This is a genomic window from Nevskia sp., assembly GCF_051860985.1.
Taxonomy (GTDB): domain Bacteria; phylum Pseudomonadota; class Gammaproteobacteria; order Nevskiales; family Nevskiaceae; genus Nevskia.
Map to the genome: position 1 here is coordinate 110,547 of NZ_JBIMKV010000005.1, position 54,957 is coordinate 165,503.

General features: G+C 68.6%; 52 protein-coding genes and 1 pseudogene (2 of these 53 running past the window's edge). 23 read left to right on the forward strand and 30 right to left on the reverse strand.

Translation table 11 applies throughout. The features are described from left to right. The 3 genes in view from gatB to ACTIGJ_RS06810 are tightly spaced (at most 8 nt apart) and all read left to right on the forward strand, a layout consistent with a single transcriptional unit that may run on beyond the window. On the forward strand, positions 1 to 841 hold the 3' portion of the coding sequence (gene gatB / locus ACTIGJ_RS06800) for an Asp-tRNA(Asn)/Glu-tRNA(Gln) amidotransferase subunit GatB (protein ID WP_439639534.1). 611 nt of this gene lie to the left of the window's left edge; the window shows 841 of its 1,452 coding nt (coding positions 612-1,452); the start codon falls outside the window, past its left edge; the stop codon is at positions 839 to 841. Positions 842 to 849: 8 nt separating this feature from the next. Beyond that, a complete protein-coding gene (locus tag ACTIGJ_RS06805) occupies positions 850 to 1,743 on the forward strand; it encodes an Hsp33 family molecular chaperone HslO (RefSeq protein ID WP_439639535.1) in 894 nt (297 codons plus the stop codon). Continuing rightward, complete coding sequence (locus ACTIGJ_RS06810; protein ID WP_439639536.1) at positions 1,743 to 2,204, forward strand: SET domain-containing protein-lysine N-methyltransferase; 462 nt, start codon at positions 1,743 to 1,745, stop codon at positions 2,202 to 2,204. Before ACTIGJ_RS06805 ends, ACTIGJ_RS06810 begins: the two co-directional genes overlap by 1 nt. Before the next feature lie 69 nt (positions 2,205 to 2,273). Here ACTIGJ_RS06810 and ACTIGJ_RS06815 read toward each other — a convergent pair. Together ACTIGJ_RS06815 and ACTIGJ_RS06820 are read right to left on the reverse strand one after the other, a co-directional pair. After that, positions 2,274 to 5,993, reverse strand: a pseudogene (locus tag ACTIGJ_RS06815) (Calx-beta domain-containing protein); the annotation flags it as partial. Positions 5,994 to 6,371: 378 nt separating this feature from the next. Then, positions 6,372 to 9,536: a S8 family serine peptidase gene (locus ACTIGJ_RS06820; RefSeq protein ID WP_439639537.1), complete on the reverse strand. Its 3,165-nt coding sequence runs from the start codon at positions 9,534 to 9,536 to the stop codon at positions 6,372 to 6,374. Between the two features lie 361 nt (positions 9,537 to 9,897). Between ACTIGJ_RS06820 and ACTIGJ_RS06825 the strand changes: the two genes are divergently transcribed. Further along, positions 9,898 to 12,711, forward strand: coding sequence for a protein kinase domain-containing protein (locus tag ACTIGJ_RS06825; protein WP_439639538.1), 2,814 nt, complete (start codon positions 9,898 to 9,900; stop codon positions 12,709 to 12,711). Here ACTIGJ_RS06825 and ACTIGJ_RS06830 read toward each other — a convergent pair. Continuing rightward, positions 12,691 to 13,266, reverse strand: coding sequence for a hypothetical protein (locus ACTIGJ_RS06830; protein WP_439639539.1), 576 nt, complete (start codon positions 13,264 to 13,266; stop codon positions 12,691 to 12,693). The genes ACTIGJ_RS06825 and ACTIGJ_RS06830 overlap by 21 nt on opposite strands. Positions 13,267 to 13,430: 164 nt before the next feature. On the opposite strand from ACTIGJ_RS06830, the gene ACTIGJ_RS06835 reads away from it, so the two are divergent. Further along, entirely contained in the window at positions 13,431 to 16,196 is a 2,766-nt protein-coding gene (locus ACTIGJ_RS06835; RefSeq protein ID WP_439639540.1) for a tetratricopeptide repeat protein, read from the forward strand. 66 nt (positions 16,197 to 16,262) lie between these two features. Here ACTIGJ_RS06835 and ACTIGJ_RS06840 read toward each other — a convergent pair whose 3' ends face one another. Then, positions 16,263 to 16,685 (reverse strand): hypothetical protein, encoded by a 423-nt coding sequence (locus ACTIGJ_RS06840; protein ID WP_439639541.1) that lies wholly within the window; start codon positions 16,683 to 16,685, stop codon positions 16,263 to 16,265. Further along, positions 16,682 to 17,122, reverse strand: a complete 441-nt coding sequence (locus ACTIGJ_RS06845; RefSeq protein ID WP_439639542.1) for a DUF4398 domain-containing protein — start codon at positions 17,120 to 17,122, stop codon at positions 16,682 to 16,684. Before ACTIGJ_RS06845 ends, ACTIGJ_RS06840 begins: the two co-directional genes overlap by 4 nt. A gap of 180 nt (positions 17,123 to 17,302) precedes the next feature. On the opposite strand from ACTIGJ_RS06845, the gene ACTIGJ_RS06850 reads away from it, so the two are divergent. Genes ACTIGJ_RS06850 through ACTIGJ_RS06870 form a run of 5 tightly spaced genes read left to right on the forward strand, consistent with a single transcriptional unit; the run spans position 17,303 to position 22,293 of the window. Then, complete coding sequence (locus ACTIGJ_RS06850; RefSeq protein WP_439639543.1) at positions 17,303 to 18,079, forward strand: DUF1295 domain-containing protein; 777 nt, start codon at positions 17,303 to 17,305, stop codon at positions 18,077 to 18,079. A 42-nt stretch (positions 18,080 to 18,121) separates the two neighbouring features. Then, the gene (locus tag ACTIGJ_RS06855) at positions 18,122 to 19,168 is read left to right on the forward strand and encodes an SAM-dependent methyltransferase (RefSeq protein WP_439639544.1); all 1,047 of its coding nucleotides are present in this window, start codon (positions 18,122 to 18,124) and stop codon (positions 19,166 to 19,168) included. Further along, a complete protein-coding gene (locus tag ACTIGJ_RS06860; RefSeq protein WP_439639545.1) occupies positions 19,165 to 20,238 on the forward strand; it encodes an MBL fold metallo-hydrolase in 1,074 nt (357 codons plus the stop codon). The genes ACTIGJ_RS06855 and ACTIGJ_RS06860 overlap by 4 nt, the downstream gene beginning before the upstream one ends. After that, the gene (locus tag ACTIGJ_RS06865) at positions 20,235 to 20,987 is read left to right on the forward strand and encodes a hypothetical protein (protein WP_439639546.1); all 753 of its coding nucleotides are present in this window, start codon (positions 20,235 to 20,237) and stop codon (positions 20,985 to 20,987) included. The genes ACTIGJ_RS06860 and ACTIGJ_RS06865 overlap by 4 nt, the downstream gene beginning before the upstream one ends. Beyond that, positions 20,920 to 22,293, forward strand: coding sequence for a thioredoxin family protein (locus ACTIGJ_RS06870; protein ID WP_439639547.1), 1,374 nt, complete (start codon positions 20,920 to 20,922; stop codon positions 22,291 to 22,293). The genes ACTIGJ_RS06865 and ACTIGJ_RS06870 overlap by 68 nt, the downstream gene beginning before the upstream one ends. A 57-nt stretch (positions 22,294 to 22,350) precedes the next feature. On the opposite strand, the gene rlmH is transcribed toward ACTIGJ_RS06870, so the two are convergent. From rlmH to ACTIGJ_RS06905, 7 genes are read right to left on the reverse strand one after another with little or no spacing between them, the layout of a single operon-like run. Next, positions 22,351 to 22,818 (reverse strand): 23S rRNA (pseudouridine(1915)-N(3))-methyltransferase RlmH, encoded by a 468-nt coding sequence (gene rlmH, locus ACTIGJ_RS06875; RefSeq protein ID WP_439639548.1) that lies wholly within the window; start codon positions 22,816 to 22,818, stop codon positions 22,351 to 22,353. Between the two features lie 22 nt (positions 22,819 to 22,840). Continuing rightward, positions 22,841 to 23,221 carry a ribosome silencing factor gene (rsfS, locus tag ACTIGJ_RS06880; RefSeq protein WP_439639549.1) on the reverse strand — a complete coding sequence of 127 codons (381 nt, stop codon included), beginning with the start codon at positions 23,219 to 23,221 and terminating at the stop codon, positions 22,841 to 22,843. Continuing rightward, positions 23,214 to 23,888 (reverse strand): nicotinate-nucleotide adenylyltransferase, encoded by a 675-nt coding sequence (gene nadD, locus ACTIGJ_RS06885; RefSeq protein WP_439639550.1) that lies wholly within the window; start codon positions 23,886 to 23,888, stop codon positions 23,214 to 23,216. Before nadD ends, rsfS begins: the two co-directional genes overlap by 8 nt. Before the next feature lie 46 nt (positions 23,889 to 23,934). After that, positions 23,935 to 25,236, reverse strand: coding sequence for a glutamate-5-semialdehyde dehydrogenase (locus ACTIGJ_RS06890; RefSeq protein WP_439639551.1), 1,302 nt, complete (start codon positions 25,234 to 25,236; stop codon positions 23,935 to 23,937). Further along, positions 25,233 to 26,270, reverse strand: coding sequence for a DNA polymerase III subunit delta (holA, locus tag ACTIGJ_RS06895; RefSeq protein WP_439639552.1), 1,038 nt, complete (start codon positions 26,268 to 26,270; stop codon positions 25,233 to 25,235). Before holA ends, ACTIGJ_RS06890 begins: the two co-directional genes overlap by 4 nt. A gap of 9 nt (positions 26,271 to 26,279) precedes the next feature. After that, positions 26,280 to 27,158: an alpha/beta fold hydrolase gene (locus tag ACTIGJ_RS06900; RefSeq protein ID WP_439639553.1), complete on the reverse strand. Its 879-nt coding sequence runs from the start codon at positions 27,156 to 27,158 to the stop codon at positions 26,280 to 26,282. Between the two features lie 55 nt (positions 27,159 to 27,213). Beyond that, positions 27,214 to 27,816 carry a 2-hydroxychromene-2-carboxylate isomerase gene (locus tag ACTIGJ_RS06905; RefSeq protein WP_439639554.1) on the reverse strand — a complete coding sequence of 201 codons (603 nt, stop codon included), beginning with the start codon at positions 27,814 to 27,816 and terminating at the stop codon, positions 27,214 to 27,216. A 149-nt stretch (positions 27,817 to 27,965) separates the two neighbouring features. On the opposite strand from ACTIGJ_RS06905, the gene ACTIGJ_RS06910 reads away from it, so the two are divergent. After that, positions 27,966 to 28,838, forward strand: coding sequence for a peptidase (locus tag ACTIGJ_RS06910; RefSeq protein WP_439639555.1), 873 nt, complete (start codon positions 27,966 to 27,968; stop codon positions 28,836 to 28,838). Positions 28,839 to 29,014: 176 nt separating this feature from the next. On the opposite strand, the gene ACTIGJ_RS06915 is transcribed toward ACTIGJ_RS06910, so the two are convergent. Together ACTIGJ_RS06915 and ACTIGJ_RS06920 are read right to left on the reverse strand one after the other, a co-directional pair. Continuing rightward, positions 29,015 to 29,950, reverse strand: coding sequence for an alpha-E domain-containing protein (locus tag ACTIGJ_RS06915; protein WP_439639556.1), 936 nt, complete (start codon positions 29,948 to 29,950; stop codon positions 29,015 to 29,017). Further along, a complete protein-coding gene (locus ACTIGJ_RS06920; RefSeq protein ID WP_439639557.1) occupies positions 29,950 to 31,464 on the reverse strand; it encodes a circularly permuted type 2 ATP-grasp protein in 1,515 nt (504 codons plus the stop codon). The genes ACTIGJ_RS06915 and ACTIGJ_RS06920 overlap by 1 nt, the downstream gene beginning before the upstream one ends. Positions 31,465 to 31,630: 166 nt before the next feature. Between ACTIGJ_RS06920 and minC the strand changes: the two genes are divergently transcribed. The 3 genes from minC to minE all read left to right on the forward strand — a co-directional run bounded on the left by minC (position 31,631) and on the right by minE (position 33,486). Then, a complete protein-coding gene (gene minC, locus ACTIGJ_RS06925) occupies positions 31,631 to 32,323 on the forward strand; it encodes a septum site-determining protein MinC (protein ID WP_439639558.1) in 693 nt (230 codons plus the stop codon). Positions 32,324 to 32,410: 87 nt separating this feature from the next. Next, positions 32,411 to 33,220 (forward strand): septum site-determining protein MinD, encoded by an 810-nt coding sequence (gene minD / locus ACTIGJ_RS06930; RefSeq protein WP_439639559.1) that lies wholly within the window; start codon positions 32,411 to 32,413, stop codon positions 33,218 to 33,220. Beyond that, a complete protein-coding gene (gene minE / locus ACTIGJ_RS06935) occupies positions 33,217 to 33,486 on the forward strand; it encodes a cell division topological specificity factor MinE (protein ID WP_439639671.1) in 270 nt (89 codons plus the stop codon). Before minD ends, minE begins: the two co-directional genes overlap by 4 nt. 13 nt (positions 33,487 to 33,499) lie before the next feature. On the opposite strand, the gene ptsP is transcribed toward minE, so the two are convergent. The 12 genes from ptsP to ACTIGJ_RS06995 form a co-directional block, all read right to left on the reverse strand. After that, positions 33,500 to 35,236, reverse strand: a complete 1,737-nt coding sequence (ptsP, locus tag ACTIGJ_RS06940; protein ID WP_439639560.1) for a phosphoenolpyruvate--protein phosphotransferase — start codon at positions 35,234 to 35,236, stop codon at positions 33,500 to 33,502. Further along, complete coding sequence (locus ACTIGJ_RS06945) at positions 35,233 to 35,547, reverse strand: HPr family phosphocarrier protein (RefSeq protein WP_439639561.1); 315 nt, start codon at positions 35,545 to 35,547, stop codon at positions 35,233 to 35,235. The genes ptsP and ACTIGJ_RS06945 overlap by 4 nt, the downstream gene beginning before the upstream one ends. Continuing rightward, on the reverse strand, positions 35,544 to 35,945 hold the full coding sequence (locus tag ACTIGJ_RS06950; RefSeq protein ID WP_439639562.1) for a PTS sugar transporter subunit IIA: 402 nt from the start codon (positions 35,943 to 35,945) through the stop codon (positions 35,544 to 35,546). Before ACTIGJ_RS06950 ends, ACTIGJ_RS06945 begins: the two co-directional genes overlap by 4 nt. Positions 35,946 to 35,955: 10 nt before the next feature. Continuing rightward, the gene (gene rapZ / locus ACTIGJ_RS06955) at positions 35,956 to 36,816 is read right to left on the reverse strand and encodes an RNase adapter RapZ (protein ID WP_439639563.1); all 861 of its coding nucleotides are present in this window, start codon (positions 36,814 to 36,816) and stop codon (positions 35,956 to 35,958) included. Between the two features lie 33 nt (positions 36,817 to 36,849). Then, entirely contained in the window at positions 36,850 to 37,296 is a 447-nt protein-coding gene (ptsN, locus tag ACTIGJ_RS06960) for a PTS IIA-like nitrogen regulatory protein PtsN (protein ID WP_439639564.1), read from the reverse strand. An 86-nt stretch (positions 37,297 to 37,382) separates the two neighbouring features. Beyond that, positions 37,383 to 37,706 (reverse strand): ribosome hibernation-promoting factor, HPF/YfiA family, encoded by a 324-nt coding sequence (gene hpf / locus ACTIGJ_RS06965; protein ID WP_439639565.1) that lies wholly within the window; start codon positions 37,704 to 37,706, stop codon positions 37,383 to 37,385. A gap of 142 nt (positions 37,707 to 37,848) precedes the next feature. Then, a complete protein-coding gene (locus tag ACTIGJ_RS06970; protein ID WP_439639566.1) occupies positions 37,849 to 39,330 on the reverse strand; it encodes an RNA polymerase factor sigma-54 in 1,482 nt (493 codons plus the stop codon). A gap of 141 nt (positions 39,331 to 39,471) precedes the next feature. Then, on the reverse strand, positions 39,472 to 40,227 hold the full coding sequence (lptB, locus tag ACTIGJ_RS06975; protein WP_439639567.1) for an LPS export ABC transporter ATP-binding protein: 756 nt from the start codon (positions 40,225 to 40,227) through the stop codon (positions 39,472 to 39,474). Then, complete coding sequence (gene lptA, locus ACTIGJ_RS06980; protein ID WP_439639568.1) at positions 40,224 to 40,829, reverse strand: lipopolysaccharide transport periplasmic protein LptA; 606 nt, start codon at positions 40,827 to 40,829, stop codon at positions 40,224 to 40,226. Before lptA ends, lptB begins: the two co-directional genes overlap by 4 nt. Next, the gene (gene lptC / locus ACTIGJ_RS06985; RefSeq protein ID WP_439639569.1) at positions 40,813 to 41,370 is read right to left on the reverse strand and encodes an LPS export ABC transporter periplasmic protein LptC; all 558 of its coding nucleotides are present in this window, start codon (positions 41,368 to 41,370) and stop codon (positions 40,813 to 40,815) included. Before lptC ends, lptA begins: the two co-directional genes overlap by 17 nt. After that, complete coding sequence (locus ACTIGJ_RS06990) at positions 41,367 to 41,873, reverse strand: KdsC family phosphatase (RefSeq protein ID WP_439639570.1); 507 nt, start codon at positions 41,871 to 41,873, stop codon at positions 41,367 to 41,369. The genes lptC and ACTIGJ_RS06990 overlap by 4 nt, the downstream gene beginning before the upstream one ends. Next, complete coding sequence (locus ACTIGJ_RS06995) at positions 41,873 to 42,871, reverse strand: KpsF/GutQ family sugar-phosphate isomerase (protein WP_439639571.1); 999 nt, start codon at positions 42,869 to 42,871, stop codon at positions 41,873 to 41,875. The genes ACTIGJ_RS06990 and ACTIGJ_RS06995 overlap by 1 nt, the downstream gene beginning before the upstream one ends. Positions 42,872 to 43,174: 303 nt before the next feature. Here ACTIGJ_RS06995 and ACTIGJ_RS07000 point away from each other — a divergent pair, with 303 nt between their 5' ends. The 3 genes from ACTIGJ_RS07000 (at position 43,175) to ACTIGJ_RS07010 (ending at position 46,072) form a co-directional block, all read left to right on the forward strand. After that, positions 43,175 to 43,651 (forward strand): c-type cytochrome, encoded by a 477-nt coding sequence (locus ACTIGJ_RS07000; RefSeq protein WP_439639572.1) that lies wholly within the window; start codon positions 43,175 to 43,177, stop codon positions 43,649 to 43,651. Between the two features lie 302 nt (positions 43,652 to 43,953). After that, the gene (locus ACTIGJ_RS07005) at positions 43,954 to 45,102 is read left to right on the forward strand and encodes an outer membrane beta-barrel protein (protein ID WP_439639573.1); all 1,149 of its coding nucleotides are present in this window, start codon (positions 43,954 to 43,956) and stop codon (positions 45,100 to 45,102) included. A gap of 244 nt (positions 45,103 to 45,346) precedes the next feature. Further along, entirely contained in the window at positions 45,347 to 46,072 is a 726-nt protein-coding gene (locus tag ACTIGJ_RS07010) for a TorF family putative porin (protein ID WP_439639574.1), read from the forward strand. Here ACTIGJ_RS07010 and ACTIGJ_RS07015 read toward each other — a convergent pair. The 3 genes from ACTIGJ_RS07015 to ACTIGJ_RS07025 form a co-directional block, all read right to left on the reverse strand. Next, positions 46,060 to 47,574 (reverse strand): YifB family Mg chelatase-like AAA ATPase, encoded by a 1,515-nt coding sequence (locus tag ACTIGJ_RS07015; RefSeq protein WP_439639575.1) that lies wholly within the window; start codon positions 47,572 to 47,574, stop codon positions 46,060 to 46,062. The genes ACTIGJ_RS07010 and ACTIGJ_RS07015 overlap by 13 nt on opposite strands. 321 nt (positions 47,575 to 47,895) lie before the next feature. Further along, entirely contained in the window at positions 47,896 to 48,153 is a 258-nt protein-coding gene (locus tag ACTIGJ_RS07020; RefSeq protein ID WP_439639576.1) for an accessory factor UbiK family protein, read from the reverse strand. Positions 48,154 to 48,173: 20 nt separating this feature from the next. Next, positions 48,174 to 49,433: a putative Na+/H+ antiporter gene (locus ACTIGJ_RS07025; RefSeq protein WP_439639577.1), complete on the reverse strand. Its 1,260-nt coding sequence runs from the start codon at positions 49,431 to 49,433 to the stop codon at positions 48,174 to 48,176. A 358-nt stretch (positions 49,434 to 49,791) separates the two neighbouring features. Between ACTIGJ_RS07025 and glnK the strand changes: the two genes are divergently transcribed. From glnK to ACTIGJ_RS07050, 5 genes are all read left to right on the forward strand, one after another. Then, entirely contained in the window at positions 49,792 to 50,130 is a 339-nt protein-coding gene (glnK, locus tag ACTIGJ_RS07030) for a P-II family nitrogen regulator (RefSeq protein WP_439639578.1), read from the forward strand. Positions 50,131 to 50,164: 34 nt separating this feature from the next. After that, positions 50,165 to 51,703 (forward strand): ammonium transporter, encoded by a 1,539-nt coding sequence (locus tag ACTIGJ_RS07035; RefSeq protein WP_439639579.1) that lies wholly within the window; start codon positions 50,165 to 50,167, stop codon positions 51,701 to 51,703. Positions 51,704 to 51,917: 214 nt separating this feature from the next. Next, the gene (locus ACTIGJ_RS07040) at positions 51,918 to 52,256 is read left to right on the forward strand and encodes a P-II family nitrogen regulator (RefSeq protein ID WP_439639580.1); all 339 of its coding nucleotides are present in this window, start codon (positions 51,918 to 51,920) and stop codon (positions 52,254 to 52,256) included. A 35-nt stretch (positions 52,257 to 52,291) separates the two neighbouring features. Next, a complete protein-coding gene (locus tag ACTIGJ_RS07045; RefSeq protein WP_439639581.1) occupies positions 52,292 to 52,708 on the forward strand; it encodes a DUF4124 domain-containing protein in 417 nt (138 codons plus the stop codon). A gap of 34 nt (positions 52,709 to 52,742) precedes the next feature. Beyond that, positions 52,743 to 53,189: a DUF4124 domain-containing protein gene (locus ACTIGJ_RS07050; RefSeq protein WP_439639582.1), complete on the forward strand. Its 447-nt coding sequence runs from the start codon at positions 52,743 to 52,745 to the stop codon at positions 53,187 to 53,189. A gap of 33 nt (positions 53,190 to 53,222) precedes the next feature. Here ACTIGJ_RS07050 and speE read toward each other — a convergent pair whose 3' ends face one another. After that, a complete protein-coding gene (gene speE / locus ACTIGJ_RS07055; protein WP_439639583.1) occupies positions 53,223 to 54,077 on the reverse strand; it encodes a polyamine aminopropyltransferase in 855 nt (284 codons plus the stop codon). A 64-nt stretch (positions 54,078 to 54,141) separates the two neighbouring features. On the opposite strand from speE, the gene speA reads away from it, so the two are divergent. Beyond that, positions 54,142 to 54,957, forward strand: partial view of a biosynthetic arginine decarboxylase gene (speA, locus tag ACTIGJ_RS07060; protein WP_439639584.1) — the 5' end (the start) only. 1,074 nt of this gene lie beyond the right edge of the window; only the first 816 of its 1,890 coding nucleotides appear in the window; its start codon is at positions 54,142 to 54,144; the stop codon falls past the right edge of the window.

Here is a 54,957-nt window from a genome sequence, read left to right on the forward strand (position 1 = left end):
GGTCCGCAAGGTCGGCGCGCCGAAGTTCGGCACCCGCACCGAGACCAAGAACGTCAACTCGTTCCGCTATGTCGAGAAGGCGATCGAGTACGAGATCGAGCGCCAGATCGAGGTGCTCGAGGCTGGCGGCACGATTCGCCAGGAAACCCGGCTGTTCAACCCGGACACCGGCGAGACGCGGGCGATGCGCTCCAAGGAGGACGCCAACGACTACCGCTACTTCCCGGACCCGGACCTGCTGCCGGTGGTCTGCACCGAGGAATACATCGCGGCGATCAAGGCCAGCCTGCCCGAACTGCCGGACGCCAAGCGCGCCCGCTTCGTCAAGGACTTCGGCCTGTCCGACTACGACGCCAAGACGCTGACCAGCTCGCGTGAGCTGGCCGCCTATTACGAGGCCGTGGTTGCCGCCAGCGGCGCGGAAGCCAAGCTGTGCGCCAACTGGGTGGCGACCGACCTGCTCGGCGCGCTGAACAAGCTGTCGAAGGAGATCACCGAATCGCCGATCAGCGCTGACGCGCTGGCCGGCATGCTCAAGCGCATCGCCGACAAGACCATCAGCGGCAAGCTCGCCAAGGATGTCTTCGAAGCGATGCTCAACGGCGAAGGCTCAGCCGACGACATCATCAAGGCCAAGGGGCTGGTCCAGATCACCGACGAGTCGGCGATCATCGCCGCGATCGACGACGTGATCGCCAAGAACCCGCAGCAGGTCGCCGACTACCGCTCGGGCAAGGACAAGCTGTTCGGCTTCTTCGTTGGCCAGGCGATGAAGGCGACCCAGGGCAAGGCCAATCCGGATGCGCTGAACCGCCTGCTCAAGGAACGCCTCGCCGGCTGACCCGCACCATGAACCAGCTGATTCCGTTCCAGTTCGCGAACCACATCGCGCACGGCGCGTTTGTCGTCATCGACGAAGGCGTAGCGGCGATGATGGATCACCGCGCCTATCCGCCGTCGGTGCGCGAGCTGATCGGCCAGGCGCTGGCGGCGATGCCGCTGCTGGCCACGCACACGCGCTTCGAAGGCCGCATCAACCTGCAGTTCCAGAGCGAGCAGGCGATCAAGCTGCTGGTCGCCCAGGTGCTGCAGGCCGAGGCCGCGCCGCTGACGGTGCGGGCAATGGCCAAGGTGTCGAGCGTGGTGGCCAAGGACGAGTCGAATCTCGGTTATCGCGACATGCTCAGCCACGGCATCCTGGCGCTGATGCTGGAGCCGTCGGACAGCGACCAGCCCTCACGGCAGGCGATGGTGCCGATCGATGGCGCCAGCCTCGCCGAATCGCTGGAAGGCTATTTCGACCAGAGCGAGCAGCTGCCGACGCTGATCCGTCTCGGTGCCACCCGCGACCGCGTGGTCGGCTTCATGCTGCAGCGCCTGCCGCTGGAGCACACCAAGGCGACGCAGGAAAGCTGGGAGCATCTGGCGATCCTGGCCAACACGCTGAACGCTGACGAACTGCTCAGCGCGCCGCCGGAAACGCTGATGCGCCGGCTGTTCGCCAACGAGGACTGGGGCTTCCATCCGCCGCAGGCAATCCATGTCGCCTGCCGCTGCTCGCGCGAAGGCATCTCGCTGCTGCTGCTGTCGCTGGGCCGCGAGGAGGTCGACAAGATCGTCGCCGAGCAGGGCAAGGTCGAAGTCACCTGCGAATTCTGCGGCAAGGCCTACGTCTATTCGCGCAGCGATGCGGCCACGCTGTTCGTCGCCGAGGGCAGCGAGCAGTCCGTGCTCAAACACTGATGATCCTCCCGAAGTACGAGGTCGCCGCGTCCCGCATCCCGATGGCCGGCAAGGGCCTGTTCCTTGCCGAGGACTGCGCCCGGGGGCGAGTCATCATCGCCCCGGACAACATCCACACGGTCTGGCCGGAAACGAAGCTGCGCCAGTTCCCGGCCGATTCGATCGAGGCGGAATCGAGCGTCCGCTGGTTCGAGGACTGGTACTCGCTGACGCCGGAATGGTCGGACGAGTGCTACGTCAACCACAGCTTCACGCCGACCGCGCTGTGGCACCTCGGCTTCATCTTCGCCGCTGCCGACCTGCCGGCCGGCACCGAGATCACGGTCGACTACCGGCTGGTGATCGGCAGCGGCGAAGTGATGCCGTTCCGCGATTCGGCCAGCGGCCGCGAGATCGTCGGCCTGCCGTGGCAGGACAACCTGCGGCTGTCGGCCGCCGCGCTGCTGCAGCTGATCGGCTGAAACGCCTCTGCCGCAAGCACGCAAGGGCGCCGTGGCGCCCTTACGTGCAGTGCCGTCAGGACCCGATCAGTCGTCGTTGACGATGGTGCCGATGCCTTGGCCATCGGCAATCGTCGCGCCGCCGGTGGCATTGCTCAGGTTGACGAAGAAGGTCTCGGTCGGCTCCACCGTGGTGTCGCCGCGCACCGGCAGGCTGGCCGTGCGCGAGGTCTGGCCCGGCGCAAAGCTCAGCGTCACCGTGCCGCCGGTGTAGTCGGAGCCGGCGGTGGCCGTGCCGTTGGCGGTGGTCGCGGTGACCCCCACGGTGCTGCTCGCCGCCGCCGACAAGGTCACCGTGAAGGTGATGTTGCGGGTGCCGCTATTGCCTTCGGTGACCGAGACGTCGTTGATCCGCAGGCTCGGCGCCGCCGGGGCGGTGTCGTCGTTGACGATGGTGCCGACGCCCTGGCTGTCGGCAATCGTCGCGCCGGTCGGGCTGCTCAGGTTGACCAGGAAGGTCTCGTCCGCTTCCACCGTGGTGTCGCCGTTGACGGTGATGCTGAACGTCTGGCTGGTGACGCCGGCCGCGAGGGTGACCGTGCCGGTGCCGGCCAGGTAGTCGCTGCCGGCGGTCGCCGTGCCATTGGCGGTGGCGTATGACACCGACACCGGGCTGCTGGCCGCTGCCGACAGGCTCAGCGTGAACGTCGCCGCCCGTGTGCCGCTGTTGCCCTCGGTGACCGAGACATCGTTGATCGTCAGGCTCGGCGGCGGCGCCGCGTCGTCGTTGAGGATGGTGCCGATGCCCTGGCTGTCGGCAATCGTTGCGCCGCCGGTGGCATTGCTGAGATTGACGAAGAAGGTTTCGTCCGGCTCGGCCGTGGTGTCGCCGCGGACCGGCAGGCTCACCGTGCGCGAGGTCTGGCCGGCGGCGAAGCTGAGCGTGGTGCTGCCGCCGGTGTAGTCGGAGCCGGCGGTCGCCGTGCCGTTGGCGCTGGCGGCGGCCACGGTCACCGTGCCGGTTGCGGCCCGCGACAGGCTGACCGTGAACGTCAGGTTGCGGGTGCCGCTGTTGCCTTCGGCAATCGAGACATCGTTGATGCTCAGGGCCGGCGGCGCTGCCGGCGCATCGCAGACCGACGGCGTGATCCCGAGCGAGAACGCCCGCACGCTGCCGGTGTCGGCGGCCGCGAAATCCTGCACCTGCAAGGTCCAGGTGCCGGCGGCGCTCTTGCCGTCGAAGGCGCTCAAGGCGGCGTTCGGCTTGAAGCTGCCGGTGTACGGCGCGCTGCCGGTGGTCTGGATGCTGCCGCCGGTGCTGTCGTCGTCGAGCAGCGTCTGGCAGAAATTGTTGCCGCCGGCGCCGACATTGCTGATCACCGGCACCAGGGTGCCGTCCGGTCCCAGCAGCCGTACCTGCAGATCGCCGAGATAGGTGTGATCGATGCCCACCGTCGTGGCGCCGGCCGCCGCGCTGCAGGCGCTGCCATCAATGCTCAGATCGATGTCGCCGATCGCGCCCGACAGCGCCGGCACCGTGACCGGCAGGCTGGCATTGGCGCCCGGACCGGCGTTGCTGCCGTCGGCAATGGCGACCACCGGGCCGCTGTAGCGGAAGGTCTGGCGGCTGCCGAGGTTGCCGGTCGAGGTGCTCAGCGGGAACGGCTGCGGGCTGTTGGCGCCGCTGTAGGTCGCCGTGAGCAGCAGCGCCAGCGGCCGGCCGCAGAGGTAGTTCGATTCGACCCTGAACCGGAAGGCCGTGCTGTTGGCGGCGCTGGCGTTCGGCGCCAGGTTCGGGTAGCTCGACACGCTGTCGAGGATGGTCAGCCCGGTGGTCGACGGCGCACTCAGCGTGCCGCTGATCGATGCGGCGGTGGCCGCGCCGACGTTGCGCAGCGGAATCGATACCGACCAGGTCTCGTTCGGCTCGATGGCGTTGTCGCCATCGCCCGATACCTGCGTGTAGACCGCGTTGCCGACCGCCAGCACCGCCTGCGGCGTGGCGCCGACGGAGGCCAGCGCCGGCCCCGGCATGACGATGCCGAAGCCGGTCGAGCGATCGACACCCGGCGCTTCGATGTCGATCGCCGTCGAGGTCAGCGCGGTGCGGACCTGGGCCGGCGTCAGCGCCGGCGCGCTGGATTTCAGCAGCGCGGCGATCGCGGCGGCATGCGGCGCGGCGGCCGAGGTGCCGTAGAAGGTGCTGAAGCCGGGCGCCGAGGTGCTGACGCCATCGGCGGCGGTCAGGTCCGGCTTCTGGCGCAGCGTGCCGCCGGTGGTGCTGCGATTGCCGGGCGTGATCTCCGCGCCGTTCGGCCGCAGGATGATCCGGCGCGGGCCGTCGGAGCTGAAGCTTTCGGTGGCGTTGACGGCGGTGAAGGCGTTCGGGAACGGCCCCGGTGGCGTGCTGCCGTCAAACGGGGTCAGCGCCGGCGTCGCCGCCAGGCTGAAAGCGGCGGCGGCCGCGCTGTGGCCGCGCGTGGTGCCGGCCGTGCTGAGCGCCGGATCGACCTTCCCCCGGAAGGCGATCAGGTTGAACATCGGCGGCGCGGTCGGGCCGGCTGCGAAGCGGTTGACGACCAGCCGGCTGCCGTTCGGCACGTTGGTCACGCGCTCGTAGGCGCGGTCGTTGCCGCCGCTGCCGTTCTGGCGGCTCATCGACGAACCGGTGACCGAACTCAGCGCGCCGTCGAGCACGTACAGGTCGTAATCGGTGGCAGCGGTGCCGCCGCTCAGCGTGTAGTGCTCGGCCCAGGTCAGGATCGCGCCGGCCGACGCGGCTTCGGTCACCCGCAGGGAATTGCCGCCGTCGCCGAAGTCGTGCAGCGGCCCGATGCCGGCCAGCGGCGTCGGGTTGGCGACGGTGCTGGCCTTGAAATCACCTTCCCAGGTGCCGGAAGTGCCGTCGGTCTTGTTGCCCTCGTTGCCGGCCGAGGAGAAATACAGCACGCCGGCGGCCGTCACGTCGTTGACCGCCACGGCCACCGGTCCGTCCTGGAACGGCGATTCATCGAAATAGAGGATGTCGTCGACGATCACCGTGCAGCCGCTGGCGGCCAGCGCACGGATGTTGTCGGCGAAGCTGGCTTCGCTGATGAAGGCGGTGGCGAAGCCGAGTGCGGCGCCGGGCGCCAGGTCGTGGATGATCTCCAGCATCGCGGTACCTTCATCGCCGGTGCCGGACTGGCCCGGCAGCACGTCGACGGCCGGCAGGTCGCCGCTGGCCTGGGCGGCGGCCAGCGAGGTCACGCCATCGGACAGCACGCACACCTTCTGGCCGGCGCCATTGGCGCCATAGCTGGCCCGCGCCAGATTGGCGGCATGCGCCTCGATGCCTTCCGAGCGGTCCAGCGCATGGGTCGTGGCCGGCACCGCATCGGCAATCAGCGTCACCTGCTTGAGCGCGGCAAGCGCCATCAGGTCGGCCAGCGGAATGCGCGCGCGGACCGTCTGGTGGCGGTAGGCGGCGTCCTTCGGCGACACCAGCACCGCCTTCAGCTCGACGAGCTTGCGAAGCACGGCATCGGTGTCGTCGCGGCCGGCGATGCCGATGTCGACCGTGTAGCGGCCGTCCTTGCCGGCCGCCAGATACTGGTAGGCGGGCAGTTGCGCCAGCCTTGCGTCGCCGCGCTGCCGGAGCAGCGCCATGTACAGCGCGGTGTCGAGCTTGTCCTCGATCGCCGTGCGCGCCTGCTTGATCTGCTGCAGCGTGGCGATCTGCGTGGCGGCGCTGGCCTGCAGCGTCGGCGCCGCCTGCGCGTGCGCGGCGCCGGCCAGCAGCAGCGCGCCCGCTGCGGCGGAGGTGGTCATCCATCCGCGACGGTTCAGTCCCCGCTGACGTCGGCTGTTGTTGTCCATGCTGTGCTGCCTCCCGAAATGGTGTTCGAACGGCGCTGCGGTATCCGGCTCGCAGGCTGCGCCGGTGTAGCACGGTGCTGTCGCGATGTGATCCGTACGTCATCGCGAGGTGTGCCGTTTGTCACGGTTCGCTCGCAGAATCCGTCGCCGTCGATCGGCCAGGGACTTGTATCTGGAAAATCCCGCTGGCGCGCGCGGGCTGCTCAGACTGTCGTTGCCCGTCGTGACCCGCCGCGGCGGCGTCCAAAGGAAAAGGGGCTGCCGGATGAATCTCCGGCAGCCCCCTGGCTTGCGCTCAAGGTGGCGGCGCAGCCGCCACGGTGGCCCGGCTCAGGTGCCGTTGCCCGACAGGTTGATGACGGTCGGGCTGTCCGGGGCGTTGCTGGTGATGGTCACCGAGCCCGGCCGCGCGCCGGTGGCGGTCGGCCGGAAGGTGCCGGTCAGCGCGCAGGTGGCGCCAGGGGCCAGCGAGCGCGGGCAGTTGCTGGTGCCGGCGTAGTCGCCGGTCAGGCGGATGCCGGTGATCGCCAGCGGTGCAGTGCCGGAGCTGGTGATGACCAGCGAACGCTCGGGGCTCGAGGTGCCGACCCGGACATTGCCGAAGTTATAGCTGCGGGTCTGCACGGTGATGCCCGGCACGCCGGCGGCGGCATCGTCATTGGCGATGGTGCCGATGCCCTGCGCGTCGGCGATCGTCGCGCCAGTGGGGCTGCTGAGGTTGACGAACAGCGTTTCGTCCGGCTCGACCGTGGTGTCGCCGTTGATGGTCACCGAGACCGTCCGCGTCAGCTGGCCGGCGGCGAAGCTCAGGCGGCCGCTGGTGGCGACGTAGTCCGAGCCGGCGGTGGCCGTGCCGTTGGCGGTGGCGTAGCCGACCGAGACCTCGCTGGCGGCGGCTTCCGACAGCCGCACCGTGAAGGTCATCAGCGAGGTTCCGGCATTGCCTTCGGTCAGGCGGGCGTCGTTGATCGAGAACGCGCGCAGCGGTGCCGTCAGCTCGATGGTATCGGTGACCGGATCGGCCGCCTGGCCGGCGCGGTTGCGGAACTGCACGGCGACGGTCTTGGTCCCCGGCGCATCGGACAAGGTGACGTTCTTGCTGGTCGCGTACGGCTCCCAGCCTTCGCTGTCGACGACGCCGTCGGTGGCGACGCGCATGTCGAGGATGCCGGTTTCCCCGTCGGCGGCCGACAGCGTCAGCGTCACGCTGGTGGTCGCGGTCGAGGTGGCGCCGTTGTTGATGCTCACCGAGCCGGTCGGCGCGGTCCTGTCGGAGTACACGGTGTAGCCGCCGAAGCCGCCGATCTTGTTGGTGACCACGATGCCGGCGAAGCCAGTGGCGGGCGGCGTGAAGCTGATCGATTCGGCGGCACCGGAACCGCCGGCGCTGGAAATGGCGGCGGCAGCCGCACGGCCACGCACCCAGGTCGAGGAATCCGGCGTCGAGGTGAAGGCCAGCAGTTCGAGATCGTTGAACCCGGTCGGCACCACGCGGATGTACTGCGGGACGCCGGCGGTGACCGGTGCGTCGTAGATGCGCAGCACGTGGGTGCCGTCCATCACGTCATCGAGCTGGCCGTTGAGCACCCGGCCCGGAATCGAGGTTTCGATCCGGTAGCGCCCGGTGCCGTTGCCGAAGATGCTGGCCTGCGGGTAGTCGACGCCCTGCGGACGGCGGCTGATGTTGTTGTCCTGCGCGATGACGTCGATGGCGCCGGCGCCGGCGGCGCTGGTGGCCAGCAGCCCGGTGCCTACACCGGAATCGAACAGCTGCAGGTCGACGTCGAGCGCGGCGTTGTCCGGCCGCACGGCGACGGCCGACCAGTAGCTGCGGTTGGCGTTGTAGTTGAAACCGTGCGGAATCGGCCGCGGCTGGCGGTATTCGCGCGGCGCGAAATCGGTCAGCGTCACGTTGTTCAGGTTGGCGGCGGCCAGCACGTCGATCCGCCGCTTGACCCGGTTGCCGGCACCGGCACGGGTATCGGTGATCGGCTTGCCGGTGTTCAGCAGCAGCGCCCGGGTCTCGGATACCGACCGGTTCTGCTGCGACTGCAGCAGCGCGAAGGCACCGGCCACATGCGGCGTCGCCATCGAGGTACCGCTCTTGATGCCGAAGGCGTTGGTCGGCACCGACGAGGTGATGTCGCTACCCGGTGCCAGCATGTCGAGATAGTCGACGCTGTTCGAGTAGCTGGCGACGGTATCGTCCTTGTTGGTGGCGCCGATCACCACGGCCGAGGAAATGCAGCCCGGCGTGCTGACCGAATCGGTGTAGCCGTTGTTGCCGGAGGCAATCACGGTGGCGATGCCGGCCGCGCGCAGGTTGTCGATGGCCGGCTTGCGCGAATCGGAATCGCAGAAGCCGGTGTTGCGGCCACCGCCGAGGCTCATGTTGACGGCGGCGATCGAGTAATTGAAGCGCTGGCTGTAGACGTACTCCAGCGCTGCCACCTGGTCGTCAGTGCGTGAAAGCGTGCAGGGGCTGGACTTGCCGAGGGCGCTGCAGTCGCTGCCGGTGAACCGCGTGAAGACCTGCACCGGCATCACCCGGGCGCTGCGAGCAATGCCCTCCAGCGAGGTGAAGCCGGCCTGGGAGGCGCCGGTGGCGATGCCTGCCACGTGGGTGCCGTGGTCGCAGCCCGGTGCGTAGGTGCAGGCGGCGGCAGAGCCGGCGCCGGACTGGCGCGCGGTGCCGTTCGGGCAGTTGCCATTGCCCGAGAAGCAGGATTCGGCCACGTAGGCGCGCAGGAACGGATGGTTGAGGTCGATGCCGGTGTCGAGCACCGCCACCACCCAGCCGGCGCCGCCAACGCCGCGATCGAGCAGGTCGGCGGAGCCGACCAGCGGCGCGCTGTCGGCCAGGTCCGGCGCCGACAGTTCGACTTCCTGGATATCGGCGACGTCCGGCAGCAGCGACAGTAGTTCCAGCGCCTTGGCGTCCAGCTTCAGCGACAGCTGGGGCACGTACTGGTAACGGTGCAGCACGCGGTGTTCGCGGCCGGCCAGCGCGCTGATGACGTTCTGCTGCAGGCGGGCGATCTGGCTGCGCTGGGCATTGGTGGCGGCGTCGGACAGCAGGCCTTCCGGCGTCATCGTCATCTTCAGCGTCACGATCGCGTCAATCGGCCCGCGCGCGGCCTTCTCGATCAGCCGGGCAAGGGCCGCGCGATCGGTGCTGCGCAGCCGGAAGTCGGACACCTTGAGCTTCGGGTCGCGCGCCAGCTCGGCGGCGGACACCGGGAAGCCGGGACGGCCGGTCGCTGCGGCGTACGGGCCGATGTAGGGGGCATTGGTCTTGTCGTCGGCCTTGGTGCCGCGCAGGTCGCGCAGCACCGCCGGCAGTTCGACCGCCCGGGTCTCGCCCGGCTCGACCTGATAGCCCGCCGGGATCGGCTTGGCCGGCACGCCGCCGGCGGCGAGGGCGGCTGCGCTGGCGCCGCTGGCCAGCAGCGCCAGGGTCAGTTGTCTCAGCCGCCGCGTGTATGTCTCTCTCATGTCTGTTCTCCCTGTCATGGTTGCAGCCCGGCCGGCAGTCGCCGGCGTTTATCAGATGCGCTCCCGGTTGCCCGGACTAAGTCAATGAATTGTCATTGCGCCCTGCGCTTACCTGCCGCGCTGCGGTTCACAGTTGGCGCGCGTCTGCCGGTCGTCTGTGGTCTGGCGCACATTGGCCGCCGCGCCCGCTGGCGACGTTCGCAGCCGGGAAGCACGGGTCGGACGATGCCGACGGGCTGTTGTTCGAGCCTGAAGAAAATCTGAAAAAATCCTGAAATCGCGGTTTTGGGCCGCGCCGGCCGAGAACCCGGTCGCAATTCGCCCGCCCGGAACCGATTCCTGCCACCTTGCCGATGCCGCCGTGACCACCCGCCCGACCCCTGCTGCCGCCGGCGATCCGCCGTTGATCTGGCATTTTGCGAACGCGGTACTGAACGAGCGGACGCTTGAGCTGCGGGTGGGGGGAGCGCTGGTGCAGCTGGAGCGCAAGCCGGTGGAGCTGTTGCGCCAGCTGCTGCGCAACGCCAACGAAGTGGTCACCCGTGACGAGCTTCTGGAGGCGGTGTGGCCGGGCCGGATCGCCACCGAAGCGTCGCTGGCCAAGGCGGTCAGCCGGGTACGCCAGGAACTGGGTGACAGCGAACAGACCCTGATCCGCACGGTGCACGGCTACGGCTACCGGCTGGTCGCCGAAGTCCGGGTCGAACGCCCGGACGGCGAACGGGACGCCCCGGCCGCACCGCGCGGTTTTGCCTTCCAGCCCGGCATGGCCGTGCCGGAGCGGCCGCAATGGCAACTCAAGCAGCACCTTGCCAGCGGCGGGCAGGGCGAGGTCTGGCTGGCCGAACAACCAAAGAGCGGCGAACGCCGGGTCCTGAAGTTCGTTGCCGATGCCGGTGGCCTGCTGGCGCTGAAGCGGGAAATCACCCTCTACCGGCTGCTGCGGGAAGCCATCGGCCCGGCCGCGCGAGCGGTACGGCTGATCGACTGGAACCTTGAAACCGAACCGTTCTTCACCGAATCCGAATACATCCCCGGCGGCAACTTCGTGCACTGGGCTGCCGCCCGAGGCGGCCTGGCGCAAATCCCCATCGCCATCCGTCTGGAACTGCTGGCCCAGGCGGCCGACGCACTGGCCGCCGCCCACGGCGTCGGCGTGCTGCACCGGGACCTCAAGCCGCAGAACCTGCTGATCGACGACCGCGACCCGGCCGCCCCGGAAGTCCGGCTGGCCGACCTCGGCAGCGGCGGCCTCAGCGAACCGACCGCGCTCGACCGCTACGCGATCACCCGGATGGGCCTGACCGAGCGGCTGGCGGCGGACTCCAGCGGCGACAGTGGCACCCCGATCTACCGGGCGCCGGAACTGCTGGCCGGACAGATGCCGACCGCCCGCGCCGACATCTACGCGCTCGGCGTGATGCTCTACCAGTGCGTCGTCGGCGACTTCAGCCGACAGATGGCCGTGGGCTGGGAAGCCGACATCGACGACCCGGTACTGCGCGCCGACATCGCCAGTGCAGCGGCCGGCAACCCGCTGCTGCGGCTTGCCGATGCGGCCGAATTTGCCCACCGGCTGCGCGATCTTGAAGCCCGACGCGCCGCCTGGCAGGCGGCCGAAGCCCGCCGCGAAGCCGATCGGCAAGCCCTGGCTGCATCCGAACGCCGGCGCCAGGAAAACGAACGGCTGCGCGCCCGGCGCTTCTGGCTGCGCGCCACCGTCGCCGTGCTGATGGTCGGGCTCGGCGTCAGCCTGTCGCTGTATCGCGACGCCGAGCAGGCGCGGCGGCGGGCCGAGGCGGCCGCGACGACGGCCGAGGCGGTGACCCGCTATTTCACCGACGACCTGATCGACATCGCCGCCACCCACGACGCCAAGACGCTGACCGTCGACCAGCTGTTCGTGAAGCTGGCCGAAGCGGCCGACGAGCGGCTGGGCGCCGAACCGGCCGCCGAGGCCCGGGTCCGCACCGCGCTGGCCTTCACGCTGGTCTACCTCAGCAATGCCGATGGCCAGTCGGAAACGCAGATCCGCAAGGCCTTCGCACGCCTGCTCGACATCGCCCGCCACGACCTACCGCTGGCCTGGCGGACGATGGCCGACGTGGTCTACAGCGACTTCACCCGGGCGCTGTCGAACGACGGCGTGCACCAGTTCATCGGCCTGCTCGACGACATCGAACGGCAGCTCGGCGGCCGTTCCGACTTCAACCGCGATGCGCTGGCGGACTTCCGCATCAAGCTGGCCTTCGAGCTGGGCGCCTATCGCAACGATCCGCAGGCCGGGCTGGCGCTGCTTGAGCGCCTGCGGCCGACGCTCGATGCGGCTTCGCCGCGGGCGCTCGACGAACGCATCGTGCGCGCCAAGCTGCTGTCGCTGACCGGCCAGCCGCAGGCCGCCGTGGCGCTGTACCGGGCGATGCTGCCGGCCGCTGGCCAGGAAGGCGAATGGCCCGGCTGGCTGTCGCTGGCCTACGTCAAGGCCGAGCTGGGCGCGCAGCTGATCGAGACCGGCGAGCTCAAGGCCGCCGCCGACGTGCTGGCCGCCTATGCCGAGACGACGGCGTCGCTGAAGCTGGAAGACAGCCTGCCAGCCATGAAGGCGCGGCTGCTGATCGGCCAGCTGCGGCTGGCCGAAGGCCGCGCGGCCGAAGCGCTGGCGCTGCTCGGCGCCGCGCAGGCCCAGAGCCATCGGCGGGTACGCGACAGCTGGACGGTGCTGGCCCCGAAGCTGGCCGAAAGCGGCAGCCTGGTGGTCGACGCCGCGCTGCTGGCCGGGCAACCGGCGGCGGCGCTGGCGGCGGCGCGCGAGAGCGCCGACGACGTCCGCCTCGGCAGCGCCCGCAATCAGGACTCCGGCCCGACGCCGGCGCAGTTCATGGTGTCGCTGCGGCTGGCCGATGCGCTGCTCGCCAGCCGCCAGACCGCGCAGGCGGCCGAGCTGCTGGCAGCGCTCGACGCGCGCGCCATCGCCGCCTTCGGCCCGGACAACCTCTACCGCGCCGAGCAGCTGCGGGTGGCGGCGGTGCTGGCGCGGGCAACCGGCGCGACCGCCGAGGCCAAACGCCAGTTCGACGCTGCCGACGCGATGCTGATGCGGATCGGCGGCGCCGGCAGCTGGCGACTGGCGCGACTGCGGGCGGCGCGGGCCGCCTCAGCGCCGGCCGCTGGCTGATCCGCGCGGCCAGTCGCCGCCGTCGGCCTCCGGCCGGCGCACGCGCAGCCCTTCCGGACGGCTCGCCGAACCCGGCCTCAGCAGACGGGTCGGGCGCCGGCGCGGCCCGCCGGCTGGCATCCGTGTCTGCCCGTACAGCGCCAGTGCGCGAACCGCCGTCGTGCAGGCCGGCAGGTCGTGCTGCTCGATCGCCAGCGCCGCGATGATCGCCGCCAGCGCGCTGCGGCAGGCCTCGCGGACCGGGGCGGGCAGCGCCCGCTCGGCGTCGTCCTGGACCTGCCAGTGCTCGATTTCGGAGGCCAGCAGGCGCGTGTAACCGGCCAGTGCCTGGTCGTCGCCGTAGCCGGACAGCGCCTGGCGCAGCAGGGCGATGCGCGGCAGCCGCCGGTTCTCGGCGTCGGCGCGGTACTGGCGTGCGCGCAGGTCGTCATGCCAGCGGCGCAGGGCATCGCGATCGCCGGCCGGCGGCTCCGCATCGGCGGCGCAGCGGGCAGAATCGACGGCGCGGCAGCCGGCCGCGAGTGGCGCCGGATCACGGGCGAGCGGGGAGGTCATGGCAGCAGCGCATCCGGGCAGTTCAGGTCCGGCCGATCATCGAAGCGGGTCGGCGGGAAGTCCTGACGGAATTCCGAAAGTTTCCGAATGCGGTCCGAACCCGGCTGCGCGGCGTCGGCAAGTGCCTGATCTGAAAGGCATGAGCGAATCGAAGAAGCTGGCCCGTGGCGTACGTGCCGCCCGCTGACCCGGCCCCGTCACGGCCATCGTCCGGGCTGCGCTCCGGACGCCTCTGGCAGTTCGCCGGCATCCGTTTCGACGAGGCCAGCCGGACGCTGCTGATCAACGACGCGCCGGTGGCGCTCGAATCACGGCCGCTGGAACTGCTGCGGCTGCTGCTCGAACACGCCGGCGAGCTGATCACCAAGGACGAGATCATGGACGCCGTCTGGCCCGGCCGCGTGGTCACCGAGGCCAGCCTGACCAAGTGCGTGGCGCGCCTGCGCCAGGTGCTCAACGACAGCGGCCAGACGCTGATCCGCACCGTGCACGGCTACGGCTACCGGCTGGTGGCCGAGGTCGACGTGCAGCGGTCGGGGGCGCCGGCGGCGACCGACGATCCCGGCTTCGGCCTGGCCGTCGGCGCACCCGTGCCGCAGCGGCCGAACTGGCGCTGTGTCGAACGGCTGCTCGGCGGCGGCATCGGCGAGGTCTGGCTGGCCGAGCAGTCCCGCAGTCACGAGCGCCGCGTCTTCAAGTTCGCCCGCAGCGGCGTCCAGCTGACGGCGCTGAAGCGCGAGATCACGCTGTTCCGGGTACTCAACGACAGCCTCGGCCCGCGCGACGATCTGGTGCGGATCAGCGACTGGAATCTCGACGAGGCGCCCTATTTCATCGAGCTGGAATACAGCCCGGACGGCAACCTCGCGGCCTGGGCGGCCCGCGAGGGCGGCATCGGCAACTTGCCGATGGCCGAGCGCCTGCGGCTGATCGCCGAGATCGCCGATGCGCTGGCGGCGGCTCATTCGGTCGGCGTGCTGCACAAGGATCTGAAGCCGGCCAACGTGCTGATCCGGCGCGGACCCGACGGCCGGCCGCAGATCCGCCTGACCGATTTCGGCAGCGGCCGGCTGTTCGACAGCGCCCGGCTCGACGCACTCGGCATCACCCGGCTCGGGCTAACCCGGGGCGATGCCGGCGACGATGCGTCCAGCGGCGGCACGCCGCTGTATCTCGCCCCGGAACTGCTGACCGGCCAGCCGCCGACCGTGCGCGCCGATCTCTACGCGCTCGGCGAGATGCTTTACCAGTTCATCGTCGGTGATCTGCGCCGGCCGCTGGCGCCGGGCTGGGAGGCGGACATCGGCGACGAACTGCTGCGCGAGGACATCCTGCTCGCCGCCGCCGGCGATCCCGGCCGCCGGCTGGCCGATGCCGCGACGCTGGCGGAGCGGCTGCGCAGCCTCGATGCCCGGCGCGAGCAGCGGCAACGGGCGCGGGCTGCCGAGGCCGAAAGCCTGCGGCTGCAGCAGGCCCTGAGCCGCGCCAGCGCCCGGCGCGGTCTGCTGCGGGCGCTGGCGATCACGGCGGTGGCGGCGCTGGCGGTGACCAGCTGGCTGTACTGGCGGGCCGATGCCGCCAGCCGCCGCGCCGTGCAGGAAGCCGCCAACGCCCGCGCCGTCACCGACTTCCTGACCCGCGACGTGCTGTCGGCCGGCAACCCGCTGCTGGCCGCCGATCCGGCGCTGCGGGTCCGCGATCTGCTGGGCACCGCCGCCGCCGATCTCGACCGCCGCTTCGCGGCCGGCAGCCTGCCGCGTGCGGCGATCGAGGAGGCGATCGGCCAGGCCTGGGTCGGGCTGTCCGACACCGCGCGGGCGCGGCCGCTGCTGGAAGCGGCGTTCGCCACCCGCAAGCGCCTGCTCGGGCCGGGCCATCCGGACACGCTGGCGGTGCAGATGAGCCTGATCGAACTGCTCGATGTCGAGGACGACCTGCCGGCCGTGCAGGCCGGCACCCTGGCGGTGCTGGACGCCGCCCGCGCCGCCGGCACGCTGAGCCCGGAACTGGAACTCAATGCCCGGCAGTCGCTGATCGCCGTCGACTGCATGCGCCGGCGGCTGCCGGAAGCCTGCCTGGCGCCGGAACAGGCGCTGCTGGCCGAAGTGCGCCAGCGGCTCGGGCCCGGCCACGAACTGGCGATCTCGGTGGCCAACGACGTCGCCTTCGACCTCGCCGATGCGCAGCGTTTCGACGAAGCGATCCCGCTGGCCCGCGAGGTGCTGGCGCTGACCCGGGCGACGTTCGGCGATCGCCACCTGCTGACGGCGTCGCGGCAGCGCCGGCTGGGCACGGTGCTGAACAAGGCGGGCCGCTACGACGAAGCGGTGCCGGTGCTGCGCGAGGCGCGCGAGCGCACGCTGGCTGCCACCGGCCGGGAGAACGAGTACAGCATCACCGCCGCCAACGACCTCGCTTATGCCTGGCTGAAGCTCGGCCGTCCGGCGGAGGCGCTGCCGCTGTTCGAGGCCGGCGTCGCCTACCAGCGCGCCAAGGGCAGCGAAACGCCGAAGCTGGCGCGCAGCCTGAACCACGTCGCCACCACACTGGCGGCGCTCGGCCGGCATCGCGAGGCGGCGCAGCTGCAGCAGGAGACGCTGGCTATCGACCGCCGCGTCGCCGGGCCCGATCACCCGGACACGCTGACCCACGCGATCAACGGCGCGCGCTTCCTGGCCGATGCCGGCGACCTGCCGGCGGCGCTGGCCCTGGCCGACGACACGCTGGCGCGGGCGCGGCGTGTCTATCGCGGCGGCGAATGGGATCTGGGCTGGTATCTGGCCCGAGCCGGCGAATTGCACGCGTCCGCTGGACAGCGCGAGCAGGCGCGCGCGCTGCTGCAGGAAAGCATCGGCACGCTGACCGCGGCGCTGGGTCCGGGGCACGCCCACACTCAGCAGGCGGTGGCGACGCTGGCGGCGCTGCACTGAGCGGCGGACCCCGCCGCATCAGCACCGCCGGCCGGCCGAGCCGGGCCGGTGGCCGGATCGCGAAGCTCAGAAGCTGCCGTTGGCCGGCTTCAGCGCATCGCGCTGCTTGCGCAGCGATTCGTACTCCACTTCCAGCGCCCGCAGTTCGGCCAGCGCCCGCACTTCCTCGACCTTGCGCTCGGCCAGATAGATCCGGGCCGCGCCGTTCTGCGGATCGTGCTGGCTGGCGTCGGCGGACTGCAGCAGCGCTTCGGCCTCGACGATCTCGTTCTGAACCCGGGCCGCGAGAGCAGGATCGCTGCGCAGCGTCAGCAGCGCGGCGCGGATGCGGGCGACGGCGGCGGTGGACGGCTCGACGCCGGGCGGCGCCGCTTCGGCCGGCGCCGAGAACGACGGCAGCTTGAGCGATGGCAGGTTCAGGCTGCTGCAGGCCGACAGGCCGAGCAGCAGGGCGGCGGCGGCCAGCGGCCGGATCGCAGTCGGCCTCATGGCGTGGCCTCCGGCGGCGCGGTCTCGGAGGTTTCGGGTACCACCACTGGCGCGGCCGAAGGCGACAGCGCGGCGATCTCGCGTTTCAGCGACATCGTCAATGCCGACAGCCGGGCGCGTTCGGCGCGCACCATGCCCAGTTCGGCATCGGCCTTGGCACGGGCGGCGAACCAGCGCGAGGCGATATCCGCTTCCTTGCTGCCGGACGAGGCCCGGGCCTGGGCCAGGTTCTCGCGGGCGGCTTTCCACGACGCCGGATCGTAGTCGCCGATCCGCGCCCGCTCGGCGCGCGCCACGGCGGTTTCCGCCTCGGCCAGTGTGGTGCCCGGCTTGGCGTTCTTGCCGGCGCAGCCGGCGAGCGCCAGCAGCGCGCTCAGGCCAGCCGCCGCCAGCGGTCTCGACGACGGCCGCGACGCGGCCGGAAATCTGTTGATCATCAAAGTGTTGTTTCCTGATTGAAGGACGCGCGCCGACGTCGCGGCGAGCGTTTCATCCGATTTGGGCGGTGAACCGTAAACTGGCTTGCGTGCACTGCACAATCGACCCGTGGATTCGACTTTTCGAGTTCTGTTTCCGGATTCAAGTTCCGGCTCCCGTCCGCCCCCGACTCCGACACCATGACGCCCGTCCTCGCTGCCCTGTCCGGCTTCGCCCTCGTGGCACTCGCGCTGGCCGTGGTCTGGGCCGTGCAGCTGAAGACCCGCAATGCCGGCATGGTTGATCCGGTCTGGTCCTGGTCGATGGGCTTTCTCGCCGTCTGGTATGCAATTTTCGGGTCGGCCGCAGCGGAGACACGGCTGGTGCTGGGCCTGCTCGGCGGTATCTGGGGGCTGCGGCTCGGCAGTCACCTGTTCATCCGCAATGCCGGCAAGCCGGAAGACGCCCGTTACGCGAAGTTCCGCGCCGAATGGGGCGCGAAGGCGAACTTCAACATGTTCTGGTTCTTCCAGTTCCAGGCGCTGGTGGCCTGGGCGCTGTCGGTCGGCTTCCTGGTGGTGGCGTATCGCCCGGGTGACAGCCACGTCACGGCGCTGGGACTCGGCGTCGCCATCTGGCTGGTCGCGGTGATCGGCGAATCCGTGGCCGACGCGCAGATGGAGCGCTTCCGCACCGACCCTTCGACCAAGGGCCAGGTGATGGATCGCGGCCTGTGGCGCTATTCGCGGCACCCGAACTACTTCTTCGAGAGCCTGCACTGGGTCGCCTACCTGCCGCTGGCCTTCGGCAGCCCGTACGGCTGGGTGACGCTGCTGCCGGCCGTGCTGATGGCCTGGTTGCTGCTGAAGATGAGCGGCGTGCCGATCCTCGAAGCGCACCTCGTCCAGTCGCGGCCTGGCTATGCCGACTACATGCGCCGCACCAGCGTCTTCATTCCGTGGCCGCCGAAATCCTGAGCGACGGCCTGTCTGTCCCTTTCCCCTCCTGAACCTCCCGGCATGACCGTCATCGATCTCTGCGAAAAAGGCCTGATCCCCAATTCCCTGTCGCGCTGGGGCATGCGCCAGCTGATGAAGCGGCGGCTGGTCGACGAAGCCAACCAGGACGGCGAAACGCGCAGCCAGCGTTTCAACGCCTTCGTCGACGAACTGCGCGCCAGCCCGATCGCCGTTGAAACCGCCGCCGCCAACGAGCAGCACTACGAAGTGCCGGCGGCCTTCTTCCATGCCCATCTCGGGCCGCGCCTGAAGTATTCCTGCGCCTACTACCCGAACGGCAACGAAACGCTGGCCGAAGCCGAGGACAAGATGTTCGCGCTGTACGCCGAGCGCGCCGGCCTTGCGGACGGCATGCGCATCCTCGATCTCGGCTGCGGCTGGGGATCGCTGAGCCTGTGGCTGGCCGAGCACTATCCGAATGCGCAGATCGTCGGCCTGTCCAATTCCAACGGCCAGCGCGCGTTCATCGAGCAGCGCGCCCGTGATCGCGGCTACCGGAACCTGACGATCCTGACCGGCAACATCGTCAGCTTCGAGTTTCCGGCGCAGGGCATCGAGGCCGGTTTCGATCGGGTGATGTCGATCGAGATGTTCGAGCACATGAAGAACTACGGCCTGCTGCTGGAAAAGGTCAGCCGCTGGATGAAGCCGGATGCGAAGCTCTTCATCCACATCTTCGTGCACAAGCTGCTGGCCTATCACTTCGAAGTGAAGGGCGAGGACGACTGGATGTCGAAGTACTTCTTCACCGGCGGCACCATGCCCAGCGAAAACCTGCTGCTGTACTTCCAGGATCACGTGAAGATCGAGCGCCAATGGTGGGTGGACGGCCGGCACTACGAAAAGACCTCGAACCACTGGCTGGCCGGCATGGACGCCAATCGCGACGCGATCCTCGCCATCTTCAAGGACGGCTATGGCGAGCGCGATGCCGCCGTCTGGGTGCAGCGCTGGCGGATGTTCTACATGGCGGTGGCCGAGCTGTTCGGCTACGCCAACGGCAACGAATGGGGCGTGGGCCACTACCTGTTCTCGAAGCGCGCGTGATCCGCCGTCGCGCCGGCACCTCAGCCGCGGTCGCAGCGGCAGCGCTGGCCGCCGTGCTGGCCGGCTGCGGCGGCACCCGCTGGCAGGGACCGAAGACCGATCACTTCGACGGCGAGCATTTCCTGACGCCGGCGCCGTTCGAGATCGGGCCGCTGGACCTGCTGCGCTACTGGCGCGAGTCGGACCCCGGTGTCTGGATCCGCGACCTGACCATCGCACCCGGCCCGAAACCGGCGGCGCGGGTGGCGGACGGTGCGCTCGTCATCACCTTCATCAACCACGCGACCGTGCTGGTGCAGGCCGATGGCCAGAACATCCTGACCGACCCGATCTTCTCCGAGCGCGCCAGCCCGGTGTCATTCGCCGGCCCGCGCCGCTACCGGCCACCAGCGATCGCTTTCGACGATCTGCCGCCGATCGACGTGGTGCTGGTCAGCCACAACCACTACGACCATTTCGACCTGCCGACGCTCGACCGCCTGAATGCCGCCCACCAGCCGCTGTTTCTGGTGCCGCCGGGCGATGGTGACCGGCTGCGCCAGCGCGGCTACGCGAAGGTGGTCGAACTGGACTGGTGGCAGTCGTACGCGTTGCCGAACGGCTGCGCGATCCACGCCGCGCCGGCGCAGCACTGGTCGACCCGCAGCGTGCCGGGCGATCGCAACCGCAGCTTCTGGCTGGCCTATGTGATCGGCACCCGCGGCGGGCCGGTGTATTTCGCTGGCGACACCGGCTACGGCCCGCACTTCGCCGCCGCCCGCGCGCACTACGGCGCAATGCGCGCGGCTCTGCTGCCGATCGGCGCCTACCTGCCGCGCTGGCTGACCGCCTACCAGCACGTCGACCCGGCCGAAGCGGTGCAGGCGCACGTCGATCTCGCGGCGGCGCGCAGCTACGGCATCCACTACGGCACTTTCCAGCTGGCCGACGATGGCCAGACCCAGCCGGTGGCCGATCTCGCCGCCGCGCTGGCCGCGCGCGGCCTGCCGCCCGAATCGTTCCGTGCAGCGGAATTCGGCATCGCCGCTGCGGTCCCACCCGCATCCCCTTCGAGCCCCTGTCCGCCATGACGTCCGCACGTTCCGCCGTCGCTGCCCTGCTGATCGCCGCCGCCGTGACCGGCACCGCCGATGCCGCCGATCACCGCTTTCGCGGCTATGCCTTCGACCTGAAGACTGGCGCCTACCGCTACACCGAAGTGCATCGCCAGAACGTCGACGGCTTCCGCTGGCTGGACGGCTCGATCGACTACTACGACCCGAGCGGCCACAAGATCGCCGCCAAGACGCTCGATCTGCGCAAGGACCCGCAGATTCCGCTGATGAAGCTGGAAATCTTCAAGGAAGGCTATGTCGAGGCGATCACCGACGTGCAGGCCGACCGCTACACGATGCTGAAGACCGCCGACGGCAAGACCCAAACCAAGGTGATCATGAAGACGCCGGGCATGGGCGCCGATTCCGGCTTCCACAGCGCCATCGTCGCCAACTTCGACCGCCTGCAGAAAGGCGAGACGCTGCGCTTCGATTTCGGCGTCGCCGGCCAGCTCGACAGCTACAGCTTCCGCTGCCGGAAGGTGGGCGACACGACCTTCGACGGCAAGCCGGCGATCCAGCTGCTGGTCGAGCCGGATTCGTTGCTGCGGCTGTTCGTCGATCGCCTCGATCTGACTTACGAAGTGAAAACCCGGTATTTGCTCGAGTACCGAGGCGTGTCCAACATGCACGACGACAAAACCGGGAAAGCCTTCAATGTCCGCATCGTCTACACCGACCAGCCGCCGAAGGGCGCTCCCGCCGATCTTCCGCCGCTGCAGTAGGGCGCTGGCTGCCGCGCTGCTGCTGGCCGTGGCGGCAGCGGCGCAGGGTGACGAGCTGAGCGCGCCGATCGACGAGGCGCTGGCGGCAGCAAAGCAGCGCAGCGTGCCGGTGATCGTCGATTTCTATGCGCCCTGGTGCTACTCCTGCTACTTCATGGCGAAGAACGTCAAGAACGGGCCGGAGTGGCAGCGGCTGCAGAAGCAGGCGGTGATCGTGTCGCTCGATGCCGACTCGCCGGCCGGCGCCCACTGGATGAAGCAGTTCGCCGCCCGTGGCCTGCCGAGCTATGTGGTGCTCGACGCCGGTGGCCGCGAATTGGGTCGGATTTCGCTGGAACGCACGCGTGCGCAGTTCTATCCGGAAATCGCCGCGATCAGCGCTCGCGGCGGCGATTTCGAGGCGCTCAAGGCCCGGGTCCACGATGGCAGTCCGGCGTCACGGGCTGCAGGCCGCGAGGTGCTGGCCACGTTCGCGGCGCGCCGCGATGCCGCCGGCGCCGAGGCCTGGCTGGACGGGCTGGCGCCCGCGACCCGGCAGGCCCTTGATGCCGACCCGGCCGGCAGCCTGTGGCAATCGCGGCTGGCGCTGCAGGCCGCTGCCGGCGCCAGCGATGCCGCTGCCTGCACGGCGGTCGCGCCGGCGGTGCTGAACGGTGCGCTGGGCTGCGACCGCGCCTACGAACTGGGCCGGGCGCTGGAATGCACCGCCGGCCTGCCGGTGGCGCAGCGGCGGTCGCTGTTCGCCGGCCAGGTGCCGGTGATGCGGCAGCTGCTCGACCGGCAGGTTTTCGTGCCGAAGCCCGGCTGTGCCGACGCGCGCAGCCTCGTCACCACGGCGGCCGACCTGTCGAAGGCGCTCGGCGACGACAAGGCCGAGGCGGCGCTGCTCGATCGCGCGATTGCCGACATCGAGCGCCGGCTCGGCGGCGCCAGCAAGCTCGACCTGAAGCGGGACCGGAACCTGGCCGACAACCTGCGCCTGTACCTGGAGCGCGCCGGCCGCATCGAGGCGCTCGATGCGCTGTATCCGCAGCTGATCGCCGCCTATCCGGACGACTACGTCTACGCCTTTCGCCACGGCCGCAACCTGGTCGAGCGCGGCGAGTTCGCGCGGGCGCTGCCGTGGCTGGAACAGGCCGCGCCGAAGGCCTACGGCGTCAATCGCCTGAATGTCGCCCGCTACCGGGCCGAGGCGCTGCGCAAGCTGGGCCGCGACGACGATGCGAAGCAGGTGGTGGCCGATGCGCTGAAAGCCAACGGCCCGTTCTTCCCGGACGAAGTCGCCAAGCTCAAGGCCACGCTGTAGGGCGACATGTGGTGTCTTTGCCGTCGATTGACGGCATGCCATCCCGAGCCCCGCGCTTCAGGCCCGGTGGTACGGGTGATGGTTCAGCAGGCTCCAGGCGCGGTACAGCTGCTCGGCGACGATCACCCGCACCATCGCGTGCGGGAAGGTCAGCTTCGACAGCGACCAGATGCTCTCCGCTTTCGCCAGCACGGCCGGTGCGTGGCCGTCCGGTCCGCCGATCAGCAGCGCGACATCGCGGCCACCCTGCATCCAGCCGTCCAGCGCTTTCGCCCAGCCGACCGTGTCCGGCTGCTTGCCGTGCTCGTCGAAGACGATGATCCGCGCATCGCCCGCCGCTTTCAGCAGGGCCGCACCTTCGGCGTCGCGAAGCCGGGCGATGTCGGCATTCTTGCCGCGATGCTCGACCGCCAGCTCCACCAGTTCGAGCTTCAGCTCGCGCGGCAGCCGGGCGGCGTAGTCGCTGTAACCGGCCGTGATCCAGTCCGGCATCCGGGTGCCGACGGCGATCAGGCGGATGCGCATCGGATTGCTCGCCGCGTGGCGCTCAGTTGCCGCGCGCGGACTGCTCGCGGGTGGTGAAGTCCCAGAGCTTTTCGAGCTGGTAGAACGCCCGCGACTGCGCCTGCATGACGTGCACGATGACGCCGCCGAGGTTGACCAGCACCCACTCGCCCTCGTTCAGGCCTTCGATGCCGACCGGCCGGTGGCCGCTCTCCTTGGCCTTGTCGATGACGTTGTGCGCCAGCGAAGCCGCATGGCGGTTCGAGGTGCCGGTGGCGATCACCATGATGTCGGTGATGGTGGTCAGCTTCGAGACGTCGAGCACGCGGATGTCGACCGCCTTGAGATCTTCGAGCGCGGCGACGGCGATCGCCCCCAGCGCGGCGGACGGGACAGACGATGCAATGGCGGCGGTTTCAGTCATGGATGGCAGCTTCCTCGATAGTCAGGGCGCGAACGTCCTCTGGGGTGAGTGAACGAATCACAGGGTCCGGCACCAGGCCGCGAACGCTGCGGCCGGCTTTCAGCAGGGATCGGATGCGGGTCGACGAGATCGCCAGGCCCGGCAGCTGCACCGGCAGCCACAGGCCCTGTGGTGCGGCGTGCAAGGCGCGGGCCGTGTCGGCGATCCGGCCGCGCAGAAAGGCGGCCAGCTCGGCGTCCGGTGGCGGCGCGTGGCCGGGCCGCTGGACGACCACGATGTGGGCAAGGTCGAACAGCTCGCGCCAGCGATGCCAGCCGGGCAGCTGGTGGGCGGCATCGTCGCCGAGCAGCAGGAACAGCCGGGCGTCGGGCTGTTCGGCCTTGAGTTCGGCCAGCGAGTCGTAGGTGTACGAGGCCTTGCCGAGCGTGACCATGCGGCGCACCTCGCGGTCGTCGGCGCGCAGGCCGGGCTCGTCGGCGATCGCCAGCCGCACCCAGTCCAGCCGTCGTTCGGCGCTGATCCCGGGTGTCGCGCGGTGCGGCGGTCGGGCGCTGGGCGTGACCTGCACGACGTCGAGGCCGAGCGTCTCCTGCAGCTCGATCGCCAGCCGCAGGTGACCGTTGTGGATCGGTGCGAAGGTGCCGCCGAAGAAGCCGATCGCTTTCATCCGGCGCGCGGCGGCCTCACGCGGAGGCCGTCACGAACGCGCGCCCTCAACGGACATTGCCGTCGCCGAGCACGACCCATTTCACCGACGTCAGGCCTTCGAGGCCGACCGGGCCACGCGCGTGGAACTTGTCGGTGGAGATGCCGATCTCCGCGCCCAGACCGTACTCGTAGCCATCGGCGAAGCGGGTCGAGGCATTGACCATCACCGAGCTGGAATCCACTTCGCGCAGGAAGCGACGCGCCTTCGTGTAGTTCTCGGTGACGATGGCATCGGTGTGCGCCGAGCCGTGGCGGGCGATGTGGTCCATCGCCGCGTCGATGCCGTCGACGATCTTCACGGCCAGCACCGGCGCGAGGTATTCGGTGTCCCAGTCGGCGGCCGTCGCGGGGCGGGCCTGCGGCAGCAGCTGGCGGGTACGTTCGCAGCCGCGCAGCTCGACGTCATGGCCGCTGTAGATCGGCGCCAGCTGGGCCAGCAGGGTGCTGGCGATCGGCGCATCGACCAGCAGCGTTTCCATCGTGTTGCAGGTGCCGTAGCGCTGGGTCTTGGCGTTGACGGCGATCGCCACCGCCTTTTCCAGATCGGCCTCGGCGTCGACGTAGACATGGCAGTTGCCGTCGAGATGCTTGATCACTGGCACCCGCGCATGTTCGGAAACGAAGGCGACCAGGCCCTTGCCGCCGCGCGGGATCACCACGTCGATCGCTTCCGGCATCGCCAGCATCGCGGCGACGGCGGCGCGGTCGGTGGTGTCGACCACCTGCACGGCATCGGCCGGCAGGCCGGCGGACTTCAGCGCGCGGCCGATGCAGCGGGCGATCGCCTGGTTGCTGTGCATCGCTTCCGAGCCGCCGCGCAACACGCAGGCATTGCCGGATTTCAGGCTCAGTGCGGCGGCATCGGCGGTCACGTTCGGCCGCGACTCGTAGATGATGCCGACGACGCCCAGCGGCACCCGCATCTTGCCGACCTGAATGCCCGAGGGCCGCATCTTCAGGTCGAACATTTCGCCGACCGGATCGGGCAGGGCGGCGACCTGGCGCACGCCATCGGCCATCGCGGCGATGCGGGAGGCGTTCAGCTCCAGCCGCTCGACCATCGCCTCGTCGAGCTTGGCGTCGCGGGCGGCGCGCAGGTCGAGGGCATTGGCTTCGAGGATCGTGGCGGCGTCCGCCTCGATGACATCGGCGAGCGCGAACAGCGCGGCGTTCTTCTCGCCGGTGGTGGCGCGGGCGATTTCGCGGGCCGCCGCGCGGGCGCGTCGGCCGACCTCTTTCATGTAGCGATTGACGGCGTCGTTGCTCGCCGCGTCCTTCCGGAATTCCTTGTGGGTTGCCGCAGTCATCGCCGTGCTGGTGCCGCCTTTCGCTTCGCTGCGCCGCTGGCAGCCACAGTCAATGTTAACAACTCTTCCCAGGCCTGCGGCTGGCTGCCGCTGGACTTGGCCAGCACGTCGATCTGCGCGCAGCGGCGCAGCCAGCCGAGCACCTGGTTGACTGAAGCCCGCTCCACCGCCTTGGTGTACGGCCCCTGATTGGCCTTGTGGATGCGCGCGGCTTCCACAGCGGCTGCGGCATTGCCGGTGCGCGCCTTCATGGCCGCGGCCGCCGACAGCTGCCGGAAGCCCATCGCCAGCAGCAGGTTGATCGGCACCACATCCATGCCTTCGCCCCTGAGCACGTCGAGCCCGCGCACCGCGCCTGCGGCATCGCCGGCCATGATCTTGTTGATCCAGCCGAACACGTCGATATGCGCCGAATCGGCGACCGCGCCGTCGACCGCCGCAATGTCGAGCCGCGTGCCCTTCGGCTGCAGCAGCACCAGCTTCTGCACTTCCTGCTGGGCGGCGAGCAGGTTGCCTTCGGTGCGCTCGGCCAGCAGGCGCAGCGCGTCCGGATCGGCGTCGAGTCCGGCGGCGCGCAGCCGGCCGGCGATCCAGGCCGGCAGTTCGGCGGCCTTCAGCGGCTCGAAGTACAGGCTGGCACCGGCGGCTTCAAGCGCGGCAAACCAGCCGCCGCTGCGGCTGCGCCATTCCAGCTTGTTGACGTGGACGAGCAGCAGCACGTCGCGCGGCGGATCGGCGGCGACCTGCTGCAGGATCTTGCCGCCGGCGACATCCGGCGCCTGATGCAGGCGCAGCTCGACGATGCGCAGGGACGCGAACAGCGACATCGCATTGCAGGCGTCGAGCAGCCGGCCCCATTCGAAACCCTTCTCGGCGTCCAGCACCTCGCGCTCGGAATAGCCCTTGGCGCGGGCGGTGGCGCGGATCGCGTCAAGCGCTTCCTGGGCCAGCAGCGGTTCTTCGCCGCCGACGACGTATAGCGGCGCCAGGCCCTTGGCGAGCGCGGCCGGCAGTTGCGAAAGCGTCAGTCGCATGGTCAGGGCTCAGCGATCGAGGAAGGCGGCGATCCGCTGCGCGGTGTCGACGGGTGCGTCGAAGTGCAGCATGTGGCCGGCGCCGGCGACCACTTCGACCGCGTGGCGGCGGTAGCAGGCGAGCCGCGCGGCGCGCTGTTCCGGCGGCATCGGAATCTGCGATTTCTCGGCGTCGATGAACAGCGTGTCCGCCGTGACGTCGCGCCAGATCGCGTTGGAATCTTCGGCGTGATAGAGCCCCGGCCCGTGCCGGTGATGGCGCGGATCGGCACACAGCGTGATCTGGCCCCGGCCGTCTTCGCGACCCCAGCAGCGGGCCACGAACAGCGCCTGCTCGGACGACAGCTGCGGATGCTGGCGCTGCACGCGGCCGGCCAGGTCTTCGAACGACGGATAGCGGCGCAGCTTCGGCGCTTCCTGCAGCTGGTCGAGCCAGTGGCGGAAGCGCTTCGGCGCCATTGCCGACGGCATGTCCGGCAGCGTGACGCCATCGAGCAGCACCAGCTTCTGGACCCGCTCGGGCCGCAGGCCGGCGTACAGGCTGACGATCTGCGCGCCCATGCTGTGGCCGACCAGATTCAGCGGCACTTCGGGCGAGTAGTGGCGGACGAAGGCGTCGAGATCGGCGACGTAATCCGGGAACCAGTAGCCGTCCTGCGGCCATTCGGTATGGCCGAAGCCGCGCCAGTCGGGTGCCAGCACCTGATAGCGGCCAGCGGTGGCCTCCAGCAGCGCCGCGACCAGCGGTTCGAAAGTTGCCGATACGTCGAGAAAGCCGTGGCCGAGAAAGATCATCGGCCGATCCGCCGCGCCCCAGCGGCGGATGTGGTGGCGGATGCCGCGGGCGCGCAGGAAGTCGGAGCGGCTGGTGGAGTGGTACGAGGTCATGGCGGGATTATCGCCGCCCGGCCAGCCGGGCGGCGGCGCTGCCGCGCGGGCCCGGTCAGGCTTTCGCGGCGGCGGCCAGCGCGTTTTCCAGCAGCACCAGCCGATCGTTGCCCCAGAACATCTCGCTGCCGACAAAGAAGGTCGGCGCGCCGAAGGCGCCACGCTTGATCGCCTCGTCGGTGTTGGCGCGCAGTTCGTCCTTGACCGGCTGCTGCTGGCTCGCTGCCAGCAGCGCTGCGCCGTCGAAGCCGGCAGCGCTGACTGCGGCGACCAGTGCTTCCGGCTGACCGATGTCGACGCCGTCGACCCAGTAGGCACGCATCACGGCAAGCGCAAAGCGGCCGCCGTCGCCGGTCGCGCCGGCAGCGCAGGCCATCCGCAGCGCGGCGATCGAATTGACCGGGAACACTTTCGGGAAATTCAGCGGCTGGCCATACAGCGCGGCCCAGCGACCGAGGTCCTTGAACAGGTGCTTGGCCTTGGCGGCGACGGTGGCCGGCGCCCGGTTGCCGGTGGCCTCGAAGACCTTGCCGAGCACGAACGGTCGCCAGGAAACCGTCGCGCCGGTGCGGGCGGCCAGCGCCTCGACCTGCGTGGCGGCCAGCCAGGTGTACGGGCTGGCGGGGTCCCAGAAGAATTCGATCACGAGTGGGTTCATGGCAGATGACGGCGGCTTGGCTGAAATTGACGACATCAAGGAGCGGCGAGCTTGCCCTTCGCCTGTCTGCGGCACAAGTTATGCTTGAGCCCGCGAGCGGCCGCGTGTCCAGTCGTCCATACCGAAAATCCAGGCCCGCAACGAATCCCATGACCTATTGCGTCGCGATCAAAGTCAATGACGGCCTCGTCTTCGCTGGTGATACCCGCACCGCTGCGGGCGTCGACGATGTCCGCACCTACAACAAGCTGCACGTGCTGGAAGTGCCGGGCGAGCGGGTGTTCGTGATCCTGTCGGCCGGCAATCTCGCGACCACGCAGTACGTGCTGGCCCATGCCCGGCGCGAGATGAACGATCCGAATGTCGCGGTGTCGCTGCGCACCGTGCGCCACATGTTCGATGCCGCCGACTACCTCGGCCAGCTGTCGGTCCGGGCGCAGAAGCAGGCCACCGAATCGAACATGAACGTCAACGTCGAGACCACGCTGATCCTCGGCGGCCAGATCACCGGCGAAGACCCGGCGATCTACATGATCTATCCGCTCGGCAACTGCATCTCGGCCAGCCCGGAAACGCCGTTCCTGCAGATCGGCGAGATCAAGTACGGCAAGCCGATCCTCGATCGCTTCGTGCGTTCGCAGGTGAAGCTGGAAGATGCCGCCCGCTGCGCGCTGGTGTCGCTGGATTCGACGATGCGCTCGAACATCTCGGTCGGCCCGCCGGTGGACGTGGCGATCCTGCCGCGCGATGCGCTGGCGATCAGCCATTCGCTGCGCCTGGACTTCGACACTCCGTACTACGCCAGCCTCAAGGATGCCTGGGGCCGGCAGCTCGAGAACGCCGTCCGCAACCTGCCGAAGTTCGACTGGGAAGTGCAGCAGTCGCTGCCGCTGTCGGCGCAGCCGGTGCCGGTGTCGACGATGGGCCAGCAGCAGCGCCAGCAGGATGGCAGCAGTCAGCAGCAGGGCTGGCAGGGCGGGTCGTGGTCGCCGGACAGCGATCCGGACAACGGCTTCCGATAGTTCCGGCGACGGCGGCCTTGCCGCCGGGCCGCCTGCGCATTCCCGGGCAGCGGTCATTTCCCTTTCTTGTCCCGGGCGGCCGCGGCCGCGCCGCATGCACGGTGGTCGCCTGCCCAACCCAGCGAGCGCCGGCGCCGCCTGGACGGCACCGGCACCGACGCCGGGCGCTGACCGGATCAGCCGCCGAAGTAGGCTTCGCTGACCGCCGTGTGCATGTCGGCGAGGCCGATCTGGATTTCGTCCATCAGAGACGGCACGCCGTCCGGCGTCTTCAGCAGGGTGTCGATGTTGGCGTCGCGGATCAGCGCCTTGGTGCGGTCGATCGTGCGCTCGATCTTGCGATCGTTCGGCAGGTGCGGCAGCGTCGAGGCGATGTTGCCGAGGCAGAACATCACCGAGCGCGGGAAGTCGCGGTTCTGCAGCAGGAAGCGCAGCACGCCGGAGCCGTTGACGCGGGTACGCAGGTGGCGGCGGTACATCTGGTAGGCGGTCAGGCTGCGCAGCACGCTCATCCAGACGATGTTCTCGAACGGCGTCAGGTCCAGCTTGTCGTCCGGCGTCAGCAGCTTGGTGGTGCGCACGTCGAGGATGCGCGTGGTCATGTCGGCCTGTTCGATGTTGGTGCCGATGCGCAGGAACTGGAAGCCGACGTCGCGGCTCATGTTGCTGGTCAGCACGCTGTAGACCAGCAGCGCGCCGCTGATCACCTGCTGCACGAAGGCCTGCCGGCTGGCCCGCAGGATGGCCGATTCGCCGCGCTCGTTGACGTAGTAGAACAGGTCGTTGAGCCGCTCCCAGGTATCGCGCGGCATGGTGTCGCGCGACACGCGGAGGATTTCCCGGGCGCTGTGCAGCGACGACAGGATCGAGCCGGGATTCTTCGGATCGACCATCAGGAAGCGCAGCACGTTGTCCTCGGTGGCTTCCGGATACAGCTCCTTGAAGCGCAGGTCGGCACCGACGATCTCGATCAGCGGTCCCCAGCCGAGCGGCATCCGCCGCGGCAGGTCGAGCATCAGGTTGGCGTTGACGTTGATCAGGCGCGCGGTGTTCTCGGCGCGCTGCATGTAGCGTCCGAACCAGTACAGGTTTTCGGCGACGCGGGAGAGCATCAGGCGGCTCCCTTCTGGGTCTGGGATTGGGCGGCGGCGGGCGAGCTGACGACGGCCGGCAGGTCGTCGTCGATGTCGACGATCCAGGTGTCCTTCGAACCGCCGCCCTGCGAGGAGTTGACCACCAGCGAACCCTTGACCAGCGCTACGCGGGTCAGGCCGCCGGTGGTGACGTAGGTGCTTTCGCCTCGGCTCAGGATGAACGGCCGCAGATCCAGATGGCGCGGCTCGATGCCCTCGTCGCAGATGGTCGGCGCGGTCGACAGGCTCAGCGTCGGCTGGGCCATGTAGTTGCGCGGGTTCTTCTCGATCAGCGCGCGGAACTTCTCGTGCTCGTCCTTCGACACCCGGGGGCCGATCATCATGCCGTAGCCGCCGGATTCGTTGGCCGGCTTGACCACCAGCTTGTCGAGATTGGCCAGCACGTGCTTGCGCTGCTTGTCGTCGAAGCACAGGAAGCTCGGCACGTTCGGCAGGATCGCGTCCTCGCCGAGGTAGTACTTGATCATCTGCGGCACGTAGGCGTAGACGACCTTGTCGTCGGCGACGCCGGCGCCCGGCGCATTGGCCAGTCCGACCTTGCCCTTGATCCACGAGCGCATCAGGCCCTTGCAGCCGAGGATCGATTCCGGATTGAAGGCTTCCGGATCGAGAAACAGGTCGTCGATGCGGCGGTAGATGACGTCGACGCGCTTCAGCCCGTCGATGGTCCGCATGTAGGTGCAGTCGTCGTCGCCGACCACCAGATCGGTGCCTTCGACCAGTTCCACACCCATCTGCTGGGCGAGATAGGCGTGCTCGAAGTACGCCGAGTTGTAGATGCCCGGCGTCAGCAGCACGATGTTCGGCGCGTCACCCGGACGCGGGCTGATCGCCACCAGCGTGTCGTAGAGCTGGGCGGTGTAGTCGTCCACCGGCAGGATGTTGGTGGTGTGGAACAGTTCCGGCCAGATGCGCTTGATGACCGCGCGGTTCTCCAGCATGTACGACACGCCGGACGGCACGCGCAGGTTGTCTTCGAGCACGTACAGGGTGCCGTCGCCGTCGCGGACCAGGTCGGAACCGCAGATGTGTGCCCAGATGCCGTGCTTCGGCCGCACACCGACGCACTGCGGCCGGAAGTTCACCGATTCGGCCAGGATCTCGGCCGGGAAGATGCCGTCCTTGATGATCTGCTGCTTGCCGTACAGATCCTGGATGAAATGGTTGAGTGCGGTGACCCGCTGCTTCAGTCCGCGCTCGGTCTTTTCCCATTCCTTCTTCGGAATGACGCGCGGAATGATGTCGAACGGCCAGGCGCGGTCGACGTTCTTGCCTTCCGAATAGACCGTGAAGGTGATGCCCATGACCTTGATTGCGAGGTCGGCGGCCAGCCGACGGTCGGCCAGATCCTTGGGCGACAGGCTTTGCAGGTACTCGACGAGGCTGCGGGCTGCGGGTCTTGCAAGGCCGGCGTTGTCGAAGAGTTCGTCGTAGGCAGCGTCGCCTCGATATTGGCGCCAGTCGAATGCCATGCTTGTGTCCAGGGGGTGTCCAGTCCTGTGGTGCGCGATTCCGCCATCCCGGCCGGAACGTTGATATTGAAAGGGTTCGTGTCTAACCTAGCATCAGACATACGCAAAACATAGGCCACGGCACAGCGCTCCAGTGCCCGTGCCGACAGGATTTTCTTCCCCCTAAATGACCCGCTCCCGCCCCGCCCTCGAACTGAAGGGCCGCATGCTTCCGATCACGCGCGTGCGGGTGCTTGAAGCCGATCCGGCCGCCATCCGGACGCAGATCGCCGAAATGGCGCGGCAGATGCCGCAGGCCGTGAAGGGCATGGCGGTGGTCATCGACAGCGATATCGACGCCGATCTCCCCGGCCTGCTGGCGCTGCTGCGCGAAGTCGGCATCCAGCCGCTGGCGGTGTCGGACGGCCCGCTGGCCGCTGCCGCCCGGGCTGCCGGCTTGCCGGTGGTATCGAAGGACAGCGGCAAGGCCGCGCCGGCGCCGGCACGACCGGCCGCAGCGCCGCCAGCTGCCGTTGCTGCGGTCCGCCGGCCGGCGCGGGTGGTGGCCGATCCGATCCGCTCCGGCCAGCAGGTCTACGCCGAGGATTGCGACCTGATCGTGCTGAATACCGTCAGCCCCGGCGCCGAAGTGATCGCCGACGGCTGCATTCATGTCTACGGCAAGCTGGCCGGGCGCGCGCTGGCCGGCGTCAAGGGCGACGAATCGGCGCGGGTGTTCTGCCGCAAGCTCGACGCCGAACTGATCGCCATCGCCGGCATCTATGCCGTGGCCGAGCAGATCAAGGCCGGGCCGGTCAACGAACCGGCCCAGGCCTGGCTCGACGGCGGGCGCTTGAAGATCGAAGCGCACAAGATCTAGTTTCTCGCGAGACTCCGGCGCAGCGGCACGACGCCGGCCGCGAGCCTCATCGTTCACGCATCACCAGACAAGCAGCACGGAGTACCGTTGGCCAAGATCATCGTAGTCACCTCGGGCAAGGGCGGCGTCGGCAAGACCACCACCAGCGCCTCGTTCGCCACCGGGCTTGCCATGCGTGGCAAGAAGACCGCCGTCATCGATTTCGACGTCGGCCTGCGCAACCTCGACCTGATCATGGGCTGCGAGCGGCGCGTGGTGTACGACTTCGTCAACGTCATCAATGGCGAGGCGACTCTCAAGCAGGCGCTGATCCGCGACAAGAACCTCGACAACCTGCACATCCTTGCGGCCAGCCAGACCCGCGACAAGGACGCGCTGTCGACCGAAGGCGTGGAACGCGTGCTGAAGGAACTGGCGCAGGATTTCGACTACGTGATCTGCGACTCGCCGGCCGGCATCGAGCGCGGCGCATTCCTGGCGATGTACTTCGCCGACGAAGCGCTGGTGGTCACCAATCCGGAAGTCTCCAGCGTGCGCGATTCCGACCGCGTGCTCGGCATCCTCGCGTCCAAGTCACGGCGCGCGGAGATCGGCGAGCAGCGGGTCAAGGAACATCTGGTGCTGACGCGCTACAGCCCGGCGCGCGTGGCCAAGGGCGAGATGCTCAGCGTCGATGACGTCAAGGACATTCTCGCGATCCCGCTGCTGGGCGTGATTCCGGAATCGACCACGGTGCTGACCAGCTCCAACTCGGGCGAGCCGGTGATCAAGGATCCGCTCAGCGAAGCCGGGCAGGCCTACACCGATCTGATTGCCCGCTTCCTCGGCGAAGAGCGGCCGATGCGCTTTCTGACCGAGCAGAAGAAAGGCTTCATGGCGAAGCTGTTCGGAGGCTGATCATGGACTGGCTCAAGATCTTCCGCACCGAGAAGAAAAACAGCGCGCAGACCGCCAAGGAGCGGCTGATGGTGGCGGTCGCCTACCAGCGCGAAGGCCGCATGAACGGCCCCAATTACCTGCCGCAGATGCGCGAGGAAATCCTTGCCGTGGTGCGCAAGTACATCCGCGTGCCGGACGATGCGGTGCAGTTCAATGTCCAGCGCGAGGACGGCCTCGAAGTGCTGGAGCTGAACATCACGCTGCCGGAAGACGCACCGCGCTGAAAGTCTGGCGGCCCTATGCCGACATCAGCGCCGCCAGCGCCTGCGGGTCGCCGGTTTCCAGCAGGTTCGCGGCCTGCGCCCGCAGCGCCCGGACATCGGATTCGATGATGATCCGCTTGACCTCCAGCACCGAGGCCGGGTGCATCGAGAACTCGGTCAGGCCCAGGCCCAGCAGCAGCCGCGTGTAGCGCGGATCGCCGGCCATCTCGCCGCACATCGCCACCGGAATCCGAGCCCGGTCGCCGGCCTCGATGGTGGTGCGGATCAGCTTCAGCACCGCCGGATGCAGCGGGTCGTAGAGGTAGTTGACTTCTTCGTCGACGCGGTCGATCGCCAGCGTGTACTGGATCAGGTCGTTGGTGCCGATCGAGAAAAAGCTGCAATAACGCGCCAGCAGCGGCGCCGCGAGCGCGGCGGCCGGCACTTCGATCATCGCGCCGACCGGCACATGGGCGGCCATCCGCGCGCCTTCGCGGGCCAGCTGTTCGCGGGTGGCGTCGATGAAGGCGGTGGCCTGCCGGTACTCGGCGACGCTGGAAATCATCGGCAGCATGATGTTGACGTCGCCATGCGCCGAGGCGCGCAGCAGCGCCCGCACCTGGGCGCGGAACATCTCCGGCTCCTTCAGGCACAGGCGGATGGCGCGCAGGCCGAGGGCCGGATTGTTCGGCGTCGGCCCGCTGCGGGCTCCGGAATCGACCTGCTTGTCGGCCCCCAGATCGAGCGTGCGGATCGTCGTCGGGCCCTTCACCGAGGCCACCACGCGCGCATAGACCTCGTACTGCTCGTCCTCGGTCGGTTGCGTCTTGCGGTTCATGTACAGGAACTCGGTGCGATACAGGCCGACACCTTCGGCGCCGAGATCGGCGGCGTGGGTGGCGTCTTCGCAGAGTTCGATGTTGGCCAGCAGCCGGATCTTGGTGCCGTCGCGGGACACCGCCGGCTTCTCCTTGAGCCCCGACAGCGCCGCGCGGCGCGTGTGCTGCTCATCGCGCTTGGCGCGGAAGAAGCGCAGCGCCTGCGCTTCGGGATCGGCCAGCGCATGGCCGAGATCGCCATCGACGATCACGGCCTCGCCGTCCTTGAGCAGGCGGCGGGCGTTGTGCAGGCCGACGATCGCCGGGATGCCGTAGGAGCGGGCCAGGATCGCGGTATGCGACAGCGGACCGCCGTATTCGGTGATGAAGGCGGCGACGCCGGCCTGCGCGAGCAGGATGATGTCGGCCGGCGTGATGTCGTCGGCGACGATGATGTTCGGCTCCGCCGGCGTGCCGGCACTGTCCGCCGGCAGCTTGCGCTCCCGGTTCAGCAGGATGCGCAGCAGGCGAGCGGACACTTGCTGCACGTCGTCGCGGCGGGCGCGCAGATAGGGGTCGTCCATCTGTTCGAAGATCGCGACCAGCGCATCGCGCTGCCGCTTCAGCGCGGCCTCGGCATTGATGCGGCTGCTGCGGATCGCGCCGGCCACGGCCTCGGTCAGCGAGCGGTCGTCGATCATCTGCAGATGGGCGTCGATGAACGCCGCGATGTCCTGGCCGGCGCCGCCGATGCCGGCCGGAACCTGGCTGCGCACCTGCTGCAGCTGTTCGCGGCCGCGCGCCTGGGCCTCGACGAAGCGGCCGATCTCGGCGTCGATCGCGCCGTCGGCGATCGCGTACTCGGGGATTTCCAGGTCGCCGCCCGACAGCTTCTGGACGCGGCCGATGGCGATGCCGCGCGAGACGCCGATGCCGTTGAGCCAGAGACTCATGCGGGTTCGTCGAAGCGGTTGGCGATCAGTGCCGCCAGCGCTTCGAGCGCCTCGACGGCATCCGGGCCGTGGGCGACGAGCTTGAGCACCGAGCCCTGCGCGGCGGCCAGCATCATCACCTTCAGGATGCTCTTGCCGGGCACCTGCTTGCCGTCCTTCTCCACGGTCAGCTCTGACTCGTAGCTGGACGCCAGTGTCACGAACTTCGACGCCGCGCGGGCATGCAGGCCCAGCCGGTTGATGATGACCACGGTCTTTTCCGCCGTTCGGGCGGCGGACTGGGGCGCGGCGGAAGGGGGGAGGTCGGTCATGGCGGTGCTGGCAGTTTGAAGGCAACCACGCCGGCCTGGCCGCTGTCGACGGCGGCGGCGACCATGTCCGGCAGGCTGCGCTTCGGGAAATTGAAGATCTCGACCAGCATCGGCAGGTTGATGCCGGCCACCAGTCCGGTGCGCGGCGCTTCCAGCAGCCGGCTGGCGATGTTGCTGGGCGTGGAGCCGTAGGCGTCGGTGAGGATCAGCACGCCGGCGCCAGCGTCGAGACGCTCAATCATCCTCCGCCCCTGCAGCAGCAGCACGTCGGTGGCCTGCACGCGGCGCACTTCCAGCACGTCGGCCTGCAGCGGCAGCGGACCGATCATGTCCGCCATCGTTTCCAGCAGGTGGTGGCCGAGCTTGCCGTGCATGACCAACAGGACGCCGACCGTCATCGTCTTGCGCTCATGTGCCGAGTTCCCGATGGCGGGCCACGATCTGCGGGAAGCGGCCCTCGAACGCCTGCTTCATGCGTTCGACCAGGTAGACCGAGCGGTGCTGACCGCCGGTGCAGCCGATCGCCACGGTGACGTAGGCGCGGTCCTGGGCCTCGACTGCCGTCAGCCAGCGGTCGAGATAGGCGCGGGTGTCGTCGAAGAACGATTCGACCACCCGCTGGCTGCGGAACCAGTCGATCACCGGTGCATCGCGGCCGGTCAGCGCGCGCAGGTCCGGCACCCAGTGCGGGTTCGGCAGCAGGCGCGCGTCGAACACGAAGTCCGCACCTTCCGGACCACCGTTCTTGAAGCCGAACGACAGGAACAGCACCGACAGCCCGCGGATGCCCGGCTCCGGCAGGTGCACGTCAACCGCAGCCCGCAGGTCGTAGAGGTTCAGGTGGGTGGTGTCGAGCGGCACGTCGGCGAGATCGGCCACCGGCTTGAGCAGCTTGCGTTCGAGGCGGATCGCGTCGAGCAGCGACACTTCGGCGGTGGCCAGCGGATGCCGTCGCCGGGTCTCGTTGTAGCGACGCAGGATCACGTTGTCGTCGGCGGTCAGGAACAGCACGCGCACGTCGATCGCCTGGCCGCGCAGGCCTTCGAGCACGGCCGGAAAGCGTTCGATCTCGCGAGGATCGCAGCGGGCGTCGATTCCCAGTGCCAGCCGGTGGTAGCGCGGGCCGGGATGGTCGACCGCGTGGCTCAGCAGCGGCTGCACGAGGTCGAGTGGGATGTTGTCGATGCAGTAGTAGCCGCGATCCTCGTACTGTTTCAGCGCCACGGACTTGCCGGCACCGGACAGGCCGCTGACGATCACCAGGCGCATGGTCGGCCGTGCTCGGAGGCGATCCTGCGGCGCTCAGCCCGCGAGCAGGGCGTAGACGGCGGCATCGTCCTTGGCGGCGTGCACCTGGGCGCAGAAGTCGTCGTCGGAGAACTTCTCGGCGATCGCCGCAAGGTGCTGCAGATGCTCGCCGGTGGCGTTCTGCGGCACCAGCAGGCCGAACACCAGGTCGACCGGCTGGCCGTCGTGGGTGTCGTAGTCGACCGGATGCTTGAGCCGCACGAAGGCGCCGACGCTGGTCGACACGCCGGCCAGCCGGCCGTGCGGAATCGCCACGCCGTGGCCCAGTCCGGTGGAGCCGAGCTTCTCGCGACCGGCAAGGCTGGCCAGGATGTCGGCCGGCGCCACGCTCGGCGCGCCGAGCGCCAGCAGGCGGGCGATCTCCTCCAGCGCGCGCTTCTTGCTCGTCACGGCAACGGCGACGGCGACGCGTCCGGGATTGAGGATGTCGGCAAGCTTCATGGAGGATCCGGGTCGCTGGAAAGAAAAAGCCCCGCTTCGAAAAGCGGGGCTTTTTCGGAAGCCCGGCTAGTGTAGCGGCGCGGGCTTTAGTTCAGGGCGTGCTTCTGCACGTCGCGGGCATGGTGGTCGCGCAGCTTGTCCTTGAATTTCCGGGTCTGCTGATCGAGCTTGTCGATCAGGTTGTCGATCGCCGCGTACATGTCGCCCTGCACCGATTCGGCATGCAGGTTGGTGCCGCGGGCATGCAGCGTGGCTTCGGCCTTGTGCTGCAGCTTGTTGTCGACCGACAGGATCACGGCGGCATCGATCAGGTGATCGAAGTGCCGTTCGACGCGCTTCAGCTTGTCGGTGACGTAGGTGCGCAGCGCCGGCGTGAGATCGAGATGATGACCGGAAATGTTCAGGTTCATACACGCAACTCCTTTTCAGGGAAGGCGGCCCGGGTGCCTGCCAGGATTCCGGCAGGACGAACGGGTCGAACACATGCATTGCAGGTTTCGGACCATGAACAGCGGCCGGAATCCGGATTCGGACTCCGCAGCCGGTCGGGGCTCAACCGATCGGCTTGCGCTCGTGCGACGGGGGGATGCGCAGCGCCTCGCGATACTTCGCGACCGTGCGACGCGCGACCTGGATGCCTTCCTTCAGCAGCAGTTCGGCGAGCGTCGAATCGGACAGGGGCTTGGCTGGATCTTCCGCAGTGATGAGCCGCTTGATCATGGCCTGGATGGCGGTGGCGGAGCAGGTGCCTCCTTCGGTGGTCTGGACGTGGCTGGAGAAGAAATACTTCAGTTCGTAGAGGCCTCGGGGCGTCAGCATGTACTTGTTTGCGGTCGCGCGCGACACCGTGGATTCATGAATCCCCAGCTGTTCGGCGACATCGCGCAGCACCAGCGGACGCATCGCTTCCTCGCCGTAATCGAGGAACGCCCGCTGTTCCTCGACTATGCATTGGGCAACCTTGAGCAGCGTTTCGTTCCGTGCTTCCAGAGAATTGATGAAGTAGCGTGCTTCCTGCAAATGCTGCTTCATGGTCAGCTGGTCGCGCGAGGTGTCGGCGCGCTTGACCATGCCCTGGTAGAGCTGGTTGATGCGCAGCTTCGGCGTGTGCTCCGGATTGAGGCTGACCCGCCAGCGGCCGTTCTTCTTGCCGACGAAGACGTCCGGGGCGATGTAATCGCTCTCGTGCGCCTGGTAGGGACGGCCGGGATGCGGCTGCAGCGACTGCACCAGCGCCAAGCCTTCGCGCAGCGCTTCCAGCGGCAGGCCGGTGGTCTTCATCAGCGCGGTTTCGTCGTGGCGCGCCAGCATCGCCATCGGCGCTTCCAGCACCTTGAAGGCGGCAGCCAGGCCCGGCGTCTTCGGCGGGAACTGCTGCAGCTGCAGGCGCAGGCATTCCGGCAGATCGCGGGCGGCGACGCCGGAGGGATCGAAATCCTGCACCGAGCGCAGGATCTTCTCGACGCGCTCGGCCGGAATGTTCTGGCCGCTGACCAGACGCTCGCGGACGCCGTCCCAGTCCTCGAGATAACCGTCGTCGTTGATCGCATCGATGATGTGCAGCGCGATCTCGGCGTCGACCTCGTCGAACGGCGCGATCGAGGCCTGCCAGGTCAGGTGGTCGCGCAGCGATTGCGAGCCATGCAGATTGGCCTGCATGAAGTCGTGCAGGCCATCGTCGTCTTCGCCGGAGCCGCTGCCGGCCGCGCCGGCGCCGTCGTAGATGTCGCCCCAGTCGGCGTCGACCGGCATTTCTTCCGGAATCACGTTTTCGCCGCCGATCTCGATGGCGGTTTCGGCGGCCGAACTGGCTTCGGCAATGGCGGCGCTGCTGTCCGATTCCGCCATCGCTTCCTCGATGGTCTGGACGTCGGCGTCCTCGCCATCGGCTTCCAGCATCACGTTGGATTCCAGCGCCTGACGGATTTCGAGCTGGAGATCGAGGCTCGACAGCTGCAGCAGGCGGATCGCCTGCTGCAACGCGGGCGTCATGGTCAGAGCAAGACCGGTTCGGAGTGACAGCGACTGCTTCATTCGCGCGTTTTCACCATTTCGAGTGTTGGCATTGTACTTGCTCGAAATTCGATGCGATCCATTATGATCGCCAAGTAAGCCTTTGGTCGAAGTGCCGCCGGTGAAGCCGCCGGGCGGTCCACGCGGAAGGGGCTGCCGGCATCAGAGCCGGAATTGCTCGCCCAGGTACACGCGCCGCACGGTCTCGTTCTCCATCAGCGCGGCCGGCGTGCCCTCGGCAATCACCTTGCCGCCCGCCAGGATGTAGCCACGGGTGCAGATTCCCAGGGTTTCCCGCACGTTGTGATCGGTGATCAACACGCCGATGCCGCGCTCCGACAAGTGGCGGACGATGCCCTGGATGTCGAGCACGGCGATTGGGTCGACGCCGGCGAACGGTTCGTCGAGCAGGATGAAGCGCGGGTTGGCCGCCAGCGCGCGGGCGATTTCGGCGCGCCGCCGCTCGCCACCGGACAGCGCCATGCCGAGGCCATCGCGGACGTGGCTGATGTGCAGTTCCTCGAGCAGCCGTTCCAGTTCGCGCTGGCGTCCGTCGCTGTCGAGGTCGTCGCGCAGTTCGAGGATCGCCATCACGTTGTCGGCGACCGACAGCTTGCGGAAGATCGAGGCTTCCTGCGGCAGGTAGCCGATGCCGGCCTTGGCGCGCGCGTGCATCGGCAGCCGGGTAATGTCGCGGCCATCAAGCTCGATGCGGCCACCGTCGGCCGGCACCAGGCCGACCACCATGTAGAACGAGGTGGTCTTGCCGGCGCCGTTGGGGCCGAGCAAGCCGACGATCTCGCCAGCCTTGACGTCGAGCGACACGCCGTTGACCACGGTGCGCTTCTTGTAGCGTTTGACCAGATCGCGGGCCAGCAGCACCGAGGCCGGACGATCGCCGCCAGGCACCGCGCTCACGGCGTGCCTCCCGGCGAGACGGCCGGCGCAGCCGGTTCGTTCGACGACGGCTGCAGGATGATCTTGACCTGCCCGCCGGTGCCGCCGGAGGCCTGGATGCGTCGCTGGTTGACGTCGTACTTGATGGTGTCGCCGGTGATCTCGTCGCTGCCGCGCATCACGTAGGCGTCGTTGACCAGATCGAGCACACCGCTGCGCGAGTCGTAGTTCAGCGTCTTCGCGCGCGCCGAAACCGGCGGGTTCTCGGCGCCGTTACCGGCGTGGTTCATCTTGGCCGGGCCGCCGGTGATCTTCGCTTCGTACTGGCCGCCGGCGTACTGCTTGAGTTCCACGCGGTCGCCTTCGAGCTTCAACGTGTCCGACGACAGCACGACGTTGCCGGTATAGATCGCCGAATTGCCCTGCACCAGCTCGGCCTTGTCGGAGGTCAGCGTCACCGGCCCGGTCGGTTTCAGGTCGGCCGGCTTCGGCAGCTTGACCAGTTCGTTGCGGTCCACCGATACCGGTTTGGTCGACCCCTGGGCGTGCAGCGCCAGCGGCGCCGAGGCGGCGGCCAGCATCAGCAGCAGCGCGGGGGCTCTCAGTTCAGCGAGTGACTTCATAGCGCATCTTCACGTTGTTCAGCAGGCGCAGGTCCTGTTTTTCCCAATTGGCGTCCATGCCAATGGCCGTGCCCTTGCGCGTCCGGCTGTCGACATCGACGACCGCGGCGGTATGCAGGACATGGGTATCCGGGTTGACGATCATGCTCGGCGAGCGCATCACCAGCGCCTCGCCGTTGTCGGGCCACTGGCCGTGGGCCACGACTTCGCCCGTCAGTTCGATCTCGCGGCTGCCGGCCCGCAGGTTGCCGGCCGGCGCCTCGATGTGCCACGGCGTCTTCGGCCCCGACAGCACGTCGACGACCAGCGTCGTCGCGGTGGCCGATTCATCGTCAAAGTATTCGAGCGTGGCCGCCGTCGCCTTCATCGACGGCTGGCCGGCAGCGTCGTAGCGGGTCAGGTCGGCCTGGGTCAGCGTGTAGCGCGGCAGCTTGTCGGGACTGGCGGCGACATCGAGCGCGATGTCGTCGATCCGGTTCAGCGTGAACAGCAGGCCGGCCAGCGCGGCCACGGCCAGAGTCGCCACCACGATGCGGGTCATGGACGGAGGTCGGCGGACTGCGCGGCGAGAATCAGGTCGGCGGCGTCGCGCACTGCCCCGTTGCCGCCGGTGAGGCGGCTGGCCCAGTGCGCCACGGCCAGCACTTTCGGGTGCGCGTCGGCAACCGTCATCGCCAGCCCCGCACGCTGCAGCAGCGGCAGGTCCGGGGTGTCGTCGCCCATCATCATCATCTGCTCGTCGTGCAGGCCGAGCTGGGCTTTCAGTTCCTCCCAGGCCGGCAGCTTGTGTTCGACGTTCAGCCAGACGCGGCGGATGCCGAGGTATTCGAAGCGCGCCTGCATCGCCGCCGATGGCCGGCCGGAAATCACCGCGACCTCGATGCCGGCCTGCATCAGCAGCTTCAGGCCGAGGCCATCGCGGACATGCACGGCCTTCAGCTCGGTGCCGTCGGCGGCCAGGTACAGCTTGCAGTCGGTCATCACGCCGTCGACATCGAAGACAGCGCAACGGATCTCGCGGGCACGCTCGCTCAGGGTGCGCATCAGACGACTCCGGCGCGCAGCAGGTCGTGCATGTGCAGCACGCCGGCGATGCGCTGTTCGTCGTCGAGCACCATCAGCACCGTGATCCGGTGCCGTTCCATCAAGTGCACCGCCTCGGCAGCCAGCTGTCCGGCGCCAATGTGCTTGCCGCCGCGCGTCATCACGCTGGTGATGGCGGCGCTGCGGACATCGAGCCCGGCATCGAGCACGCGGCGCAGGTCGCCGTCGGTGAAGATGCCGACGGCCCGGCCATCGCGATCGACGACGGCGGTCATGCCGAGCCCCTTGCGGGTCATTTCGAGCAGCGCAGCGGACAGCGTGGCGTCGTCGCCGACGCACGGAACCTGCTCGCCGGCATGCATCAGGTCGCCGACCTTCAGCAGCAGCCGCCGGCCGAGCGTGCCGCCCGGATGGCTCAGCGCGAAGTCCTCCGGCGTGAAGCCGCGCGCTTCCAGCAGCGCCACGGCCAGCGCGTCCCCCATCGCCAAGGTCGCGGTGGTGCTGGCGGTCGGCGCCAGATTCAGCGGGCAGGCTTCCTGGGCCACCGAGACGTCCAGATGCACGTCGGCGGCCTTGGCCAATGTCGACGCCGGCCGGCCGGTCATCGACACCAGCGGCACGCCCATGCGCTTGATCAGCGGCAGGATGGTCAGCACTTCGGCGGTTTCGCCGGAGTTGCTGATGGCGATAACCGCGTCGTCGCGGGTGATCATGCCCAGGTCACCGTGGCTGGCTTCGCCGGGGTGCACGAAGAACGCCGGGGTGCCGGTGGACGCCAGCGTCGCCGCGATCTTGCCGCCGATGTGGCCGCTCTTGCCCATGCCGGTGACCACCACCCGGCCGCGGCAGCCAATCAGCAGGCGGCAGGCGCGGGCGAAGCCGGCATCGATGCGTGGCAACAGGGCGTCCAGCGCATCACGCTCGATCCCGAGCACGCGGCGGGCGGTGTTCTGCAGCGCGACGTCGTCGGTCGGCGAGGGGAGCGTGGAATCTGGCATGGGGTGGCTATCGTAACCGAGCGTCCGATTGCGGTTCGGACAGGCCGCAAACCGGGCACGCGGCGAACGCGCTTCTCTATAATGTCGCGTCGCTCGGGCTGGCGCCTGCGCTGTTCGCGGTTCGATGCCCGGAATGCCCCGTCATCGACAGCGACGTCTGCGCCAGCTTGAAGCAAGCCCAGTCTCGTGCACCGAAATGAGGCTGCGCCCGCGATGCCATGCCGCGTCAGACCTTCGGTCGTCGCACATGACCATCGATTCCCGACTAATCGCCTTATTCATCTGCCGGCCCCGGAGACCGTTGTGAGCAAAGACCAGGACAAGAAGTTCATGATTTCGTTCGCCGGCGTGCTGGCGCTGCTGTTCGGCATCACCTTCGGCATCGTCGTGCTGGCCTTGTTCATGGCCCCGAAGCACGACACCGCCAACGTCGCCGAGAGCAAGAAGGTCGCTGCCCGCACCGCACCGATCGGCACGGTGATCACCGATCCGGCGCTGCTGGTCAAGACTGCGGCCGTCGCTCGCGAGCCGTGGTCGGGCGAGCAGGTCTACACCCAGGTCTGCTCGGCCTGCCACGACGCCGGCGTGCTGGAAGCGCCGAAGCCGACCGACAAGGCCGCCTGGGCGACGCGCAAGGGCGCCGCTGGCGGCGTCGACGGCCTCGCGGCCTCGGCGATCAAGGGCAAGAACGCGATGCCGGCCCGCGGCGGCAAGGCCGATCTCAGCGATGCCGAGATCAAGGCCGCGATCGAACTGATGCTGCAACGCGCCGGCGTCTGATCGACGCCCGCAGCGCGCGGATCAGGGCGGCACCGGCGAAAGCCGGTGCCGCTTTTTTGTTGCCCGATGGCTTCCCGGTTCGTGGACCTGTTCGCGAGGGCTGCGCCAAATTGGTGCGTGTCGATCGGCAATGGCCGCTGCTCGCATCGCGGGCTGGCCGGGGGCGCCGCCGCAACTAGTCCAGCGTGCGGGCTTCGAGGAAAAATGAAAGGAAATTCATGTATTTGAGCTGTATGGCATGGTCCATGCTTTTTCGTCGACCGCTGGCCATTTTCAGCGCAATTACTACTCGAAGGAGAGTCATGAGCAATTTGAAGAAGCTGCTGTCTGTCGCGGGTCTGGCCTGCCTGCCCGGCATCGCTTTCGCCGACACCCCGACCATCGGTTCGATCCTGGAAGCGTCCGGTATCGCCGTCACCGGCTACACCAGCGCCTCGTACTCGGTGAACTTCAACGACGGCAAGACGCTGGCGTTCCGCGCCTATGACGCCCAGACCGACACCTTCACCATCGACCAGGCCTCGCTGACGATCGCCTACGCGCCGGAGTCGGGTTTCGGTGCCACCGTCAACATCCTCGCCGGTGAAGATTCCAACGTCATCAACGGCAACTACGGCGACGGCGACTCGATCTTCAGCCTGCCGACCGCCTTCGTGTCGTACGCCGGTGGCGGCTTCACGGTGATCGCCGGCCGCTTCGGCTCGCTCGCCGGCTACGAAGTCACGGCCGACAACGCTGCGCCGTTCGTCTCGCGTTCCTGGCTGTTCCAGAACACCCAGCCGTTCTTCCACACCGGCCTGCGCGCGACCTACAAGTTCAACGACCTGCTGTCGGCGACCCTCGGTGCGGTCAACAGCGCGCCGCAGGCGTCGACGATCGACGCCAACAAGCAGAAGACGCTGGAAACCAACGTCACGTTCACCCCGACTTCGACCCTGCTGGTCTCGCTGACCAACTATCTCGGCGTCGACGAGTTCGACGGCGAAGTGCTGTTCCCGATCAACGGCCCGGCGTCGGGCGCGTTCACCACGCGCACCAACATCTCGGACGTGGTCGTGCAGTACACCGGCATCGACAAGCTGACGCTGGCGCTGAACGGCGACATCCAGGATGCCAAGGGCCTGTACATCAACAAGGGCGTGGCTTTCTACGGCATGTACCAGCTGACCGAGAAGTTCGCGGCCCGCGCCCGTATCGAACTGGCCGAAGCGGCACTGAAGGCCGAGCTCGGCGGCGACAGCTCGTCGTTCAAGATCTATACCGTGGCCGGCGTGTACTCGCCGTCGTCGCACTTCGACATCATCGCCGAAGTCCGCTATGACACCTCGAAGGACGATGTCTTCCCGAATGGCTTCACCACCGTGAGCCAGGGCGAAGGCGGCAGCTTCTCGGTGCCGGCGTTCAAGGACAACGGCGGCAACTTCGCGGTCAAGGCGATCTACAAGTTCTGATCCGCTGCAGCTGATGGACCGAAAAGGCCGCCTCGTGCGGCCTTTTCTCTTTCCGGGCCGCGCTGTCCGATCGGCTGGCAGGCACGGAAAGGCGGCCGCGCCGGCCGCAGCGACTCGATCTGCACCAGTGCGGTGCACGGCTCGCCCGCTTGCGTTCATCCAGGCGCATGCGAGGTGCTGCAGGCGCGTTCGGCCCGGCGCGCAAGGCCGCAGGTCCGCAGGGCGACTCCACTACAGTGCCGCGATGGCGAAATTTCCCTTCGTTGCGCTGGCCTCGTGCGCCGTGCTGGCGTGGTGCCCGGCAGCGCTCGCCGGCCCATTCGACCTGCGCGTCGCCGTGGCCAGCGAGGAGGTCTTTCGCGGCCAGGTGCAGAACAACAGCGCAACGCTCAGCCTGCGGGCCGATTACCGCTTCGACAACCGTGCGTACGTCGGCAGCCGCGTGCTCAACAACCGCAGCGCCGGCGATGCCGAAATCGATGTCTATGCCGGCTGGGGGCGCTCCTGGCAGCTGTTCGACCTCTGGTTGATCGGCGTCGACGGCGGTCTTGATCTGCGCACCTACAGCGGTGACCGGCAAGGTCCGGCAACGCGCGACCTCGACTGGGCGGAAGCGCGGCTGGCGGTCGATTCGGGGCCTTTGCGCCTGAGCCTTTCGGCCGCACCGGACTACTTCGGCACCGGCGCGGCCGGCTGGCGCGTGGCCGGCCAACTGCGATGGCCGATCACCCGGAATCTGGCCGGCACCGGCATCGTCGGCTGGAATGACGGCGCCGGCCTGCGCCGGCAGACCGCGCGCCTCGGCAGCGGCCGGGCTTATGCCGACTACAGCTTTGTCCTGAACTGGAGCCTGCCGGCGGACCTGTCGCTGTACGGCCAGCTCACCGGGGCCAGCACCAAGCTGGACGATTCCCGCCGGCCGCGCCTGCTGCTCGGCCTGCAGTGGCGCTGGGGCGTTCAGCTGCCCTGATCGACCGGCCGGTAGCGCAGCGCCTCGGCGATGTGCGCGGCTGCCAGTGACTCGACGCCGGCCAGGTCGGCGATCGTGCGGGCCACCTTCAGCACCCGGTGGTAGGCCCGCGCCGACAGGCCGAGCCGGCTCATCGCCGTCAGCAGCAGCTGCCGGCTGGCATCGTCGAGCGCGGCATCGCGGTCGAGCGCCTTCGGGCCGAGCAGCGCGTTGATCGTGCCGGCCCGTTCGCGCTGCCGCTCGCGTGCCGCGCAGACCCGCTGCCGCACGTCGGCGCTCGATTCGATCTGCGGCGGCGCCTGGCTGGCCAGTGCTGCCGGGTCGAGACGCGGCACGAACACGTGCAGATCGATGCGATCGAGCAGCGGCCCCGACAGGCGACCGCGATAGCGCGTCACCTGATCCGGCGTGCAGCGGCAGCGCCCGGCGCCGGGGCCGGCATCGCCGAGGTAGCCGCAGGGGCAGGGGTTCATCGCCGCCACCAGCTGGAAGCGCGCCGGAAATTCCACCTGTCGCGCGGCGCGCGAGATGCTGATCCGGCCGCTTTCCAGCGGCTCGCGCAGCACTTCCAGCACGTGGCGCTCGAACTCCGGCAACTCGTCCAGAAACAGCACGCCGCCGTGCGCCAGCGTGATCTCGCCGGGGCGCGGATGGCTGCCACCGCCGACCAGCGCCACCGCCGAGGCCGTGTGATGCGGCGCGCGGTACGGCCGCCGTCCCCAGCAGGCTGGATCGAAGCCGGCCAGCCCGATGCTGGCGATTGCCGCCACGTCCAGCGATTCCGCCTGGGTCAACGACGGCAACAGGCCTGGCAGCCGCTGCGCCAGCATGCTCTTGCCGCTGCCCGGCGGGCCGGCCATCAGCAGCGAATGGCCGCCGGCCGCCGCGATTTCCAGCGCCCGGCGTGCCTGCAGCTGGCCGCGGACATCGGCCAGATCCGGGCCGCTGTCGACGGGTGCCGGAGCCGACGTGGCCGCCGCACGCGTCAGGCGGTTCTCATGCAATTCGGTGCACAGCGCACCGAGACTGCACGCGCCGTACACGGTGGCAGCCTCCGCCAGCGCCGCTTCGGCCACGTTCGGTGCCGGAACCAGCAGAGCACGCCCTGTTTCGGTGCAACGCAGTGCCGCTGGCAGTGCGCCACGCACCGCGCGGATCTCGCCGGTCAGCGACAGCTCGCCGAGGATTTCGAGCTGCGCCAGCAAGGTCGGCGGAATCTGTCCGGACGCCGCCAGCACGCCGAGCGCGATCGGCAGATCGAAGCGGCCGCCTTCCTTCGGCAGATCAGCCGGCGCCAGATTGACCGTGATCCGGCGGTTCGGGAACTGGTAGCCGGAGTTGACGATCGCCGCCCGCACCCGATCACGCGACTCGCGCACCGCCGCTTCCGGCAGACCGACGATCGCCAGCCCGGGAATGCCCGGGGCCAGATGCACTTCCACGGTGACGGCTTCGGCGTGGAGCCCGTTCTGCGCCCGGCTATGGACGATCGCGAGGCTCATTCCGTCTGCCCGGCGGACCTTGCGCTGCGCGGCCGGGACGGGCTCGTCCGGGGCGTGCCCTGGCGGGCGCGCCCGTCGAATCGGGCCGCGAGCAGTGCTCGCGAAGCTTCCCGCTCCGACCCGTTCTGCGCCCGGCTATGGACGATCGCGAGGCTCATTGCGTTTGCCCGGCGGATCTTGGGCTGCGCGGCGGGGACGGGCTCATCCGGGGCGTGCCCTGGCGGGCGCGCCCGTCGAATCGGGCCGCGAGCAGTGCTCGCGGGCGGCGTGAGGTCGGGCGGATGCGGGGCGGCATGGACATCCTTGTCCGGGCCGGGCGGGCTAGTCGGCCGGCCCGTCGGCGGCTTTTTCCAGCGCTTTCAGCCGCTTCTCGAGCGCGGCGAGGCGGGTCTGGGTGCGCGCCAGCAGTTCGGCCTGGGTGTCGAAGCGTTCGCGGCTGACCAGTTCGAGGCGGTCGAGGTTGGCGCGCAGCACGGCGCGGAAGTTGTCTTCCAGCTCCGTGCGCAGGCCCTTCAGGCCGGGCGGCAGTACCCGGCTGAGTCGCGAGGCGAGTTCTTCAAGGGCACGGGGGTCGATCATGGCGGCGCGGGCAAAGTCAGTCAGTACAGCAGGAAGGCGAAGAACATCAGCAGCGTAGGCGGCAGGGCGGCGATGAACAAGCCGCCGGCACTGACGGTCTGGTTCGGGAACAGCGGCTTCAGGATGGCCATGCCGGCCGGGTTCGGGGCGTTGGCGATCACGGTCAGGCCGCCGCCGGTGATCGCGCCGGCGACCACGAAGAACTTGAACTCGTCGCTGAGATTCGGCACCTGCGCGGCCAGGTAGGTGACGGCGGCGTTGTCGGTGATCGCGGTCAGCAGGGTCGCGGCAACGAAGACCTGCAGCGGGTCGAGCGCCTGCAGCACCGGCTTCAGCCACCACTGCTGCAGCCCGCCGATCACGACAAGTCCGGACAGGAAGCAGGCCACCAGCAGCGCTTCTTTGAGAATCAGGCGGTTCTGGTGATCCGGATAGGCGTGGGCCCAGAGCAGGAAAATCAGCAGCACGCCGAGGAACATCGGCGGGTGGTGGGCGAAGACCACGATCAGCGCCAGGAAACCCAGGTGCAGCAGCAGCTGGCCGAGCGGCAGGTGATGGTCGTCACCGGACGGTTCATGGCCCGGCAGCTTGCGCAGGGTCGGCATGAACAGCGCGGTGACCACGGCGGCGTTGATCAGCACCACCGGCACCACGTGGGTCGCGAAGTTGGACAGCATGAAATGAAGATCCCAGCCCCAGATGCCGGCCACCATCAGCACCGGCGGCGCGGCGAACGGGGTCAGCGCGCCACCGACCGAGACATTGACGAACAGCACGCCAAGCGTGGCGTAGCACATGCGCGACGGCAGCCGGTGGCGGAAGTGGCTTTCGCGCAGCAGCAGTGCCGCCAGGGTCATTGCGCCGGGCTCGGTGATCAGCGAGCCGAGCAGCGGAATCACCGTCAGCGCAGCGAAGTAGGTCGCCGCCAGCCGCGGCAGTGGCAGCGCCCGGGAGACGAAGCGGGTGATATGGCCCATCGCCACCAGCACCGGCCGGCTGGCGGCAACCACCATGATCGCGAACACGAACAGCGGCTCGGTGAAGTTGCGGCTGTCGATGTACGCGATCGCCGCCTGCGGCCCTTCGATGGCCATGAACGCCGAGACCAGCGCCGCCGCCCACAGCGCGAACACGATCTCGACCTCGGCCAGCGCATGGATCAGCCCGGCGTGGCGCGGATAGTGGTGGGCGATCTTGGCGACGAAGGCGACCGAGAAGGTGTGCAGCAACGCCAGCGCGAACATCACGGCGGCAATGCCCTGGAAGGTGGTGGGGGTCATGGCGGGGCGGATTCCTGCGGCGGAAGGAAGCTCGCGACTATACGGATTCCGGCCTGTCGTCGAAGGGCCGGATCGCCGCCCGGTTCATGCGATCACGGGCCGGCGCGGCCCCGGCAGCGCCGGATGTCTTGCCTATGGCTGGCAATTTCACGATTCGCTGACGTTTGCCCGGTGCGTATGCAGTTTTCCCGGTTCTGGCGGCGCGGCGCCGTCGCCGTCGAGCGCAACAGCAGGCCGGAGTCGGGCGGCCGGTGACTGGCACGCTTAGTGCTAAACCTGACCGGCTGTTCGCAACCGCCTCTGGTTGACGAGCAGTGCCAGGGCGGTTCGCCGCCGACGATAACCAGGAGTTGCTTGCATGAAACTGATCACAGCCATCATCAAGCCTTTCAAGCTTGACGAGGTGCGTGAAGCCCTGTCGGAGATCGGCGTCGCCGGCATCACCGTCACTGAAGTCAAGGGCTTCGGCCGCCAGAAAGGCCATACCGAGTTGTATCGCGGCGCGGAGTACGTCGTCGATTTCCTGCCCAAGGTCAAGATCGAAGTTGCCATCGGTGACGACAAGCTGGAGTCGGCCATCGAAGCGATCACCAAGTCCGCTCACACCGGAAAGATCGGTGACGGCAAGGTGTTCGTGACCTCGCTCGACCAGGCCATCCGCATCCGCACCGGCGAGACCGGCAGCGACGCACTCTGATTCCACGAATCAACTTTTCCTGAGGGGACCCCCGATGATTTCTCTTGGCAAGCTTTCCCGAGCATTGCTGTTCGCCGGCCTCACGGCCGTCGGCGGCATTGCATTCGCCGAAGAGGCTGCCGCGCCGGCAGCCGAACCGGTTGCCGCCGAAGCGGCCGCTGCTCCGGCCGAGGCCGCACCGGCCGCTGAAGCGACGGCTGCACCTGCCGAAGCCGCACCGGCCGAAGCCGCCGCCGAGCCGCCGAAGGCGCCGACCTTCAACAATGGCGACGTCGCCTGGATGCTGGTGTCGACCGCCTTCGTGCTGCTGATGTCGCTGCCCGGCCTGGCGCTGTTCTACGGCGGTCTGGTCCGCTCGAAGAACATGCTGTCGACGATGACCCAGACCTTCGGCATCTTCTGCCTGATCGGCGTGCTGTGGGTCGTCTACGGCTATTCGGTCGCCTTCAGCGGCGATGCGCCGTTCTTCGGCACGCTCGACAAGATGTTCCTGAAAGGGGTCGTCTACGACGCCAACGGCTTCTTCACCGCCACCGGCACGTTCTCCAAGGGCGTGGTGATTCCGGAACTGCTGTTCGCCGTGTTCCAGATGACCTTCGCCTGCATCACCGTGGCGCTGATCGCCGGCTCCTACGCCGAGCGTATGAAGTTCTCGGCCGTGCTGATCTTCTCGGTGATCTGGTTCACCTTCTCCTACCTGCCGATGGCGCACATGGTCTGGTGGTGGGCGGGTCCGGATGCCTACACCTCGCTCGACCAGGTTGACGCGCTCAACGCCACCGCCGGTTACCTGTGGCAGCTCGGCGCGCTGGACTTCGCCGGCGGCACCGTGGTGCACATCAACGCCGGTGTCGCCGGTCTGGTCGCCGCGATCATCCTCGGCAAGCGCAAGGGCTACGGCAAGACCGCGATGGCGCCGCACAGCCTGACCATGTCGATGATCGGTGCCTCGCTGCTGTGGTTCGGCTGGTTCGGCTTCAACGCCGGCTCCAACCTGGAAGCCAACGGCTATGCCGTGCTGGCCTTCGCCAACACCGCGTTCGCCACCGCCGCCGCTGGCGTGGCCTGGTTCTTCGCGGAGTGGATCTTCAAGGGCAAGCCGTCGCTGCTCGGCATCATCTCCGGTGCGGTCGCAGGTCTGGTTGCCATCACCCCGGCCTGCGGCTTCGTCGGTATCGGTGGCGGCCTGGTGATCGGTGCGGTCTCCGGCGTGGTCTGCTTCTTCGCGGTGGCTTACCTGAAGTCGATCCTCGGCTATGACGACGCGCTCGATGCCTTCGGCGTCCACGCGGTCGGCGGCATCATCGGTGCGATCCTGACCGGCGTATTCGTCGATCCGGCCAAGGGCGGCGTCGGCGTCTACAACAACTGGGTCGAACTGGTGCCGGGCTATTCCTCGGGCCAGATCCTCATCCAGATCAAGGCGGTGCTGGTGGCGATCGTGCTCAGCACGGTGGTCACGGCCGTGACCTTGCTGGCGCTGAAGTTCACCATCGGCATCCGCGTCAGCGAAGAAGCCGAATCGGAAGGTCTCGACCTCGCCGAGCACGGCGAAAAGGCCTACAACCCGTAATCAGCGAGCCCTGCCGTGCGCGACCGTGCGCACGGCAGGCGCCGCTTCAAGTCTCCAGGGATGTACGTGTCGGCGGGCCGGTTCATGGCCCGCCTTTTTTTTGGCTGGCGGCACCGCAGGCCCGGCCCGAGCGCGGCACCGCGACGCGCGCAGCCGATGCCGGAAGGGTGCTTTGTTACACTTCCAACCGCCCCGCGACAACGAGAAACGAACAATGAAAATGCTGATCGCCATCATCAAGCCCTTCCGTCTCGACGCTGTGCGTGAAGCGCTCGCCGAGGCCGGCGTGCAGGGCATGACGGTGACGGAAGTGCGCGGCTTCGGCCGCCAGAAGGGTCACACCGAGCTGTACCGCGGCGCCGAATACACCGTCGATCTGCTGCCGAAGATCAAGCTGGAAGTGGCGCTGACGCCCGACCAGGTCGACAAGGCCGTCGAAGCAGTTGCCAAGGCTGCCAAGACCGGACAGATCGGCGACGGCAAGATCTTCGTCTACGACCTGGCGCAGACCGTCCGCATCCGTACCGGCGAATCGGGTGTCGATGCGGTCTGACTGACCGGCGTCCGGAAGGGCAGGGACGAAACGCCATGTCGATCCCCGATCTTCCGGTGCCAGCGGCGGCCTTTGCCAGCGCGTCGCCGCCGTGCCGATGGCCGATCGCAGCACTGCTGGCGGCGCTGCTGCTGATGCCGCCGGCATCGGCGGAAAGCCGCATCTACCGCTGGACGGATGCCGCCGGCAACGAGCATTTCAGCGATGCCCCGCCGACCCATGCACGCGCCGTGAAGCTGCCGGCGGCGCGGCCGGCGCCAACTGCTGCGGCGCCGGCAGTCGATGCCGCCGCCTGCACGGGCAAGCGCGAGCAGCTGGCCCGCTTCCGGCAGGCCGACCGCATCACTGAAACCAACGCCCTCGGCGAAACCCGCAGCTACAGCGACGACGAGCGGCGCCGACTGATCGCCACCACCGAAGCCGATGTGCGCGCGATCTGCGGCGAGGACTGAACGGCATCGTGTTCCGCTTGCGCTGGCCCTGCTCGTGGCCGGCAGCGCATGGGCCGGCAGCGCGTCGGCCGCCGCCGTTTTCAAGTGGCTGGATCGCGATGGCGCGGTGCACTACGACGACCAGCACCGCTTCGAGCAGCGGCTGACCCAGGCCTACCTGAGCGAACGTCGCGTACCGCCAAAAGCCGATGCCACCACGCCGCCGGCGTTCATCCGCGCCGTCGATGCTGACTGCCGCCTGGCCCGCGAGCGTGCCGAAGTCACCGCACGCGCCAGCGAGGTCTATGGCCGTGATCCGTTCGGCAACGTCTATCGGCTGTCGCCCCGGCAGCAGCTGCTGGAGAGGAAGGTGGCCGAGCGGGACATCGCCCGCTACTGCGCGGCCGATGCCGCCGAACGCCTGTATCGCGCGGCGCAGGCGGAACGCGAGCAGCGCCAGCAGCGGCCCGCGCCGATCGTGGTCGAGCAGCGCGGGCCCTGACACGGCCCCCTGAGACGGCCGTAGATCGCCGGGTCAGCCGGCGATCGCCTTCCTGACGAAGGTCGGCAGCGCGAACGCCGCCGCGTGGGTATCGGCGTTGTAGAACTGGCAGTCCATCGCCTCGATCGCCTTGTCGTCGAGTCGTGAGGCCAGCGGGCCGGCGGTTTTCTGGGCGATCGAACCGCTCCACCAGCCGCTCGGGTAGATGGTCTGCGGGAAGTGGATCAGCCGAGTCTGCGCGAAGCCGGCCTGGCGCATGAACCGGTGCATCTCGGTGATCAGCTCCAGATGCAGGATCGGCGATTCCGACTGCTGCACCAGCAAACCACCCGGCTTCAGTGCCCGCAGGCAGTCGACATAGAACTTCGCGCCGAACAGGCCCTCCGCCGGGCCGACCGGATCGGTGGAGTCGATAATGATCACGTCGAGGCTTTCGGGCTTGGCTTCCTTCATCCAGGCCAGGCCATCTCCGAAGAACAGGGTGGCGCGCGGATCGTGGTTGGCCACGCACAGCTCGGGGAAATACTGCTCGGCGAGCCGCGTCACCCGCTCGTCGATCTCGACCTGGGTCGCCGACTTCACTTCAGGATGCTTGAGCACCTCGCGCAAGGTGCCGCAGTCGCCGCCGCCGACGATCACCACCTGCTCCGGTGCCGGGTGCGAGTTGAGCGCCGGGTGCGACATCATCTCGTGATAGAGGAAGTTGTCGCGGGTCGACACCATCGTGCAGCCATCGATGGTCATCAGGTAGCCGAAGGATTCGGTCTGGTAGATGTCGATCTTCTGGAACGGCGTCTGCTCGCCGTGCACGTGACGTCCCAGTTTCAGCGAAAATGCCGTCCCGGTCTTGTCGACCGGCTCCGTGAACCAGCTTTCGTCCAATGACATCGTTGTCGCGCTCCGGAAAAGACGCGCGAGTATACGGAAGCGCCCCTGACCTTTGAGTGACGGCATGACCGACCCCCGCTGGACCGCGCGCGACGCGGTGGATCTGTACAACATCGCCAAGTGGGGGGATGGCTACTTCGACGTCAACGCCGAGGGCCATGTCGTGGTCCGTCCGCAGGGCCCGCAATCGGCGGTCGCGATCGATCTGCACGCGCTGGCCGAACGGCTGCCGAAGGAAGGCCTGGACCTGCCGGTGCTGGTGCGCTTCACCGACATCCTCAAGGATCGGGTCGACGTGCTGACCGGCGCCTTCGCGCAGGTGATCCAGGAACTCCACTACGCCGGCCACTACACGGCGGTCTACCCGATCAAGGTCAACCAGCAGGAATCGGTGGTGAAGGCGATCGTCGCCCACGGCGGCGACCGCGTCGGCCTGGAAGCCGGCTCCAAGCCGGAGCTGGCAGCGGTGCTCGGCCTGGCGCCGGCCGGCTGCACGATCGTCTGCAACGGCTACAAGGATCGCGGCTACATCCGCCGCGCGCTGATCGGCGCCAAGCTCGGCCACACCGTCTACATCGTGGTCGAGAAGCTGTCCGAACTGCCGCTGGTGCTGGCCGAATCCAAGGCGCTGGAGGTTGCTCCGGTCATTGGCCTGCGGGTGCGGCTGTCGGCGGTGTCGGAATCGACGCAGCAGAACACCGGCGGCGAGAAATCCAAGTTCGGCCTGACGGTGCCGCAGGTCGTCGAGGCGGTGGAGATGATGCGCGCCGCCGGCCAGATCGATGCGATCCGAATGGTCCATTTCCATCTCGGATCGCAGGTCGCCAACGTCCAGGACGTGGCCCGCGGCATGCGCGAGGCGGCGCGTTACTACGTCGAG

Excerpts from the sequence above, each read along its gene's own strand:
- rapZ (WP_439639563.1), bottom strand. The coding sequence starts at position 36,816 with ATGCGCCTGGTGATCGTCAGCGGCCTGTCCGGTGCCGGCAAGTCCGTG.
- ACTIGJ_RS06995 (WP_439639571.1), bottom strand. The coding sequence starts at position 42,871 with ATGCCAGATTCCACGCTCCCCTCGCCGACCGACGACGTCGCGCTGCAG.
- glnK (WP_439639578.1), top strand. The coding sequence starts at position 49,792 with ATGAAACTGATCACAGCCATCATCAAGCCTTTCAAGCTTGACGAGGTG.
- lptA (WP_439639568.1), bottom strand. The coding sequence starts at position 40,829 with ATGAAGTCACTCGCTGAACTGAGAGCCCCCGCGCTGCTGCTGATGCTG.
- ACTIGJ_RS06890 (WP_439639551.1), bottom strand. The coding sequence starts at position 25,236 with ATGACTGCGGCAACCCACAAGGAATTCCGGAAGGACGCGGCGAGCAAC.
- ACTIGJ_RS06830 (WP_439639539.1), bottom strand. The coding sequence starts at position 13,266 with ATGACCTCCCCGCTCGCCCGTGATCCGGCGCCACTCGCGGCCGGCTGC.
- ACTIGJ_RS07020 (WP_439639576.1), bottom strand. The coding sequence starts at position 48,153 with ATGATCGACCCCCGTGCCCTTGAAGAACTCGCCTCGCGACTCAGCCGG.
- ACTIGJ_RS07045 (WP_439639581.1), top strand. The coding sequence starts at position 52,292 with ATGTCGATCCCCGATCTTCCGGTGCCAGCGGCGGCCTTTGCCAGCGCG.
- ACTIGJ_RS06910 (WP_439639555.1), top strand. The coding sequence starts at position 27,966 with ATGACCTATTGCGTCGCGATCAAAGTCAATGACGGCCTCGTCTTCGCT.
- ACTIGJ_RS06805 (WP_439639535.1), top strand. The coding sequence starts at position 850 with ATGAACCAGCTGATTCCGTTCCAGTTCGCGAACCACATCGCGCACGGC.
- ACTIGJ_RS06915 (WP_439639556.1), bottom strand. The coding sequence starts at position 29,950 with ATGCTCTCCCGCGTCGCCGAAAACCTGTACTGGTTCGGACGCTACATG.
- ACTIGJ_RS07015 (WP_439639575.1), bottom strand. The coding sequence starts at position 47,574 with ATGAGCCTCGCGATCGTCCATAGCCGGGCGCAGAACGGGCTCCACGCC.
- ACTIGJ_RS06990 (WP_439639570.1), bottom strand. The coding sequence starts at position 41,873 with ATGCGCACCCTGAGCGAGCGTGCCCGCGAGATCCGTTGCGCTGTCTTC.
- rlmH (WP_439639548.1), bottom strand. The coding sequence starts at position 22,818 with ATGCGCATCCGCCTGATCGCCGTCGGCACCCGGATGCCGGACTGGATC.
- ACTIGJ_RS07025 (WP_439639577.1), bottom strand. The coding sequence starts at position 49,433 with ATGACCCCCACCACCTTCCAGGGCATTGCCGCCGTGATGTTCGCGCTG.
- ACTIGJ_RS06905 (WP_439639554.1), bottom strand. The coding sequence starts at position 27,816 with ATGAACCCACTCGTGATCGAATTCTTCTGGGACCCCGCCAGCCCGTAC.
- lptC (WP_439639569.1), bottom strand. The coding sequence starts at position 41,370 with ATGACCCGCATCGTGGTGGCGACTCTGGCCGTGGCCGCGCTGGCCGGC.
- speE (WP_439639583.1), bottom strand. The coding sequence starts at position 54,077 with ATGTCATTGGACGAAAGCTGGTTCACGGAGCCGGTCGACAAGACCGGG.
- ptsP (WP_439639560.1), bottom strand. The coding sequence starts at position 35,236 with ATGAGTCTCTGGCTCAACGGCATCGGCGTCTCGCGCGGCATCGCCATC.
- ACTIGJ_RS06950 (WP_439639562.1), bottom strand. The coding sequence starts at position 35,945 with ATGACGGTCGGCGTCCTGTTGGTCATGCACGGCAAGCTCGGCCACCAC.
- ACTIGJ_RS06840 (WP_439639541.1), bottom strand. The coding sequence starts at position 16,685 with ATGAGGCCGACTGCGATCCGGCCGCTGGCCGCCGCCGCCCTGCTGCTC.
- ACTIGJ_RS07040 (WP_439639580.1), top strand. The coding sequence starts at position 51,918 with ATGAAAATGCTGATCGCCATCATCAAGCCCTTCCGTCTCGACGCTGTG.
- ACTIGJ_RS06870 (WP_439639547.1), top strand. The coding sequence starts at position 20,920 with ATGTCCGCATCGTCTACACCGACCAGCCGCCGAAGGGCGCTCCCGCCG.
- ACTIGJ_RS06845 (WP_439639542.1), bottom strand. The coding sequence starts at position 17,122 with ATGATCAACAGATTTCCGGCCGCGTCGCGGCCGTCGTCGAGACCGCTG.
- ACTIGJ_RS07035 (WP_439639579.1), top strand. The coding sequence starts at position 50,165 with ATGATTTCTCTTGGCAAGCTTTCCCGAGCATTGCTGTTCGCCGGCCTC.
- minC (WP_439639558.1), top strand. The coding sequence starts at position 31,631 with ATGACCCGCTCCCGCCCCGCCCTCGAACTGAAGGGCCGCATGCTTCCG.
- rsfS (WP_439639549.1), bottom strand. The coding sequence starts at position 23,221 with ATGACTGAAACCGCCGCCATTGCATCGTCTGTCCCGTCCGCCGCGCTG.
- ACTIGJ_RS06900 (WP_439639553.1), bottom strand. The coding sequence starts at position 27,158 with ATGACCTCGTACCACTCCACCAGCCGCTCCGACTTCCTGCGCGCCCGC.
- ACTIGJ_RS06945 (WP_439639561.1), bottom strand. The coding sequence starts at position 35,547 with ATGACCGACCTCCCCCCTTCCGCCGCGCCCCAGTCCGCCGCCCGAACG.
- ACTIGJ_RS06920 (WP_439639557.1), bottom strand. The coding sequence starts at position 31,464 with ATGGCATTCGACTGGCGCCAATATCGAGGCGACGCTGCCTACGACGAA.
- ACTIGJ_RS07005 (WP_439639573.1), top strand. The coding sequence starts at position 43,954 with ATGAGCAATTTGAAGAAGCTGCTGTCTGTCGCGGGTCTGGCCTGCCTG.
- ACTIGJ_RS06820 (WP_439639537.1), bottom strand. The coding sequence starts at position 9,536 with ATGAGAGAGACATACACGCGGCGGCTGAGACAACTGACCCTGGCGCTG.
- holA (WP_439639552.1), bottom strand. The coding sequence starts at position 26,270 with ATGCGACTGACGCTTTCGCAACTGCCGGCCGCGCTCGCCAAGGGCCTG.
- ACTIGJ_RS07010 (WP_439639574.1), top strand. The coding sequence starts at position 45,347 with ATGGCGAAATTTCCCTTCGTTGCGCTGGCCTCGTGCGCCGTGCTGGCG.
- ptsN (WP_439639564.1), bottom strand. The coding sequence starts at position 37,296 with ATGAAGCTTGCCGACATCCTCAATCCCGGACGCGTCGCCGTCGCCGTT.
- nadD (WP_439639550.1), bottom strand. The coding sequence starts at position 23,888 with ATGAAAGCGATCGGCTTCTTCGGCGGCACCTTCGCACCGATCCACAAC.
- ACTIGJ_RS06855 (WP_439639544.1), top strand. The coding sequence starts at position 18,122 with ATGACCGTCATCGATCTCTGCGAAAAAGGCCTGATCCCCAATTCCCTG.
- hpf (WP_439639565.1), bottom strand. The coding sequence starts at position 37,706 with ATGAACCTGAACATTTCCGGTCATCATCTCGATCTCACGCCGGCGCTG.
- ACTIGJ_RS06850 (WP_439639543.1), top strand. The coding sequence starts at position 17,303 with ATGACGCCCGTCCTCGCTGCCCTGTCCGGCTTCGCCCTCGTGGCACTC.
- ACTIGJ_RS06970 (WP_439639566.1), bottom strand. The coding sequence starts at position 39,330 with ATGAAGCAGTCGCTGTCACTCCGAACCGGTCTTGCTCTGACCATGACG.
- ACTIGJ_RS06810 (WP_439639536.1), top strand. The coding sequence starts at position 1,743 with ATGATCCTCCCGAAGTACGAGGTCGCCGCGTCCCGCATCCCGATGGCC.
- ACTIGJ_RS06865 (WP_439639546.1), top strand. The coding sequence starts at position 20,235 with ATGACGTCCGCACGTTCCGCCGTCGCTGCCCTGCTGATCGCCGCCGCC.